Origin of the sequence: Sulfurovum sp., assembly GCF_015493435.1 — a bacterium.
Taxonomy (GTDB): Bacteria; Campylobacterota; Campylobacteria; order Campylobacterales; family Sulfurovaceae; genus Sulfurovum.
This window is the reverse complement of sequence record NZ_WGDD01000031.1, coordinates 1-40,430: the sequence shown is the minus strand read 5'-3', so window position 1 is coordinate 40,430 and position 40,430 is coordinate 1. Positions and strand designations below refer to the sequence as shown.

Annotated in this window: 38 protein-coding genes and 1 pseudogene; 29 read left to right on the top strand and 10 right to left on the bottom strand. The window is 42.8% G+C overall.

Annotated elements, in window-relative coordinates:
* The 4 genes from F8L24_RS06030 to F8L24_RS06015 all read left to right on the top strand — a co-directional run.
* A partial coding sequence (locus F8L24_RS06030; protein ID WP_294953153.1) for a nitronate monooxygenase occupies positions 1 to 1,085 on the top strand: 1,085 nt, incomplete at its 5' end.
* A 1-nt stretch (position 1,086) separates the two neighbouring features.
* Positions 1,087 to 2,322, top strand: coding sequence for an N-acetylmuramoyl-L-alanine amidase (locus F8L24_RS06025; protein ID WP_294953151.1), 1,236 nt, complete (start codon positions 1,087 to 1,089; stop codon positions 2,320 to 2,322).
* Between the two features lie 12 nt (positions 2,323 to 2,334).
* Positions 2,335 to 3,108, top strand: a complete 774-nt coding sequence (locus F8L24_RS06020) for an N-acetylmuramoyl-L-alanine amidase (protein ID WP_294953148.1) — start codon at positions 2,335 to 2,337, stop codon at positions 3,106 to 3,108.
* 69 nt (positions 3,109 to 3,177) lie between these two features.
* Entirely contained in the window at positions 3,178 to 3,690 is a 513-nt protein-coding gene (locus tag F8L24_RS06015) for a YtfJ family protein (RefSeq protein WP_294953145.1), read from the top strand.
* A gap of 2 nt (positions 3,691 to 3,692) precedes the next feature.
* On the opposite strand, the gene F8L24_RS06010 is transcribed toward F8L24_RS06015, so the two are convergent.
* The 3 genes and pseudogenes from F8L24_RS06010 to rpoD all read right to left on the bottom strand — a co-directional run.
* Positions 3,693 to 4,877: an MFS transporter gene (locus F8L24_RS06010; RefSeq protein WP_294953142.1), complete on the bottom strand. Its 1,185-nt coding sequence runs from the start codon at positions 4,875 to 4,877 to the stop codon at positions 3,693 to 3,695.
* Positions 4,878 to 4,885: 8 nt separating this feature from the next.
* A complete protein-coding gene (locus F8L24_RS06005; protein ID WP_294953139.1) occupies positions 4,886 to 5,635 on the bottom strand; it encodes a molybdopterin-binding protein in 750 nt (249 codons plus the stop codon).
* Positions 5,636 to 5,757: 122 nt separating this feature from the next.
* Positions 5,758 to 7,602: pseudogene (gene rpoD / locus F8L24_RS06000) on the bottom strand (RNA polymerase sigma factor RpoD); the annotation flags it as partial.
* 141 nt (positions 7,603 to 7,743) lie between these two features.
* Between rpoD and F8L24_RS05995 the strand changes: the two are divergent.
* Genes F8L24_RS05995 through mnmC form a run of 7 tightly spaced genes read left to right on the top strand, consistent with a single transcriptional unit; the run spans position 7,744 to position 14,111 of the window.
* The gene (locus F8L24_RS05995) at positions 7,744 to 8,253 is read left to right on the top strand and encodes a 3-isopropylmalate dehydratase small subunit (protein WP_294953156.1); all 510 of its coding nucleotides are present in this window, start codon (positions 7,744 to 7,746) and stop codon (positions 8,251 to 8,253) included.
* The gene (gene leuB / locus F8L24_RS05990; RefSeq protein WP_294953136.1) at positions 8,253 to 9,320 is read left to right on the top strand and encodes a 3-isopropylmalate dehydrogenase; all 1,068 of its coding nucleotides are present in this window, start codon (positions 8,253 to 8,255) and stop codon (positions 9,318 to 9,320) included. The genes F8L24_RS05995 and leuB overlap by 1 nt, the downstream gene beginning before the upstream one ends.
* Positions 9,321 to 9,332: 12 nt before the next feature.
* Entirely contained in the window at positions 9,333 to 10,169 is an 837-nt protein-coding gene (gene purU / locus F8L24_RS05985) for a formyltetrahydrofolate deformylase (protein ID WP_294953133.1), read from the top strand.
* Between the two features lie 3 nt (positions 10,170 to 10,172).
* On the top strand, positions 10,173 to 10,667 hold the full coding sequence (locus F8L24_RS05980) for a tRNA (cytidine(34)-2'-O)-methyltransferase (protein WP_294953130.1): 495 nt from the start codon (positions 10,173 to 10,175) through the stop codon (positions 10,665 to 10,667).
* Positions 10,667 to 10,846 (top strand): hypothetical protein, encoded by a 180-nt coding sequence (locus F8L24_RS05975; RefSeq protein ID WP_294953127.1) that lies wholly within the window; start codon positions 10,667 to 10,669, stop codon positions 10,844 to 10,846. Before F8L24_RS05980 ends, F8L24_RS05975 begins: the two co-directional genes overlap by 1 nt.
* Positions 10,847 to 10,905: 59 nt before the next feature.
* Positions 10,906 to 12,954: a glycine--tRNA ligase subunit beta gene (glyS, locus tag F8L24_RS05970; protein WP_294953125.1), complete on the top strand. Its 2,049-nt coding sequence runs from the start codon at positions 10,906 to 10,908 to the stop codon at positions 12,952 to 12,954.
* A gap of 35 nt (positions 12,955 to 12,989) precedes the next feature.
* A complete protein-coding gene (gene mnmC, locus F8L24_RS05965; RefSeq protein ID WP_294953122.1) occupies positions 12,990 to 14,111 on the top strand; it encodes an FAD-dependent 5-carboxymethylaminomethyl-2-thiouridine(34) oxidoreductase MnmC in 1,122 nt (373 codons plus the stop codon).
* Positions 14,112 to 14,129: 18 nt separating this feature from the next.
* Here mnmC and F8L24_RS05960 read toward each other — a convergent pair whose 3' ends face one another.
* A complete protein-coding gene (locus tag F8L24_RS05960; RefSeq protein WP_294953119.1) occupies positions 14,130 to 14,885 on the bottom strand; it encodes an arginyltransferase in 756 nt (251 codons plus the stop codon).
* 70 nt (positions 14,886 to 14,955) lie between these two features.
* Here F8L24_RS05960 and F8L24_RS05955 point away from each other — a divergent pair, with 70 nt between their 5' ends.
* The 8 genes from F8L24_RS05955 to F8L24_RS05920 all read left to right on the top strand — a co-directional run bounded on the left by F8L24_RS05955 (position 14,956) and on the right by F8L24_RS05920 (position 27,605).
* Positions 14,956 to 15,654 (top strand): methyltransferase, encoded by a 699-nt coding sequence (locus tag F8L24_RS05955; protein WP_294953116.1) that lies wholly within the window; start codon positions 14,956 to 14,958, stop codon positions 15,652 to 15,654.
* Positions 15,655 to 15,732: 78 nt separating this feature from the next.
* A complete protein-coding gene (locus F8L24_RS05950) occupies positions 15,733 to 16,113 on the top strand; it encodes a YkgJ family cysteine cluster protein (protein WP_294953114.1) in 381 nt (126 codons plus the stop codon).
* 14 nt (positions 16,114 to 16,127) lie between these two features.
* Entirely contained in the window at positions 16,128 to 17,357 is a 1,230-nt protein-coding gene (locus F8L24_RS05945) for a hypothetical protein (protein WP_294953111.1), read from the top strand.
* Positions 17,358 to 17,421: 64 nt separating this feature from the next.
* Positions 17,422 to 18,216, top strand: a complete 795-nt coding sequence (gene trpC, locus F8L24_RS05940; protein ID WP_294953109.1) for an indole-3-glycerol phosphate synthase TrpC — start codon at positions 17,422 to 17,424, stop codon at positions 18,214 to 18,216.
* A gap of 201 nt (positions 18,217 to 18,417) precedes the next feature.
* Positions 18,418 to 20,268: a 7TM diverse intracellular signaling domain-containing protein gene (locus tag F8L24_RS05935; RefSeq protein ID WP_294953106.1), complete on the top strand. Its 1,851-nt coding sequence runs from the start codon at positions 18,418 to 18,420 to the stop codon at positions 20,266 to 20,268.
* On the top strand, positions 20,265 to 20,945 hold the full coding sequence (locus F8L24_RS05930; RefSeq protein WP_294953103.1) for a response regulator: 681 nt from the start codon (positions 20,265 to 20,267) through the stop codon (positions 20,943 to 20,945). The genes F8L24_RS05935 and F8L24_RS05930 overlap by 4 nt, the downstream gene beginning before the upstream one ends.
* Positions 20,946 to 21,021: 76 nt before the next feature.
* The gene (locus tag F8L24_RS05925) at positions 21,022 to 24,291 is read left to right on the top strand and encodes a pentapeptide repeat-containing protein (protein ID WP_294953100.1); all 3,270 of its coding nucleotides are present in this window, start codon (positions 21,022 to 21,024) and stop codon (positions 24,289 to 24,291) included.
* 14 nt (positions 24,292 to 24,305) lie between these two features.
* Positions 24,306 to 27,605 carry a hypothetical protein gene (locus tag F8L24_RS05920; RefSeq protein ID WP_294953097.1) on the top strand — a complete coding sequence of 1,100 codons (3,300 nt, stop codon included), beginning with the start codon at positions 24,306 to 24,308 and terminating at the stop codon, positions 27,603 to 27,605.
* An 87-nt stretch (positions 27,606 to 27,692) separates the two neighbouring features.
* Here F8L24_RS05920 and F8L24_RS05915 read toward each other — a convergent pair whose 3' ends face one another.
* The gene (locus tag F8L24_RS05915) at positions 27,693 to 28,136 is read right to left on the bottom strand and encodes a GatB/YqeY domain-containing protein (protein ID WP_294953094.1); all 444 of its coding nucleotides are present in this window, start codon (positions 28,134 to 28,136) and stop codon (positions 27,693 to 27,695) included.
* A gap of 47 nt (positions 28,137 to 28,183) precedes the next feature.
* On the opposite strand from F8L24_RS05915, the gene F8L24_RS05910 reads away from it, so the two are divergent.
* Together F8L24_RS05910 and F8L24_RS05905 are read left to right on the top strand one after the other, a co-directional pair.
* Positions 28,184 to 28,459 (top strand): phosphomannomutase, encoded by a 276-nt coding sequence (locus F8L24_RS05910; protein ID WP_294953091.1) that lies wholly within the window; start codon positions 28,184 to 28,186, stop codon positions 28,457 to 28,459.
* A gap of 2 nt (positions 28,460 to 28,461) precedes the next feature.
* The gene (locus F8L24_RS05905; protein WP_294953088.1) at positions 28,462 to 29,268 is read left to right on the top strand and encodes a hypothetical protein; all 807 of its coding nucleotides are present in this window, start codon (positions 28,462 to 28,464) and stop codon (positions 29,266 to 29,268) included.
* 42 nt (positions 29,269 to 29,310) lie between these two features.
* Here the strand turns inward: F8L24_RS05905 and msrB are convergent, their stop codons facing one another.
* Positions 29,311 to 29,706 (bottom strand): peptide-methionine (R)-S-oxide reductase MsrB, encoded by a 396-nt coding sequence (gene msrB, locus F8L24_RS05900; protein ID WP_294953085.1) that lies wholly within the window; start codon positions 29,704 to 29,706, stop codon positions 29,311 to 29,313.
* 96 nt (positions 29,707 to 29,802) lie between these two features.
* On the opposite strand from msrB, the gene F8L24_RS05895 reads away from it, so the two are divergent.
* Together F8L24_RS05895 and F8L24_RS05890 are read left to right on the top strand one after the other, a co-directional pair.
* Positions 29,803 to 30,444: a tetratricopeptide repeat protein gene (locus F8L24_RS05895; protein WP_294953082.1), complete on the top strand. Its 642-nt coding sequence runs from the start codon at positions 29,803 to 29,805 to the stop codon at positions 30,442 to 30,444.
* Positions 30,441 to 30,668: a hypothetical protein gene (locus tag F8L24_RS05890; protein WP_294953079.1), complete on the top strand. Its 228-nt coding sequence runs from the start codon at positions 30,441 to 30,443 to the stop codon at positions 30,666 to 30,668. Before F8L24_RS05895 ends, F8L24_RS05890 begins: the two co-directional genes overlap by 4 nt.
* 33 nt (positions 30,669 to 30,701) lie before the next feature.
* Here F8L24_RS05890 and pdxA read toward each other — a convergent pair whose 3' ends face one another.
* On the bottom strand, positions 30,702 to 31,625 hold the full coding sequence (pdxA, locus tag F8L24_RS05885) for a 4-hydroxythreonine-4-phosphate dehydrogenase (RefSeq protein ID WP_294953076.1): 924 nt from the start codon (positions 31,623 to 31,625) through the stop codon (positions 30,702 to 30,704).
* A 93-nt stretch (positions 31,626 to 31,718) separates the two neighbouring features.
* On the bottom strand, positions 31,719 to 32,501 hold the full coding sequence (locus tag F8L24_RS05880; protein WP_294953073.1) for a pyridoxine 5'-phosphate synthase: 783 nt from the start codon (positions 32,499 to 32,501) through the stop codon (positions 31,719 to 31,721).
* Positions 32,502 to 32,615: 114 nt separating this feature from the next.
* Here F8L24_RS05880 and F8L24_RS05875 point away from each other — a divergent pair, with 114 nt between their 5' ends.
* Positions 32,616 to 32,954 carry a thioredoxin family protein gene (locus tag F8L24_RS05875; protein ID WP_294953070.1) on the top strand — a complete coding sequence of 113 codons (339 nt, stop codon included), beginning with the start codon at positions 32,616 to 32,618 and terminating at the stop codon, positions 32,952 to 32,954.
* A 54-nt stretch (positions 32,955 to 33,008) separates the two neighbouring features.
* On the top strand, positions 33,009 to 34,367 hold the full coding sequence (locus F8L24_RS05870) for an argininosuccinate synthase (RefSeq protein ID WP_294953067.1): 1,359 nt from the start codon (positions 33,009 to 33,011) through the stop codon (positions 34,365 to 34,367).
* A gap of 1 nt (position 34,368) precedes the next feature.
* Here the strand turns inward: F8L24_RS05870 and F8L24_RS05865 are convergent, their stop codons facing one another.
* Entirely contained in the window at positions 34,369 to 34,887 is a 519-nt protein-coding gene (locus tag F8L24_RS05865) for a hypothetical protein (RefSeq protein WP_294953064.1), read from the bottom strand.
* Positions 34,888 to 36,849 (bottom strand): M3 family metallopeptidase, encoded by a 1,962-nt coding sequence (locus F8L24_RS05860; RefSeq protein ID WP_294953061.1) that lies wholly within the window; start codon positions 36,847 to 36,849, stop codon positions 34,888 to 34,890. It lies immediately after the preceding gene.
* Positions 36,850 to 36,962: 113 nt separating this feature from the next.
* Here F8L24_RS05860 and rplI point away from each other — a divergent pair, with 113 nt between their 5' ends.
* The 4 genes from rplI to era are packed head-to-tail and all read left to right on the top strand — an operon-like array spanning position 36,963 to position 40,242.
* Entirely contained in the window at positions 36,963 to 37,406 is a 444-nt protein-coding gene (gene rplI / locus F8L24_RS05855; protein ID WP_294953057.1) for a 50S ribosomal protein L9, read from the top strand.
* A 2-nt stretch (positions 37,407 to 37,408) separates the two neighbouring features.
* The gene (hslV, locus tag F8L24_RS05850) at positions 37,409 to 37,939 is read left to right on the top strand and encodes an ATP-dependent protease subunit HslV (protein ID WP_294953054.1); all 531 of its coding nucleotides are present in this window, start codon (positions 37,409 to 37,411) and stop codon (positions 37,937 to 37,939) included.
* Positions 37,940 to 37,990: 51 nt separating this feature from the next.
* On the top strand, positions 37,991 to 39,319 hold the full coding sequence (gene hslU, locus F8L24_RS05845) for an HslU--HslV peptidase ATPase subunit (RefSeq protein WP_294953051.1): 1,329 nt from the start codon (positions 37,991 to 37,993) through the stop codon (positions 39,317 to 39,319).
* A 20-nt stretch (positions 39,320 to 39,339) separates the two neighbouring features.
* Complete coding sequence (era, locus tag F8L24_RS05840; protein ID WP_294953049.1) at positions 39,340 to 40,242, top strand: GTPase Era; 903 nt, start codon at positions 39,340 to 39,342, stop codon at positions 40,240 to 40,242.
* Positions 40,243 to 40,430: the final 188 nt, after the last annotated feature.

Below are 40,430 nucleotides of genomic sequence, written 5' to 3'. Positions count from 1 at the left end.
GGAAGTATGTGATAGAAAAACCTATTATCCAGGGTGGTATGGGTGTAGGTATATCCTGGGACCAGCTGGCAGGAACTGTTTCGAAAGAAGGCGGGCTGGGTGTTGTTTCCGCTGTGGGCACGGGTGTATACAAGAATAGGAAATACCTTCACAACAATGAAATGGTAGGCAAGGAACACCGGCCGCTCGAGGCGATCAATTTTTATTCGTATTCTGCTCTGCAGCATATTTTTGACAATGCAAGGGAAATCTGCGGAAACAAACCTCTTGCAGCCAACATTCTGTATGCACAGAGTGAATACAACCGTGTCGTTGAAGATGCCTGTAAAGCAGGTGCGGATATTATTATTACCGGTGCAGGCCTGCCTCTGACCATGCCAGAAGCAGCCAAAAACTATCCTGATGTCGCACTTGTACCCATCGTGTCCACCGCCAAAGCACTCAGGATCCTTTGTAAAAGATGGAAAAAAACGCATAACAGACTGCCTGATGCGGTCGTTGTGGAAGGACCGCTGAGCGGCGGACACCAGGGGTTTAAATATGAGGAGTGTTTCCTCCCTGAAAATCAGCTTGAACTGATCCTTCCTCCTGTGGTGGAAGAGGCAAAAGAATGGGGTAATATTCCGGTGATCGCTGCCGGGGGTATTTGGGACCATGATGATATTGTGAAAATGATGGAACTGGGTGCCAGCGGCGTGCAGCTTGGAACACGTTTTATCGGAACAGTGGAGTGTGATGCCAGTGATGTGATGAAAAAGATCATCATCGGTGCGAAAGAAGAAGATATCAAACTTTTCAAGTCACCGGTAGGATATCCTGCACGGGGTGTCAAAACAGAACTGCATCGGCGCATAGAAGAGGGAACCGCTCCGAAGGTTGCCTGTATATCCAACTGTGTTGCACCCTGTGAGCGGGGTAAAGAGGCAAAAGTGGTTGGTTACTGCATTGCTGACAGACTGACCGATGCCTATGACGGTATTGCCGAGACAGGGCTCTTTTTTACCGGTTCAAACGGCTACAGACTGAATGAAATCATCACGGTCAAAGAACTGATAGACAAACTGATGAACGGTGAAGACAAATAGCGTGAAGCATCTGCGATTTATTTTTGCTGTTCTTCTCTTCCCCGTTCTGCTCTTTTCGTCGGCAGCACTGCTTCAGGAAGCTACACTGCAAAAAGGCGAACTGCATCTCATTTTCAATCAAGCCTATAACAAAAGCAATATCAGGCATTTTGTACTTAAAAAGCCCTATAGAGAAGTATTCGATCTCAGAAAGGTACGTCTGTCGGGTAAAAAAGTCGGCCATTCTCTTTCGTCAAAACATTGCCGGTCTATTCGGATTTCACAATATAAGAAAAGTACGGTACGTATTGTAATTGAAACAGGGAAACACTATATCTGTACTCCCTATCAGCCTCTTTTTTCTTTTAGCAGTTACAATATCCCCTTGCCCAAGTTCAGGGTGTCAGGCAAATCTAAACACCAAAACCAGAATAATATCAAAAAGAAAATAGCACAGTACATCAAAGATACATCGAGCAAAGTCACATCGATCTACAGACATCCGCCGGAATCTTTCTCCAGAAAACCTGTCAGAAAAGTTTCCAACAGGGTGCATCACAAAGAACTTATTGTGATAGATGCGGGGCATGGAGGACATGATACCGGTGCCATTGCCGGAGGAAAGCGGGAAAAAGATCTGGTACTTCAAATTGCAAAAAGAGTGGAAAGACAGCTGAAAAAAAAGGGCTATCGTGTCTATATGACCCGGCATACCGACCGTTTTCTGAAACTTCCCCAGCGTACGAAGATCGCAGACAGAAAGGGTGCAAAAGTGTTTGTATCCATTCATGCCAATTCCGTTCCGAAGAAAAAAAGAAACAAAGTACAGGGGGTTGAAACATTCTTCTTGCAGACAACAAGAGATGCCAAATCCCAAAGAATTGCCGCACGTGAAAACAAAGCGGTACTCAAGGGTGCAGGAAACAGGCTGAGTAAAAAAGTCATTGTAGATTCAGTACTTAACGGCCCAAAAATAGTACAATCCAACAAGCTGGCCATTGATGTGCAAAGACGGATTATTACCAACTTGCGTATGCATTACAGCGGGGTAAGAGACGGCGGAGTCCGGTATGCCCCTTTTTGGGTACTTGTAGGAGCAAGCAGACCTTCCATACTGGTAGAAGTAGGCTATATTTCCCATCCGAGGGAACGTAAGAGGCTGTTCAGTCCCAAATACCAGGAACTCATAGCCAAGGGGATTGCCGAGGGAATCAATAATTATCTGAACAACCGAAGAAAAGAGATAGATTTTGACTAAAGGAGAGAAATAATGCGATATATCAAATATGTGTTGATAGGATTTGGAGTCCTGTTTCTGATCACGGGCTGCGGCGGTCCAAGCCGTTCCGATGCACTCATTGTCATAGATGCGGGACACGGAGGTCATGACTGTGGTGCGTTGTGCGGAGGCAAACAGGAAAAAGACCTTGTGCTCCAAATTACAAAAAAACTGAAGAAAGCATTTAAAAGCAAAGGCTACAAGGTGTATCTTACCAGGGGCAAGGACAAGTTCCTCAAGCTGGGAGAACGAACACGTATTGCCGACAAGATGGATGCCAAAGTGTTTATTTCCATTCATGCCAATGCCATCGCAGACAAAGGACGTTTTGAAGCAGTTCAGGGTGTTGAGACTTATTTTCTGCAAAAAACACGGGATGCACGATCGCAGCGTGTAGCTACCCGGGAAAATGCTGCTGTACTGCAGGGCGCGGATGCCTTGAGCAAGGATGTGATTATTGATTCTGTACTGAACGGACCAAAGATCGTAGAGTCGAACAAACTGGCTATCGATGTACAGAACGGCATTATGAAGGAAGTACACAAGAAATACCGGGATGCAAGAAACGGCGGAGTGAAACCTGCACCGTTCTATGTTCTTGTCGGGGCAAGCAGGCCTTCGATTCTTGTTGAAGTGGGTTATATCACCAATACCAAAGAAAGAGAAAGACTTTTCTCTTCAGACTATCAGACACGTATTGCCAAGGGTATTGTTGAAGGGGTCAGCAGATACCTTGATAACAGGAAGAGAGATTTGGGGGTTTAACCGGGTTCATAAATTATTCATCTAATGATGGTATCATTTTGAAAGAATAAAGGTAAAAAGGAAAGTCGCATGAAGAAAATTCTATTGGGAATATTGCTGGTTTTTGGAAGTGCATCGGCTATAGAAGTCGGAAAGGTACCGCCAAATGTTGTTTTAAGCGGGAAGGACGGAGGCAGGGTTGACGGAACAGCATGGAATTCATCGATGCTTAAAGGCAAAGTACATATCATGTTCTATGTCGATCCGGATGAGCGAAAACTGAATGAGCCACTGACAGAAGCGCTGAAAAAACGGCACTTTGACAGAAAAAAATACGGATCGGTTGCCGTCATAAATCTGGCTGCCAGCTGGCTCCCCAATGCCGTTCTGGAAGCCAAACTCAAAGCCAAACAGAAAGAGTTCCCCGATACGATCTATGTTAAAGACAAGGAGAAGATCGTGCTGAAAAAATGGAATCTTGCTGATGACAATTCAGATATCCTTCTTTTTGACAAAAACGGGAAACTGATCTACCAGAAGTACGGTAAACTGTCGAACAGGGAGATCAAGACACTTTTGACACTGATTGACAAACACCTCTGATTTTACAGGTAGTGTTGTTTGAACCAGGTATAATAGAGTGCAACAAGGAGAAAACCGATGCCCAGAGCAGCCGTGATAGCTTCAAGAGATAGTGCCTGTTTTGCGGCGTAGCCAATGAAAAGGGCGGTGAGAACATTGGAAAGCATAAAGAACATATCATTGTATGAAATGACCCTCCCCATATATTTTTTTTCTGTCTCTTCCTGTATCAGCAGATAGGTGTAAGACCAGAGTGTGGTAATGAAAAAGCCCGTAACAAAAAGAGAGACAAGGGCAAGGTAAAAACTGTATTCAAACTGTGACCAGAGGATGATAGCGCTTCCCTGCAGCAGAAAAAACCAGTGCAAATTTTCTTTGTGTATGATCCTGCCTATGAAAAAAGGGCCGATCATCAGTCCGACAGCACGGGTAGCATTCATAATCCCGATCGAAAGAGGTACGGCAATAAGTTCTTTGTAATGGTGGTCGGCGAGCAGTGTAATAAGTGCATCGAAACTGGTCAGCCCAAGTGATGCATGCAGCAAAATGAGATGCAGCAGCTTTTTGTGAGACTTCAAATACGAAAACCCCTCCCTGAACAGCTGCCAGTTTGAAGCGACAAATGTATGTTGCTCAATAGTCAGTTTTAGTCCGAGCAGCAGCAGAACAGCAATGGTGTAGAGAAGCGCATCGAGCATAAAGGCAGTGTCAAAGCCGATCTTGTATGTGACAAAACCGCCTACCGCCATACCGGAGGCATAGGTAAATGACCAGATGATGGAATGGATCTCGTTGGTATTTTTAAGCATTTTGCCTTTGATCAGTTTCGGAAAAAGTGCCATTTCTGCGGAAAAAAGCATAGAAGCCGCTGCAGACCGTATGAAGATCAACAGCATGAGTATCCAGACAAAGGCAAGAGAATTGATAAAGATAAAACCGATGGTGGCACTGATTTCAACAAGAAGCAGCACGAGCATCATTTTCTTAAAGTCTATCCTGTCAATGACAATACCGATGATCGGTGCGAGTATAACTGCGGGAAGCATTGCCATAGCTGCAGTGAGAGCAATGGTCATTTCATCGGCACCGAAAGAGACGATCATGGAAAAGATCGCCACCTGGGAAAACCAGGTTCCAAAGTAGGAAATAAGCTGTATCAGTGACAGCCTTGCCACAACAGGGTGCTTAAGTGTTTCTCTATAGGTCATAGATGCGTTTATATGTCATCGTTAAGACCGTAAGGTATCTGTTTCTTTTCAAGCAGATCGATATACAGTTGAAAGGCTTTCTCTGCTTTGGCTTTATTATGGGAGGCTACTGAAATGGTTACACGCCATCCGTCACTGTAGCATTTTGGCAGAGAAGAGAATTCTACCTCTTTGGGCATCTGTTCCATCACTTCTATCAGTTCGTTTTCTTTGCATAGAGCAGTGAGGGTATAGCGGTAGTAGGTGCGTGGTTCCCGAAGCAGTTTTTTTAAAATTTCTTTTACCATGGGATGACTCATCTCCGGGAAACCGGGCATAAAGAAATAGCGTTCATCCAGTGAAAAAGCCGGCATTTTGTTTACCGGATTGTCAAGAAGCTGGGCTCCTTTCGGAAGTTCTGCCATTTTTATCGGGTAGGGATAAGCCTCTTCTCCCAGTTTTTCTTCAATGATCTTTTTGGCCTGGGCCTGTACATACAATTTCCCGTCTTTAAGTGCAACAGCGGCACACTTTCGTGTATAGTCATCAGGTGTAGAACCTATGCCCCCGAAAGCAAAGAGTACAGGGTTGGGTTGAGAAGCGATAAATTTGATAGTCTGGATGATAAGTGCAGGATCATCTTCTATGATAAAAGAGCCAGTGAGCTTTGCACCTTTTTCTGCCAGAGCTTTGGTAACAAAGTCAAAATGTTTATCCTGACGTCTGCGGTTGAGGATCTCAGTACCGATAATGAGGGTGAAAAAGTTTGGATGTGCCATATTGGATCATTCTCCTGATTTTGGAGGTTGGATATTCTGTATAGAGGTGAGGTATCGCAAGGAATACCACTCCATCTCTCATGTTTTATTGTAGAAGCATACCTTGCAGGTGTCCTTCTGAATTATTCCTCGATATAGTTCTTAAGCTTCCTGCCAACCTTGGGATGTTTTAACTTTTTGATCGCTGAAGATTCTATTTGTCTGACACGTTCACGGGTCACGTTAAGCTCTTTTCCAATCTCTTCGAGGGTTCTGTCACTTTCATCTTCAAGCAAGCCAAAACGCATACGGATGACAGCCTTTTCTCTTTCGTTAAGCTGGTCGAGTACTTCGTCTATCTGGTTGTTGAGGTCGTCTTTGAGTACTACATCTGTCGGGCTGAGTGTGGTTTTGTCTTCGATGAAGTCACCAAACCTTCCGTCGTCCTCGTCACCTACAGGTGTTTCAAGAGAGACCGGCTCTTTGGTGATCTTGATGACATTTTTTACCTTGTCCACGGTCAAACCTACCTCTTTGGCTATGGTTTCAAGATCGGGCTCTTTACCGGTTTCCTGAAGATGTTTTCTGATGATCTTGTTGATACGGTTGATCGTTTCTATCATATGGATCGGTATGCGGATGGTTCGAGCCTGGTCAGCAATGGCACGGCTGATGGCCTGACGGATCCACCAGGTTGCATAGGTAGAAAATTTGTATCCTTTTTCGTATTCGAACTTGTCGACCGCCTTCATCAGACCGATATTCCCCTCCTGGATGAGGTCAAGGAAAGGCAGTCCTCTGTTGGTGTAGCGTTTGGCAATGGAAACCACCAGTCTGAGGTTTGATTTTGCCATACGTGTTTTAGCCACTTCACTTTTGGCTTTTCCCTGACGGATCTGTTCGAGGATCGCCTGGAGTTTTTCCTCGGAGAGGTCAAATCCGCCTTTGCTCGCTTCTCTCGTCTCAAAGAGTTTTTTGATCTCCACATACGTACTTACCATCGTGGTTTCAGGTACGGAATCGATAATGTCATCTTTATCCATATTGATGATATTTTCGAGGATCTTCTGGTGATTGGCCCTGAGCGTATCGTTGAAAAGCGGAAGTTTGTATTCGAGACGTTTGAGCTCTTTTTCAAAACTGTCATCGCTTTTCAGTGCCGTTTCCATTGCTTTAACCAGTTCATTGATCAGTTTTGATGTCGGTCCGAGGTCAAGAAGTGCTGCTTTGAGCTGTTCTTTTTTATAGGCGATCTTGAGTCTTTCATGAACGATCTTCACAGGATCAGTTTCCGTTTTCAGGAAACTGTCAAGGTCTTCTCTTGCTTTCATCCACTCTTTTTTTGCTTTTTCGAGCTTTTTAAAGCTTTCTACAACCTGTTTGACCCTTTTGTCATTTTTAGGTACGCCTTTTTCGCCTTCCGTTTCTTCACCTTCGGCTGTGTCATCGCTTTTATCGTCTTCAAAACTTTTAAAGAGTTCTTTTACACGCCTCTCACGGTTAAGAAGCGGTTCTTTGTAATTAAGAATATACCCTATGAGGTAAGGTACGGAGCAGATAGCGTCAATGATGATATCTTCACCCTCTTCAATACGTTTGGAGAGATCAACTTCCTCTTCTTTGGTCAAAAGAGGAATTTTCCCCATCTCCCGCAGATACATTCTGACAGGCGAATCGGAACGGCTCCATTCAAGAAGTTCCTTTTCTTTATGCAGGTCAAACTCGTCTTCTCCCTCTCCCGCAACACCTCTTTTTCGTGCGTCTTCTCTTCTCTTTCTTTCTTTTTCGATCAGATATCCGGCATACTCCGAAGCGGAAATGATGTCGACTTTATTGTCAGTAGAGAGTTTTTGTATCTTTTTGGCCTGGGCAGCAGTGACCTGTTTGCCGAACTCTTTTGCGATATTTTCAAAGGTAACTACATCACCTTTTTTCTTAGACTTAAATAACGCTTCTATGTTTTTCATGCTGTCTTTTGCTGCCATTCTTGTCCTTGATGTTTGAGGTGAAGTGCCTCAGAATTGTTTAAGGTGGATTATACCGAAATTTTCTTCGTTTTTACTATTAAATTTGTTTAATTTCAGTTTTTTGGCTATAATCGCGAAAATTTTTACGGGTTTATACCCTGAATAAAGGATACAACTTTGCAAGGTAAAGTTTGGAAATTTGGTGATAATGTCGATACGGATCTGATCATCGCAGCAAGATATTTGAATACAAGTGAGCCTTCAGAACTGGCGAAACATGTTATGGAAGATGCCGATCCGGAGTTCGTTGCCAAAATGGACGAAGGTGACATCATTGTGGCGGGTGAGAATTTCGGATGCGGATCAAGCCGTGAACATGCTCCCATTGCACTCAAGGCAGCGGGAATCAATGCAGTGATTGCACCAACATTCGCACGTATTTTTTACCGGAATGCCTTCAATATGGGGCTGCCTATTTTTGAACTGCCGGAAGCAGGAGAAATAGAAGAGGGTGATGTCGTCAGAATCGATATGAATTCGGGTGAAATCATCAATGTCACACAGGCTAAGACGTACAAGTTTACTCCGATCCCTGAATTTATGCAGGAACTTGTCAATACGGGCGGACTAATAGAATTCGCAAAAAAAGAGATAGAAGCAGGAGCAAAATAATGAAAACATATAGAATTGGTGTGATCAAAGGTGACGGAATAGGCCCTGAAATTGTCGATGAAGCAATCAAGGTACTTGATTCTGTTTCTGTTTCCCAGGGGTTCAACCTCAAATATGAAGAGATGTTGCTGGGCGGTGCTGCGATCGATGCGACGGGTGTGCCGCTTCCTGATGAGACCATTCAGGGTGTTAAAAAGTGTGATGCGGTACTCTTTGGTGCCATAGGCGGGCCGAAATGGGACAACCTGGAGCGTCATCTCAGACCTGAGACCGGACTGCTGGGGCTGCGTAAAGAGATGGGAACCTTTGCCAATCTTAGACCGGCAATGGTCTATGACGAACTGGTAAATGCTTCAAGTCTCAAGCCTGCAGTGATCCAGGGTGTGGATATTATGGTGGTACGTGAGCTGACAGGCGGTATCTACTTCGGCCAGCCCAGAGAACTTCATGCAGACAAAGCGTTCAATACAATGATCTATACAAGAGAAGAGGTAAAACGTATCGCGGTCGTGGCATTTGATATCGCTATGAAACGAAACAAACGTATCTGTTCCGTAGACAAAGCGAATGTACTTGAAGTCAGCCAGTTCTGGAGGGAGATCGTTGAAGAAGTTGCGAAAGACTACCCGGAAGTGGAGCTGTCGCATATGTATGTCGACAATGCGGCCATGCAGCTCATTCGTGACCCAAAACAGTTCGATGTGATCTTGACAGGGAACATTTTTGGTGACATTCTTTCCGATGCAGCTTCCATGCTCTCAGGTTCTATTGGTCTTCTTCCGAGTGCGAGTACGGGCAAAGGAGTAGGACTTTTTGAACCGATACACGGTTCGGCACCGGATATCGCAGGGCAGGGTATCGCCAATCCGCTTGCAACGATCTCGAGTGCAAGTATGATGCTGCGCTATGCACTGGGTGAAAGTGAAGCGGCAGACAAGATCGACGAAGCGATCAGGAAAGCACTTGCAGAAGGCTACAGAACCGGTGATATCGGTGATTATGATGCCAAAGAGATCTGCAGCTGTACAGAGATGGGCGATATTATCGCCAATTATGTCTCCAAATAGGTATTGCATAGTATGGAAAAACGCGCAAGGGTTCTGATAGACTGTGAAGATGCCAAAGGTCTGGTCTACCAAATTTCCAAAGTCTTTTATGACAGGGGCCTGAACATTGACAACAACCGGGAATTTGTCGACAAAGAGTACAAACGTTTCTTTATGAGGACGGTGGTTTCGGGGCATTTTGATGTTGAGGAACTTCATGATGAACTGGCATCCGTGGTTCCGGCTGATGCCCGTATCCGTGTCATCGAGCCAAGTGACAAAAAGATCATTCTGCTTGCTACGAAAGAGTCTCATGCGCTTGGAGATATTTTGGTCCGGCATGCGGACGGTGAGCTTGATGCGACCATTGAGTGCGTTATTGCCAACCATAATACGCTCGAAACGCTTGTGAAACGTTTTGATATCCCTTTTTTCTATATTTCTGCGGAAGGACTCAGCAGAGAAGAACATGAGTCAAAGGTGATGGCGTGTATCGACCAGTTCAAGTTTGACTATATGGTGCTTGCCAAATATATGCGGATACTCACGCCTGCATTCGTAGAAGCCTATGAGAAAAAGATAGTCAATATTCACCATTCCTTCCTCCCGGCTTTTATCGGAGCCAATCCTTACAAACAGGCTTATGAGAGAGGGGTAAAGATCATCGGTGCTACAGCGCATTTTGTGACCAACGATCTTGATGAAGGGCCGATCATTGCACAGGATGTCATACCGGTAAACCACCGTTTTGAGTGGAAAGATATGCAAAAAGCCGGACGGGATGTAGAAAAGATCGTTCTCTCCAGGGCATTGGCTCTGGTGCTTCATGACAGAGTCTTTGTCAACGGAAACAAAACGGTTATTTTTTAAAATATGTTCAATATTGTCCTTGTAGAACCGAAAATACCGCAAAACACAGGTACCATTGGACGTTTATGTGTCAATCTGGGCGCAACGCTGCATCTTGTCAAGCCGCTTGGTTTCGATATTGACGATAAAGCAGTCAAACGGGCAGGGCTGGATTATTGGAAACATCTTGATCTTGTTGTCTGGGAAAATTTTGACGATTTTCTGACTGCACACCCGATTGGTATGCATTCCTATATGGCAACCACTAAAACGGACAACCTGTATTTTGATGCGCCGTTTCAAAAAGGGGATTACATTCTCTTTGGTTCAGAAACAAAAGGAATAGATGAAAAAGTACTTTTGGCACATCCGGAGCAATGTATTACCATTCCCATGGGAGGCAAAGGCAGAAGTTTGAACCTCGGCGTAAGTGTAGGCGTGGTTATGTATGATGCACTGCGCAAAAACTATGAAGGTTTTGAAAAAATCACGATTCAAAACAGTTTAAAGGAAGGTTGATGTCTTTTGGAGATTATGTCTATATTGTTGCTGTCATTCTTTTTGCCTACATGACGTTTGTCATTATCAGAAACAATTTCAGGTCCAAATTTGATGCGCAGGAACGACGCAAAGATCTGGCGGACGAATATGAAGAGGATTACATCGTGGACAAACAGCCGGAGTCCAAAGAGGACTAACCCCCTATTTACCAACATTTCGATAGAATAAATGTTATTATTTGTATAGGACTTTCCATATGACACAACCACTACTTATCGAGATCGGCGTAGAAGAACTTCCCGCCATCCCACTGCTCAAGATCGTATCCAACATTGAAAAATCCTGGAAAAAGATCCTTGAAAACTACAAACTCGACAATGACTTTGAATTTATCTATACTCCGAGACGTCTGGTACTCAAGCATGCCGACATGCCTGAAAAACAGGAAGATCAGACCATTGAACTGATGGGACCTCCGGTCGCGGCCGCCATCAAAGACGGTGTTCCGACCAAGGCGGCTGAAGGATTTGCCAGAAAATGCGGTGTGGGTTTTGAAGCACTCGGGCGTGCCGACAACAATGGCAGAGAAGTACTTTACTTCAAAAAAGAGGAGAAAGGTGCCCAGACAGCTGCGTTGCTTCAGGAAATGCTGGAGAAGTGGATCGCATCCATGTCCTTTGGAAAAATGATGCGCTGGGGAAGCAGAAGTGATGAATTCATCCGACCCGTCAGATGGCTTCAGGTACGCATGGGCGAAGATTCCATTCCTGTAGAACTTTTCGGGGTACAGTCCGGTACGAAGACTTATGTACACCGTATGGTCAGTTACGATGCAGTGGAAGTGCCGAGTATAGAGGCTTATGAAACGATATTGGCAGAGGGTGCGGTACTCCTGCATCCCAAAGAGAGAGAAGCGGTCATCCTGACGGAATTCGATGCCCTGGAAGCAGAATACGGCATTCTCATCGAAAGAGACAGGTCTCTGCTTGCCGAGGTCGTTGCCATTACGGAAAATCCCAAAGCACTGGTAGGAAGTTTCGATGAACTTTTTCTTGAGCTGCCGCCTGAAGTGATCATCACTTCCATGAAAGAGCATCAGCGTTATTTCCCGGTATTTGAACACGGGAAGATCACCAACAGATTCGTAGTGGTCAGCAATGCCTATACCGATGACTACTCCAAAGTGATTGCCGGGAATGAGAGGGTACTCAGGCCCCGACTTGCAGACGGACTTTTCTTTTACAAAAATGACCTCAGGAACGGACTCTCTACGGACGGTCTTGAAAAAGTACAGTTCATTGACGGGCTTGGTTCTCTTGCCGACAAGATCAAAAGAGAAAAAAGTATTGCGGTCAGACTGCTTGCGCTCTACATGGATAGACTTGAAGCCCAGACCGGTAAAAGTTCCGCAGAACTTGAAAAACTGATGGACAGAGCTGTTGAGCTGGCCAAAGCGGACCTCATGAGCGAAATGGTTTACGAGTTCACTGAACTTCAGGGACTGATGGGCTATTATTATGCCAAAGCATTGGGTGAAGACCCCCTGGTCTACAATGCGATCAGGGAACAGTACATGCCCGTGGGCGAGGGTGCCGAACTTCCATCGTCACTTTTCGCTTCCATCGTGGCCATGAGCATCAAACTCGATACCCTCTTCGGACTTTTCTCCGTCGGCAAGATTCCGACCGGTTCTAAAGACCCTTTCGCGCTGAGACGTGCGGTGAACGGTATCGTCCGTATTGTGACAGACAATGATATTACGTTCAATATTGATGACAGCATTGAACTGCTCAAATCGGAGTATGAAGTATTCGATACAAATGAACTCAAAGCCTTCATCATTGAGCGTATCAACAAATCACTCGATGCCAATCCGTCAGTCATCGCTGCGGTACTGGCAAGCGGTGAACTCGATATTAACGAGATCGCCAAAAAAGTAGCGGCACTTAACGAGATCGTTTCTGCAGATACCTTCAAAGAACAATTCTCTACCTTCAAACGTGTGGCGAACATTTCCAAAGATGTGGACCTCGATGGTGATCTGAAAATTGATGTGTCACTTTTCAAAGAAGAAGCGGAAGTAGCTCTTTATACAGCCTATGAAAAAGTGATACACCAGAATTTTCCTGATTACAGAACACGTCTTGAAGCACTTTTCGGCTTGAAACGTGAACTTGATACCTATTTTGACGATGTTATGGTCAATACGGAGGACGAGGCACTGAAAACCAACAGACTGCATACGATCGGGTCTATCTATAAAACTTTCAAGAATATCGCGGATATTAAAGAGATCTCTGTTTAGCAAAGTGACAAATTCAATAAAGTGAGTGAGATAATATGTCTCAAGTTTATGACACCATCGTGATCGGAGCGGGTATTGCGGGGTGTTGTGCCGCATTTGTTTTACAGCGAAAAGGACAGAAAGTCCTTTTAGTCGACCGGAGCAGTATGGCGGCCAGCGGGGGTTCCGGTGCGGCGGGTGCGTTTGTTTCTCCCAAGATCGGCAAGGGGTCTCCGCTTCAGAAACTCACCAATGAAGCCTTTCATTTTTCCCAAGCGTTCTACCTTGAGTATTTTCCGGATTACTTTCATCAGACAGGTGTAATACGTATTCCCAAAGATGCGGAGGATGCCGGGAAGTTCTCTCTGTATGAGGCATTTAATGAATCACACTACAGGTGGGTCAGCAAAGAAGCATTGGAAGCACTCGGTATTCACAATGCCCAGGACAGTTTTCTTTTTGAGGAGGCAGGTGTATGCGATGCACCTGAACTCTGCAATGCCATTGTTGCACAGATATCTTTTCAACAGTTCGATGTCAATCAACTCATTTATGAGAATGCTCACTGGACGATCCTCAATGCTCAAGGTGCAACACTCAGTACCAAGAATATAATACTTTCCACCGGTTACCAAAACACACTCTTCGACATGCGCTATATGGGGGTCAGAGGCACCTGGGGAAGCCGCGGTGACTATGAAAGCGAGCTTGACCTGAAAGTCAGTATGCATAAAAGCATTTCTGTTTCCGCCAATGTCAACGGCATCATCAAAATAGGGGCGACGCATGTCAAGGCCAAAGAACCCTGTATCGTTTGTAACGGAAAACCGCTTCAGGTCCTGGAAGAGAAAGCAGCAGAAATGGTCGATACTTCTGACTTCAAGCTCAAAGAAACTTTTTGCGGGATGCGTTCGGGTTCCAAAGACTACTTTCCCCTGGCCGGAAAAGTGATCGATGTACCCTATATGTTCGAGAGCTGTCCGGCAGTACTTCGAGGGGCAAAACCCCCGTTGAAACATGTGAAAAATCTTTATATCTGCAACGGTCTCGGAGGAAGGGGATTTGTCTTCGCCCCACTGATGGCAGAGTGGTTGGCTGAGATGATTGTTGAGGGGAAAGAGATAGACCCGAGGGTGAATCCGGATAGACTCTTTTTAAAGTGGTGCAGAAAACTGTAGGGTGCGTGGTTACGCGCCCTACACTTGGTTCCACGGTTCCCATTCGGGTATTTGCGAGATGTGCGGAAACCCATCCAGTATTTCCTGCGGCTGGAACTTCGGTTTGTAGGCAAAAGCTTTGCAGCCTTCTACCCAGTAACCCAGATAGATCCAGGGAAGTTCCAGTATCTTGGCTAGTTTGATCTGGTAAAGCAGAGAGAAAGTCCCCAGTGAGAGATGCGCATAGTCCGGGTCGTAATAGAAATAGATAGCGCTGATGCCGTCTTCGAGGATATCAATGAGGTCAACACCTACAAGTTTGTCATCGACAATGTAAAGCACTTCCTTGCCAAAATCCTGTGCTCCCTCAACAAAATTTTCATTGTATTCCCTTTGTGAGATATTGCGGTAGCTCCAGCCGTCTTTTTTATGTTTGTAGGCATGGTATTTGTTGTAAAGATCAAGATGGGCAACCGTGAGCGTCGGTTTCTGAACGATAATTTTTGTTTCTTTGTTCTTTTTGATCGTACGCCGCTGTGATTTGCTGTAATGATAGTTAGTGGCATTGATACGGAGACTCTTGCATTCATTGCATCCGTTGCAAACAGGATGAAAATAGTATTTTCCGAAACGTCTCCATCCCCGTTGGATCACAGCGGTGGCAAATTTTTTATTGGCCCGGTCGACATATTTGTAATGCATACGAACCTGATTGCCCGGAATGTAGGCACAGTCATAGTCCAGCATGGAAAAATCTGTCGATGGCGGGTTGAGTAAGTCAAGTTCTTCATTCATAATCGCGATTATACTCAAATTGTTGTAAAATTCATATATTTTCAATGCATATATTTTTTTGGGAGTCTTTGTGTTTCTTTACCAGCCGACATCGGGTTACTGTTACAACAGCGACTCCATTTTTCTCTATGATTTCATTTATTCTTTCACTCCGAAGGGTTCTTTGCTGGATGTCGGCTGTGGAGTGGGGATCATTTCTCTGTTGTTGACCCGTGATTTCAAGATTGAGACGAGCATTATCGACAAACAGGAAAACATGTTGAACTATGCCAGGCACAATTTTGTTCTCAACGGGTTAACCGCAAAAAGCCATTTGGGAGATTTTACCGGGCTGGAAACAGAAGACCGTTTCGACTACATTGTTTCCAATCCGCCTTTTTATGACCCGAGGGTCACACAGAGTGAGAACAGCCACCTCAATATTGCCCGTTATGCGCACCACCTTCCCATTGAAGCTTTTGTCAGACGGGTCAAAACTTTCCTGAAGCCGAAAGGCTGGTTTATTTTCTGTTATGATGCCAAGCAGATCGATCTGCTCTTGCATCATTTGAAAATAAATGCTATAAACCCTGAGAAGATACAGTTCGTACATTCCAAGATGGACAGAGAGTCAAAACTGGTTTTCATCGCGGCCAGGAACAATTCGAAGTCTATGACGCAGATCCTGCCTCCGTTGGTGGTTTTTGATGAGAACAATGACTATACCCCCCAAGCGATGAAGGCATTCGAAAAAGCCGATACACACAGTATCAAAGGAGAATTTGGCTGATGAAAGATCGAAAATGGAAGATTGATAATGTAGGGTGCGTAACCATGCACCAATTAAAGAGTAAACGGAAAAACAAATATGAATGACAAGCTGATGGAAAAAGAAGGATACAACTACAAGTTCGATCCCTCGGCATGTGAAGAATGCGGCGGGCATTGCTGTACGGGAGAGAGCGGTTATATCTGGGCAAAGTATGATGAGATCGTGAATATGGCAGCGTTTGTTAACCTTTCGGTAGCGGAATTCGCTACAATGTATCTGAAAAAAGTGAAACACCGTTATTCGCTGGTCGAAAAGAAACTGGCAGAAGACAATTATGCCTGTATCTTTTTCGATGAAACGAAAGAACGGTGTTCTATCTATCCTGTGCGACCGTTGCAATGTCGCACTTTTCCCTTTTGGGAACAGTTTAAACATGATGAAAAAGAGGTGAAAAAAGAGTGTCCGGGAATCGTATAATACAATCTATTGTTATGGCTGTACTCCTATTGACAGGTACAGGGCAGGCTAAAGAGCTGAATGTTGTCAGCAATGATACACTTATTATCCAGGGACTTTTGTTCGAAGAATATAAAGCATACGACCTCAGTTATGAAGTCTTTAAAACACTCTATACCAGGACAGGTGACAAAGAATACCTGTTTAGAGAAGCTGCCTCTTCACTGATGGGAAATATTTACATCAATGAGACTATCAAACAATTGAAAACATGGGATGAGGCACATCCTGATACACTTGAAGTCAGACGGCTGCTGATCCCTCTGTATCTTACTGCAAAAAGGGTGCAGGATGCCAAAAGTGAAGCCGAAATTCTTCTAAAACGCTCCAGTAAACCGGAAGATATCGATTTGGCTTCCAATCCCTATCTTTACAGCGGAAATTTTAAAAAGGCAGCAATGCTTCTGGAAAAGGTATACAGTAAAACTTCCAATGAACGTGTACTGTTGCGTCTGAGCAGTATTATGGACGAATACACAGGCGAGCGAAAGAAAGCGATACAGATGCTTGAAACACATCGGCGTATGAATGTGCTTACTTCTGATGCAGTGTATTTAAAGCTTTTGGATCTTTATGTCAAAGAGAATGATGTGGACGGTGTTATCAGCACCTATAAAGCACTGTATGAAAAAGACAAAAAGGAAAAATATCTTAAAAAAGCGATCGATGCCTATGCTTTTAAAGGAGATCTTGACGGGGCAATTGCTTATCTTGAAAAAGTGAAAGATGAAAAAGCCGATTATATTCTCTATGAACTCTATAAACGGAAAAAACTTTTCAATAAAGCTTTTTTGCTGACAGACAAGCTTTATGCAGAGCAGAAAGATCCTAGATGGCTTGCCGAAAAAGGTATATTGCTGTTTGAAAAATCAAAAAACAAAAATGACAAAAAAATGATCAAAAATGTACTTTCCTATTTTGAAAAAGCCATACAGATGGGAGAGGATGACAGTATCTACCTGAATTATTACGGATATACCCTCATCGATAAGGAAATTGATGTGAAGAAAGGGATCAAAGTCATTGAAGATGCTCTGGTGCAGCAGCCTGACAATACGTATTATCTTGATTCGCTTGCCTGGGGATATTACAAAGAAAAACGGTGCCGGGAAGCACAGGCTCTTATGAAGAAAGTGGTTGATGAGGAAGGACTGAAAGAACCGGAAATTGCAGAACACTGGAAGAAAATACAGGAATGCAAGTAAAAACGTTCAGCGTTAGCGAGTACGTGTTGGGGTATAATACGGCAAAAATTTTAGTGAGAAAATTATGGCTCAGATTTTAGATGAAATTATCAAAAAGACAAAAGAAGATCTTGCAAAGAGAAAAGTAGACTATCCGGTAGAATGGCTGGGGCGTTCTCTTGCCTTTAATCCTTTTGTACCAAAAGATGTGCAGACAGCACTGCGTTCAACAGAAGAGAATCCCTACCGTATCATTGCTGAAGTAAAAAAAGCAAGCCCGAGCAAGGGGGTTATCCGTGAAGATTTTGACCCGATGGTCATTGCACAGGCATATGAAAAAGGCGGTGCAGATTCTCTTTCCATTTTAACCGAACCGCATTTCTTTCAGGGTGACAAAGAATACCTTGGAATGGTACGCCGCTATGTCAGTATTCCTCTGCTCAGGAAAGATTTCATCGTAGACAAATACCAGATCGTCGAGGCACTGGCTTTCGGTGCGGACTATATATTGCTTATTGCCAAAGCCCTTTCCCGTAAAGAGCTTAAAACACTTTACGAATATGCACTGCACCTTGGACTGGAAGTTCTGGTAGAGATACATGACAAGAGCGATCTTATCAAAGCAATGTTCGCCGGCGCGACCATCATCGGCATCAACCACCGAAATCTTGAAACTTTCGAGATGGATATGCGACTGACTGAAAAACTTATTCCTCTTATTCCGAATAACAAGATCATTGTGGCGGAAAGCGGTATCAATGACCATGAAACAGTTGTAGAAATTTCCAAAATGGGTGCGGATGCTTTTCTTGTAGGAGAGCATTTTATGCGACAGGATGATATTACCGCTGCTATCAGATCTGTAAAATACGGAAAATAAGTTTCGCACAGGGTGTTGTCTCCCGACAGCGCTGTGATGTGTTTGTCCCTCTTCTTTTTTAGCAAATAATCTACTGTTTGTTTCAAATTATTGTTATCTTCCAAGCCCTTAGCTATATTTTTTTGAAAAATCAATGAATTAAAAATTATATTGAGATATTTTATTTAAATATATTATAATAAAATATAATTAAGGGGCAGTATGAAATATGCATTGCTATTTTTTATGTTTACATTTTATCTGTTCGGGCAAAATACAAAATTAGTGGCACGCTACTATGTTGATAAATCACATCACTGGTCTGTTGAAGAGGCTTACCACAATAGAAACAGGTTTAGTGTATTGACACAAAAAAATGCAACTTTGGGATTTACCGAAGGCAATGTATGGATTTATGTCAATGTACAGAATTTGGCGAACAAAAATATATCTGAAATGTTGGAGTTCCCCTATCCTCTACATGACTATATTACTGTGTATGTACATAAAAACGGTCATTTTGAAAAAGAGTACATGACAGGAGATCTCACTCCTTTTGATACAAGGAAGATAAAAACAAATGATTTTGTCATACCTTATACGTTAAAGGCTTTTGAAAAAAAAGAAATACTGTTTAAATTCAGTTCCAACTCATCCCTGAATATTGGTATACGGCATTTTTCCCTGAAAGAGTACTACAGCAATGTATCTCAGAACGGGCTTTTTTTGGGACTTTATTATGGGGCTGTATTGATTATGCTTATGTATAATTTTATTTTGTTTTTAATGATTAAAGAATGGGTTTATCTGTATTATGTTGTTTTCCATATGTTCCATCTGGCACTTCAGTTGGGTCTGAACGGTCTGGCATTTGAATATTTTTATCCGCACTATCCTGCGATAAATCACTATTTTATTCCTATTGTATTTAGTTTAACGAATTATTATTCCATTCAATTTACGGTATTGTTCCTCGAACTGGAACGGTATAATGCTGTATTGGCGTTAATGTTGAATCGATTCAAATACCTTTTCCTCTTTACGATGATATCCATATTCTTTCTTTCCTATAATGTAAGTATTATCCTTATTACCATTCTTTCCATGCTCAATATTGTGCTTTTGTTTTTGATCAGTATCTATATTTTATACAGATACAGAACGATGGCATCGAAATTTTTTGTCTCGGCATGGAGTTTTCTGCTCATAGGGGGACTCTCGGGGGAAATGCAGAATATGGGATTGATTCATATGAATCGGTTTTCTCTTTATGCACCGCAGATAGGTGCTTTCTTTGAGTTGGCACTTTTGTCTTTTGCCCTGGCATATCGTTATAATGAAGTATTTTCAAAATTAACCTGTACAGAAGGCGAGCTAAGAGAACTCAATGTACATCTGGAAGACAAAGTGAGGGAACGTACCTTCGACCTGGATGAAAAAAATAAAGAACTTTTTATTGAAATCAATAATAAAAATATACTTTTTCGTGAATTGTATCACCGGGTAAAGAATAATCTGCAAATTATTTCGGGCTTGTTGTCACTGCAGATCAGACGTGTCATCCAAAAAGAATCAAAAGATATTTTAGCCGATACCAACCAGCGTATTAAATCTATGGCCATGATCCATGAAAAACTCTACCAGTCAGATGATCTGACTGCCGTAAATATGCAGGAATATACACATGATCTGGTAGAAGAATTACAGCATAGTCTGGAATATAATGATATTCTTTTTATGATTCAGTGTGAAAAGATCCGACTGACGCTTGAAACAGCTGTTCCCATGGGGCTTATTATCAATGAACTGGTCACCAATGCTGTAAAATATGCTTTTCCTGCGCACCAAAGCAGTAAAAATATTGCTATTAAGATGTATACTGTAAAGCATGATGCAGTCATACTTGAAGTGTATGATAATGGTAAAGGAGTAAAATTGGAGAAGGCAAAAGAAGGATTTGGTTTCAAGCTGGTTCAATCACTGGCAGGATATCAGCTCAAGGGAGATATAGAGACATACAACAGCCAGGGCCTGCACCATAAAATCACATTTCCCGGAAGTATATTGTTATGAAAATCGTTATTGTGGAAGATGAAGGTATTACGGCACTTTTTTTACAGGAAACCATTAGTGATTTCGGACATACCGTTGTAGGGATTTTTGACAATGCCGAAGATACATTGGAATGTGTTCAACACCAGTCAGTAGACCTTGTTTTCATGGATATTCAGATCAACGGTTCAATTGACGGTTTGCAGTTGGCAGAAAGAATACATGCCAAATATGCACATGTCGGTTTTATTTTTTTAACCTCTTTTAAAGACAGTCACACCATACGGCAGGCACTGTTTGTCAAACCTTTGGGATACATTATAAAACCTGTTGTAGAGAGTGATATAGAAGCGATTTTGATGGTAAGCGAAAGTCAAATGTCTCCTGAACGAACGATAGCACCTGACACGATATACTGCAACGGATATACCTATAACATTGAAACAAAAGATCTGTACTACAAGGACAACTATATTGTTTTGAGTCAGAAAGAGCAGTTATGCTTTGATGCTTTGATACGGTATAAAAATGCGCATATCAGCGTGGAACAGCTGATTGAAATGATTTGGGGGGATGGGCATGAACACATATCTTCGCTTCGCGAACTGACCTATCGGTTAAGAAAAAAAGTTCCTCATATTCATATTAACAATATCCCCAACGTCGGATATATCCTTTTATGCGAGTCATCAGTCTAAGAGAATATCCAGTATTCTAATTTCAATCTAATTCTTATAGGTTATACTTTTTTATTAAGATAAAAAAGGATTATTTATGAATAAATATAAAATAATTATTATGTTGTACAGTACTTTTATACTGCTGGCCTGTAACAGCAATACAAATGCTCCTGAAAAAGTGGTTCCAGCTGAAAAAGAAATCGCTCCAGCGGGTATCATTACGGAAAGCAGCGGAGATTTAGCCAGGTATACCGTAACTTCATCAAATAAAATTGTGTTAAACCTCGAGTCACAGAAGAGTCATAAAAATGACATTCCTCCGATAGGTGCAGATGCTTTTGATGTGTATATTGACAGAGAGTCTTTACATACCTACTGTTTTGAAAATGATTTGGGTGCTGGATATGATTTGATCATTGCAGACAAAAATGAAACACGCTATTTGGATATGACACAAGGCTGTCATACTGTGAATCTGAAACAGGGTATTTACAGATATACGCTCCGTAACGGCAGCGGTAAATCTCATACAGTATTTTTCTATCCTAAAGAAGAAACTTCATCATTGGCAACACCAGTAACACCCCAAAATACTTCTGGCGGGTTGCAGAATAGAATATTAGCAAAAAAAACAGTGATATCTTTCGATATCTGCAAAGGGTGCAATTTATTCGGTCTGAACTTGTCTCATCTTGCTTTTTCAAATACGTTTGTAGACAGTGAGATTTCGTTGCGCCTGGAAGAATCGTATTTGAAAAAACTTGATATAACACAAAGCGATTTCTTTAAAATACAAAACCAGGATCGTGATGAATTCGGAAATGAAAATAAACCACCGTTGAATATGGAATTGGCAAATCTTGATGCGTCTGACCTGAGTTATTCTGTCTTTGAAAATACCAATTTCGACGGGGTCAGTTTTATAGATGCAAATCTTTCCCATACCGTTTTTTGGAAATGTACCTTTAAAGGGGCTAATTTTAACTATGCAGATATGACACGTACGGTATTCTATACGGGAGAATTCGGCAGCGCACTGACATTCAGTCCCGTGATTGTCTCCCAACCTTCCATTACCAATCTGTTCGGTGAAAAAAGCAATTATGATTATGATTTAACTGCTGCGGTCGATAATAATAACAGATTGGTACTGTTTAACAGTCATAAAGACCCTTATGCCTATGGCGTGCAGCCATTTCTTCCAAACGGTCTGAAGATTGTTTCCCCTCCGAGTGTTGTACCCAATAATTTTGTCGCCGGGTTTTCAGTGTTTGTCAAAGCAAGTGATGGATATGTTTATGAATACTTGAAGCATGGTGCTGACATTAAAGGACCTGCAAAAGTCAAAGAAACATGGTATAGAATCGAAGGCACTCAGGTATGTGAAAGCAATCCGGATGCCACTTACAAAAATCATGGAGGATCCTCTTCGAGCAATGAACTATATGTAACGGTAGCCTGTCAGGATATGAAAGGGACACTGCATACCTGGACACGTTATTTTTACAATAAATATAACAAAGCACGTGATTCGCGTTATGGGAATGCTCCAAACTATATCCATGACTGGGGACATGCAAGCTATCCCATACAAAAAACAGATTCGGAAATATCTATTAACAGGGATGACCTGCTTGTATTTGTCAAAGACAACAAACTAGCCTATATCAATTATAGGAACAATGATTTACGGTCAACCGATATTATGGTGGGATCACGTGTGGATCTGAATGCGGTCTTCACCGATTTTTCTTTTGTGTATCATGAGGATGTGTATGCCGGAAGTCTTACCAATGCTTCTGAAAATGCTTTAACCAATCTGGGGCATCCCCAAAATGGTGTCATATCATCTCCTTCTATCGGCGGTGGTACATCAGTCAGTGGAAGTCATCCTTTCCGTGTGGTCGTTCTGTCGGGTGATGGCAAACTGTATAGTAAAAATGCAGACGGTTCCGGGAATTGGGAGGCATTGATCTTAGGCCCTCATGACAGTCCCACCTATCCTTTTTATTTTAACAACAATACATTAAAAGAGAGCTATCTTAAAAATGTAAATTTAAGTCCTACCGGTCAAAATAATATTGTGATAAACAGCAATATTCAGCATGGAACATTTTATACGGAAGTAAATTTAAGCAACAGTAAATTTAATAAAATCACGCTTGACAACGTAACGTTCGATCACGCAGCAGGATTTGATAATGTTGCGTTTAAAAACGCTACGTTGGTCAATCTTACTTTGAGCCAGAATACAAATCCTGTTATACTCTTCCATACCGACTTTAGCGGCAGTTACATTAACGGATTGACCTGGACCAACAATACTTCGTACTGTGTCAGGTTTGATGATGTTACCTTTGGAGAGAAGCCGATCGTTTCTCATTCCAATCAGTTTTTTTCTCAGGATGGCTGTGCTCCTGCAAGTTTCAGAGAAGCTGTCAATGTGCCTGTCGAGCTGATAGCATCAAGCAACAGTGTCGAAAATATGAGCAGCGAATTTTTAGTCCCTTATGATTTTAGCTCTGCCAGTTTTTCAGACAGTTTTTACAGCCTTGATTTTAGAGATGCCAATATGTCTGGCTCGAAATTTGGTGGTGTCAGCCAAAAAAGAGGGGCAGATCTCTCAGGTATTGATGCCAGCGGGTCAGTCTGGGAAGATGCCAACCTGTCATATGTTACGTGTACTCATGGCAACTTTAATCATACAGTGTTTAGAAATAGTACCCTTTATCAGGCACATTTTGATAGTAACAGCAGTTTCATAGAAAGCCAATGGATCGATACGGATGCTTCTTATGCACAGTTTCAAAACAGTAGCCTTTCTCTCTTGAGTGTCAAGGGAGAACAAAGCCGGGTAGACCATACTGCATTCAACAATTCAATATTGCGGGGTGCAGATTTTTCCGGTATTGATTTAACAGGCAGTACGTTTAACAATGTCGATATGTATCCGTATTATGAAACAGATATTGTTGACACAAACCTTTCTGATACTACTTTGACACAGTCGATATTTACAGGAGCTCTGCTTGGCTGCAGCAATATGAGTGGCGTGGATTTTACCGGGGCTGTTTTTACCGATGCCGATTTGCGGGGTGCAGATTTTTCATCCCCTGTTGTGAAGATACAGGCTGATTTTCATCAGGCAAGTATGGATGGTATTAATTTTAGCCATGTGACTTTTGACAGCAGTGACTTAAGCGGTGCTACATTCAACTTTACTTTCTTTGCACCCAACCCTACAAAAGTTTCTCTATCCCCATATAGCGATGCAACCTGTCCAGGATACAACACCCCTCCAAAAACAGGCAGTGACACGACGTGTCCAGACGGTAATAAGCCGAATCAATCATGTGAACTATAAAATAAGGAAACGACATGAAACGACGTCATTTTTTAAAAAACGGTATAGCTTTAAGTTTAGGCGCAACCCTTTCAACACAGCTTACGGGCTGTAATTCTTCGGACAATTTCGAACAGAGCAATGTCGGTGATGGGATATCTGTTAAAACACTGAAAATCGTTTTTGAGTTTAAATTATTGGAAAACCCACAAAGCCATTATGCCGGACTGACTCCTGATCAACAGGCATTTCTGGATAAAAATTTTCCAGATTTTACACCATCATCCATACCGTATAACACAGAGAGCGATACATTTTTTGTTGTGAATCATACCGGGGCTTCCAAGCTTCTCAAAGATAATACTATCTCCCAACAATCTTCTTCGGGTAGCGTTAGCTACAGTTATGAAACCACTACGGCCAAGGACAATTATGCGATGCATATGTTTTATAAGAAAACCAAGTATGAAGCTTTGGATGAAGACGATATCATACCAGGAAGTCCTCCTCAATATTCCTTGGCGGCATTGGCACTGATAGTGCCTGACGGTACAAGCAATGAAGAGACGATTACGTTTTCAGATACTTCCCGTGAAACAGTGAAAGCACTCATTTTCAGTGCACCGACGTTCAAGCATTTTTCCCGTGACGATATGTATTATGCCGTATCAAAATTTGATGATATTTTTACAGGGAGGACCCGCCAGGGAAAAACCATACCTGTTGAAACCAATCTGGAACTGGTGATGAACCATTTGGGAAACAGCAGATGGTACTATTACCAGGTTTACAGAGACCCTGACGGAAACCCTGTGCTTCGAACAACGAAAAGTGTTGACTCAAACGGGAATACCATACACAATATCGGTGATCCTGTCTACACATTTCCCTTACGTCAGAACCTTGGTGTGTATCTTCAGCAAGACATCAATCATGTGATTCAGTATTTTTCAGCAGATAAAAGGCTTTCTTCCAAACTGCTGCCTATCCAGCCGGTTTTAAATACTGCCCAGCAAAGGGCAAAAGTATGGACACAGGCACTGGCCAGCAAATCTGCATCATATGAGGGTATCCAGTACTCCATCGATACATCAAGTTTAAAATCGGAGGGAATGGATATTGTCATTAACAGTGTGGACGGAAATAATTTGCATATCACTGCAAGCAATGCGTTCAACAGGCATGTCGGCCTCTATGCCATCTTTCTGGACAATGAAAACAATGTGATTTATTCCGGTCAGGAGAATGAAATTTTTCCCGATACCAAAGCCTTCAGAAATGTAGGGATCCTTTCTCCCCGGTTTGCCCTGATGGCGATACCCGTATCGGATTATAAAAAGCAATTTACGATAAAACTCACTTCCAAGGTGCATACGGTCCGTTTTGTTTTGGGCGCATTGAGTTTCAACAATGGACATTATGCCAACCTTTACAAGGATTCAACCGGTGCTATTGACGAGGCGCAGAAAAAACGCAATATGCAGAGAATTCTGACGGATGCAGAAGCCTATACGATTTCTTTTGAAATGGCATTGCCCTCATTGCTTATTCTGTGGGGCGCCACTATAAACCGTAATGCATCGTTCGAGAATCTTCTCCTCCTTCTCGGTGCAAAGTTTGCTATCAATACCGCAAAGCCTTTTTTGGGGCATCCGGATTTGAAAGGAGAGGAAGCGCTTGTGAGTGTTTTAAAAGGGATAGCCACGACACTGCTTCTCAGCGGAAGTAAAAAATTGACGACCATACTTCTTGAAGCTATTGATGAGGCCGTACTGGAAGATTCTTTGCCTGTTGTCGGTTCTGTTTTTCGTGCCATGGCTACAGAAGTCGGTATGGCGAATCTGAGTGATGCAATCTCTGCTGCCCGTATCAGCAATGCGGTCAACAGTGTGGATGTCACCCGTACCCATACATTGAAAATACAGCTTAAAAGTGATCCCAAAGACAACGATTTCCCTCTTAATGTAGACAGTATTGTGATTCGTTTGACATTTTCTTCCAATACAAGTGTCAAAGGCAGTCCCTATACTTTGGCATGGGATAAAAATAAAAGTATTTCACATTCTGTAAAGGACAAAGGCACATACAGTACGTATGATATTAGTTTGAAGGATGTACCGGCCGGAGGCTATATTCATATTGCTGTACAGTTAAAGATCGGTGACTGGATTGCGGCGCACCAGGAAAAAGAAATCAACAACTTTGAGGATAGTGTCCAAATTGTCGAAATCATAGAAAATCTGATTCCTATCGGAGGCAACAGTATCTATCAGCATTATGCGCAACTCGAAAAATCAGCAGGAAACTATGTATGGAACGTGAAACAAAAAGATGCGTTACTGCCTTCACCTACTGTCAGTGATACTGATTTAAAAGCAAATGAATTACTGAAAATTTCAGTCAATGATCCGATAGGTGCTATAGGCTACGCCTATAAAGAGTTAAGTACGGGTCAATATCATATTAAAAATATTTCTGCCGTACTTGCAACGGCAGATCAGGGAAAAAAATCGTTTGCAGGTTCAAATATGATGCAGCTTTCCTATGACCTTACAACATCAGATGCACTGGCCGGGCACATGGTATTTGAAGCAAAAGAGGGACTGACCTATGTAAGAAATGTAGATATTGATTCACAGTCCAATGACTTTAATATTGATTTTGCAACCAATATCGGAATATTTATTACAGACACGATCACACAGTTTGCCTATTGCCCCCAGAAAAAAATATTGGCAGGGCTGGATACAAACGCAGGTGTGCTGCATATACTTCGCCATTTGGATGCACCGCGTGATGACAGCGATACGAATCGGTATATCAATGCACACAGTATGCCTAAAACCCATACCGTTACCGGTGCGGGAGCATTAGATCCAAAAACACAATATTTGTATGATCCTCTATTGCTTACGATGTCGCCAGGGGGTGATATTGTAATACTGGAATATACCAGTTCTGGAACTGTAAGGTTGAGGGCATTCAATCAGTTCGGTGCGGTCTATCTGGATTTTCCGGGCTTTAATAACGGTACAGGTGTATTTCATTTAAAAAGTGAAACATTAAGTGTCAGCTATCTCGATATCAATGTAGAATCCAAAGGGTTCATTTATGTGCTGAAACAGTTGGGATCGGATCCGACCAACAGTGAAAACTATTTTCTGGATATTTATGATCCTCATTCTGCTACACCGAATGAACCGCTTGTCACAACCAAAGGTTTCAGTACGGCTAAAATAAAAGTGGACTACTGGAGACGTGTGTATGCGCTAAACTATGAGACTACCGAAGACAATGAACCAACTCTCAGTGTCTGGATACCGCCAGTACCATAAAGAAGAGCGCCCTGGAGTATATAAACGCTATAAGCCGGCTGAAAAATTGCATACCCGGATATAAGCAGGATATATCCGGGTATTTACTTAAGAAAGTATTTTCTTAACGATAACATTGATCCGTCCGCCGTCTGCACGGCTGCCTATTTCAGCTTTTGCAGCACCCATCACCTTCCCCATATCTTTCATGCTCCGGGCACCGGTTTTGGCAATAATCTCTTTCAGGATGGCTTCGAGCTCTTCGTCGTTCATCGGTTCGGGAAGGTAGGTTTTGACAAGGATGATCTCCGCTTCTTCTTTGCTGACAAGATCGTCACGTCCGGCATCTGCAAACTGTGTTTTGGCATCTTCTCGCTGTTTAAGATATTTCATGAGTATCGCTTCGACATCCGCATCGCTCAGTTCTCTTCTCTCATCAACTTCAATTTGCTTGACAGCAGCCTGAATATTTCGCAGCGTATCTCTTTTGGCTGTATCTTTGGCACGCATTGCCTCTTTTATATCATTTTTAATTCTTTCTTTTAAACTCATTCTATTCTCCTGCATTATATTTAATGCAATTATACTATAATCTTTGTATGATAATTACGATACAAGAGAAACAGTTTGACACAAAAAAGATCACACAGCTCTATCCGGCAGGGGTGATCAGGACAGGCTATGAAGATGAAACAACACAGGTGAGTCTTGAATGGCTCGATACAGAGTCGAAAGGGAAAGTGGAGATAGTGGGATTTGGTATCTTTCTCTATCTTGGGGATGAGGAGAAATACAGTTTCATTTTTGATACCAGAGAAGAAATGGATAAAGAGATCGGCAGGGTCGCTGCCCAGTTACAGCAGGGAAAGAGGTAATAATGAAACGTAGACTGAAACTGATCATCCTGATCATCCTGGCAGCAACAGGTATGGTACAGGCTAAAGATGCGAGATATGCTGCATCGGAGTATAAATATATCGGGGTGTTTGATCAGGGAAGATCGGCACAGGTCATAAAAACAACGATGTATCTCAATGTGATGAGAAAGATCATCCGGACAGAGTGGCAAAAAGGATATGATATTGACGAGATCAAATACGGTAACGGCCACTGGATCGCTGTGTTTGACAAAGCATCCCTCCAAAGTCATCAGACGTATGTGGTAGCAGGGCGATGGGAAGCCATTGACAATATTCTCAATGCATATTGGAAAGAGGGGTATTATATAACGAATATAGAACACGGTCTGGCCAAATGGCTGGTGGTTTTCGAAAAGAACACTCCTTTTACCAATCAGGCCTATGAAAGACGAAAAACCCTTGATGCTTTTGTTTCGGCAGTAAATAAACGTTGGAAAATGGGATATGATCTGATAGATATCGAATATGGAGAAGGGCGCTATACGGGTATTTTTGCCAAAGGCGGAAAGTACAAAGGGCAGGCTTTGACCATACGTTCCAGCTGGTATATGATGGCAAAGATGATCAGACAGTACTGGGAAAAAGGATATCGTATCTCCAATATTGAATTTACACTCGGGCGCTGGATGGCAGTTTTTTCAAAATACCGAAATGAGAAAAAGCAGGGATTTGAAACAGCAGAAAATATTGAAAATTTCCAAAAAATATTTGAAAAACGCCGGCAGGCAGGCTATGAACTGACAGATATGGCGGAGGGATGGTAAGCGTATAGAAAAGGACACCTGCATGCCCTGACTCTCTCATATTTACTTTGGTTCGAAATTCAAAGAAGCAGAGTTGATACAGTATCGAAGATGGGTCGGTGCAGGGCCGTCAGGGAAAACATGGCCGAGATGGGAACCGCAGGCTGCACATCGGACTTCAGTACGTACCATTCCCAAAGATGCATCTTCTATCTCCTCGACGGCATCATCACTGACCGGTTTGAAATAGCTTGGCCACCCGGTACCTGAGTCAAATTTGGTTTCAGAGCTGAAAAGCGGTGTATCGCAGCATTTGCAGTGATAAATACCTTCTGTCTTATGATTCCAGAATTCATTTTGAAAAGGAGCTTCGGTACCGTGGTTCAGACAAACGCTGTACTCCAGAGGCGTAAGTGTTTCTTTGAGTGCTTCTCTGTTGAGTTTGATCCTGTATGGCATTGATGATCCTTTGTTGCTTTTGGCAGTATCATAGCAGAATATCTTTGCTTTTAAGTTAGATTATCATATGATTCATTATCTATTGAGGGAGATTTTATGACAACCTTTCAACTCTTTCTTCTTATTGTTGCCGGGGGAGTATTTTACTTCTTTTTCAAACAGCTTTTTTCAGGTTCCTATCCGAAAAGAGGGGTTGATTTTGAAGCCAAACTCCCCAATGAACAGATAGGAGGAGTCAACCGTCCGGACAAAATATTTTCAACACCGGAAAGCCGGCCGACACGTATGGAAGAACTGTTGCATATGGCAGATGATGCTGTGAAGCAAGGTGATATGCTTGAAGCACGCAAAGCGATCCAGTCTGCATTGATCATCGATGCGGACAATATTGAAGCGTTAAGACGGAACGGATATCTTCAGATCGAATTTGAAAACTTCAATGAAGCCAGAGAAAGTTATGAAAAGATTCTTTCACTGGATGCAAATGATGATCTGGCAGAAGATTCACTGGCCAATGTCCTGCATAAACTGGGCGATGATGAAAATGCGGTTATCCATCATCAAAAAGCTATTGCTCTTGACCCGAAGTATGCACCGCATTATTTCAACTATGCCAACACTCTGTATGACATGGGAAAAAAGGAAGAAGCCCTGGAGAATTATACCAAAGCGTATGAACTTGACAGCAGCCTGTCTGAAGCTAAAAAGATGATGAATGAACTGGAGGGAGAAAAATGAGCAGTGCCTGTTTTGTAACTCAGGAAGCAAGCAGAGAAATTTTGCTTCGTGTGACCAATGTCTGCGGCGAGTGCTATGCTGATCTGCATGAGGGAGATACCATTCATTATGATATGCAGAACTACCGTTTTTTATGCCATTGCTGCCAGGAAAAGCTTTGTGCGATGATGAATGAAGCATGCGAGATCGTGTATGATGAGGCTGAGCCGAGTCTTTTCTGTTGATGGGTTCCCGCGTAGGGTGCGTAAACACGCACCCTACGTTTCTACAATATATTGAATCGCATTCAAATAGCTCAGGCTGTTTAATTCCATTCCTTTGTAAGCGATGTTAAATGCTGTTCCGTGATCTACTGAAGTACGCAGGATAGGCAGATTTAAAGAAACATTGATCCCCTCATCAAAATGGAGTGCTTTCAATGGTGCCAGTCCCTGGTCATGATACATGGCAACATAGTGTGTATAATGCTTTCTTGTGTTGGGTGTAAACGCGACATCAGGTACTAAAGGATTCGAGTAGGCCGGGATGTTCCCTCCTTGGCAATGGCTGTTTGCTGTATCAACAGCTTTTTGAATGATCTTCTCTTCATCCCCCAGTACGCCGTCATCACCGGCATGGGGATTCAAGCCCAGAACGGCAACGGTTTTTTCCGGCTTCGCCGTTTGGTAAAAATCAATAAGAAAACGCGTCAATTCTTTTTCTTTGATGCTTGGAGCCACTTCTTTCAGCGGAATATGTTCTGTAAAAAGTGCTACATACATTTGGGGACAGCCCAGCATCATGATCGCTTCGGCATTAAAAAAATCCCGCAGCGCATCCGTATGGCCTTTGTATCGCAGGCCTGCAAGTTCCCAGGCTTTTTTATGAATGGGCAGGGTGCAGACGGCATCAACCTTTTTGATATCCGCCATGATGACTGCTTTGTTGAAAGATTCATAGGCATATCTGCCGCTTTCTGCACTGATCTTTCCCGCTTCGATTTCAAAGGCCGGGGCGACGCTTTTTATGGTTTGGAAATCTTTTGGGACAGGCAGGCCCAGTTTTTCGGATGCCTGCAGGAGCATTTCTCTGTCAATACAGTAGACCGGTTCGACGAGTTCGGAGACGGCGTGGTGGTTCTCCAGAGCAAGTTGAATACCGATGCCGTTGAGGTCACCGATGCTGATGGCAACTTTCTTCATTTTTCTGCCTTGTTATCGGGTGCTGTGTCCCCACAGCACCCATCTTGTTTTTCATATGAAAGGTACCGTCAGGGGACAGTATCCTGCACACTGTTATCTTATCATCAGAGCTTTCATGTCCAGGATGGATTGTTCCAGTCCGACATAGACGGAACGTGCGATGATGCTTTGGCCTATATTCAACTCTTCAATAGTCTCTATCTCGACGATTTCTTTAGCGTTTTGCATATTGAGTCCGTGCCCGGCAGCGACACGAAGGCCCAGTTCTCTGGCATCACAGCTGAGCAGGCGCAGATTTCGCAATTCGTCATCGAGCATTTGTTTGAGTATGTTTCGGGAAAGTTCGAGTTCTGGGATACTGTGGTGGGTTTTGCCTAAATTGCTGTAAAGCATGGCATAAATATTGGCATATTTGCCGGTATGGAACTCGATCCATTCCACCCCAAGATCGACAGAGGCTCTAACCGCATCGAGGGTAGGGTCTATGAAAAGTGAAATTTCTATTTCTGCTTTTTTGAGACGCTTGATAGCTTCTTTCAGTTTGGGTTGTTCTCCTGTGACAGCCAGACCGCCTTCCGTGGTGACTTCTTCACGTTTCTCCGGTACAAGGGTCACACGGTGGGGTCTGAGCTTACAGGCAATATCGATCATGCCCGGATCAATAGCGCATTCCAGGTTTACCGGCAGGGCTGAGAGTGTGATGATGTTTTTGGCATCACTGTCCTGCATATGACGTCTGTCTTCACGCAGATGAATGGTGATCTGATCCGCACCGGCACGTTTGCAAATGCCCAGTGCATCCAGCGGATCGGGATCGGCAATTTTTCTGGCCTCTCTGAGGACAGCGATATGGTCGATGTTGACACCCAATAACATGGCAGTTTCCTTTGTTCGTCATTCTGAGTTTGACTGATGTATGCGTTCGATTATAGCAAAAGTTTTTAAGATAGGATTTGTATAATCGGGAAAATAGTGTTTTTTGGAGTGAAAATGTCAGAAAAAAAACCGCTTCCGGTTAGTCAGTATGCTGATATTAAACACAATATCGGCAACGGAAAACCGACTATCCTGGCCTTTGGAATGAGTCACTGCTACAGTTGCATTGCCATGTCAAAAGTCTTCGCAGAAGTGCTGAAAGAACATGTAAAATACCAGATATATGCGATTGATGGGCAGAAAGAACGCCAGGTCAGCCGGGATATCTACAGGCTGAAAGAAATGCCGACACAGATTTTCTTCGATGCTGCAGGCCATGAAGTATTCCGCCATACAGGAGCCTACAAAAAACCGGTACTCGATATCATTTTGAAAAAATACGGTTTTGTGTAGTATTAACCAATATTACGCTAAAATCGCGATAATTTTATTTTAAAGGCTGATAGCATGGCAAAAAGAAAGATCAACAAAGCAGTACTGGCATATAGCGGTGGACTTGATACAAGCATTATCCTAAAATGGCTGCAGGATGAATATGAGTGTGAAGTAGTGACATTCACTGCTGATCTCGGGCAGGGTGAAGAGGTGGAGCCGGCACGCCAGAAAGCACTTGATATGGGTATTAAACCCGAGAATATCTTTATATTGGATCTCAAAGAAGAGTTTGTGAAAGATTTTGTTTTCCCGATGTTCAGAGCCAATGCCATTTATGAAGGCGAATATCTGCTTGGTACTTCCATCGCCCGTCCGCTTATCTCCAAAAAGCAGATTGAGATTGCACATCAGACCGGTGCTGATGCTGTATCTCACGGAGCGACAGGAAAAGGAAACGACCAGGTACGTTTTGAGCTCGGTTACCTTGCACTCGATCCTGATATCACTGTGATCGCCCCATGGAGAGAATGGGATCTTAATTCGCGTACAAAACTTTTGGCCTATGCGAAAGAACACGGCATAGATATCGACGGAAAAGGACAGGCTAAACCATACTCTATGGATGCCAATCTGCTGCATATCTCCTATGAAGGTGAACATCTTGAAAATCCTTATGCGGAACCCGAGGAGGATATGTGGCTTTGGTCTGTCAGTCCGGAGAAGGCACCGAATGAACCGGAGTATATTACCATTGAGTACAAAAAAGGTGATCCTGTTGCGGTTAACCGTGAAGAGATGAGTCCGGCAGAAATTCTTGAAACGCTTAACACCTACGGTAAAAAACATGGGATCGGACGTATCGATATCGTTGAGAACCGTATGGTGGGAATGAAGGCACGCGGATGTTATGAAACACCGGGTGGTACGATCATGCTTAAGGCACACAGAGCCATCGAATCGATCACACTTGACAGAGAAGAGGCACATATGAAAGATGAATTGATGCCGAAATATGCCAAACTTATCTATAACGGACTGTGGTGGTCGGCAGAACGCAGAATGCTCCAGGCTGCGATCGATGCCACACAGGAAAACGTAGAGGGCACAGTGAAACTGAAACTGTACAAAGGAAATGTGATCGTGGTAGGAAGGAAGTCGGATCTTTCTCTCTATTCTGAAGAGCATTCTACTTTTGAAGCCGATGAGGTATACAACCAGAAAGATGCAGAAGGTTTTATCCGCCTGAATGCACTTAGGTTTATTATTGAAGGTAAAAAGCAGCCAGAGCGCATTAAGTCGCTTATCGGTGGGTACGATGAAGTTGAAGTATGCAGAATAGAAACCGGTTCCATGACGATTTGTGAGCGAATCAAGCGTTTCTTCGGGTTTGGCAATACCAAAACACCTAAAAACGAGTCAAAGGGCAAATAGTTTATCTGTCCAAAACCTCCTTCATATCCTCAAAGGCTTTTGAGGGTATGAACTTCAAAAAATCTTCTCTGTACACAATACTTGGAATGAATTCCAGAAAAAAATATGCAATCCATAACATCGGATAGAAGGCGATGTATTCTTTTTTGAATGCTTTGAAGGTATAGCGTTTTTTGAACCAGTCTGTCGCACTTCTGAGATGGTGGTAGAAAAGCAGCACCTGCATGGCAAAGATGGAACCCCAGGTAACATAGGTCACGCCTGTGACAAGCGTGGCACCTTCTACACCGTACATACCCATGACAGCAGCCAGGAAGATCGCTGCATAAATGGCAAAAGAACCAAAGCCGATCGTCGCGAAAATGACAAGGGCCGAGAAGATAAACAGTAAACTCCCCAACAGAAAGAAAAGTTCCATGAAGCTTTTCTCTTCTTCAAAAGTAGGGCTGAAATAGGCACCGGCAAGCGTGATGGCAAAAATAGCAACAATAATGACGATCAGGTAACTGTACTCTTTCATTTATTTCTCCTGAGAACCGATCTCGTAAAGTCTCAGGAGGCTCTGCACTTCTGCTTTGCGTCCGAGCCATTCCCGGTAAAGTTCACGCATCTCCTTTGAGCCTCCTTTGGCAAGAATATACTCCTTGTAGCCTTTGGCACGTTCTTTGTTGAAGCCTTCTTTTTGGTCAAGACACGCAAAAAAAGCGTCTGCGGAGAGAACTTCTGCCCACTTATAGCTGTAATACCCCGCAGCATATCCTCCGGCAAAAATATGTGCAAAGCCATGCTGGAATTTGTTATAAGCCGGTGTTTTCAGGAGAGAAGTTTTTTCTCTGATGCGGTCAAGCAGTGCCTGTACTTCCTCACCCTGATAGAGCTTTTGATGCAGCTGAAAGTCGAAAAGGGAAAATTCAACCTGTCTGAGTATGCCCAGTGCAGCCTGAAAATTCTTGGTCTCTTTGATCTTTGAGAGAAGCTCTTCGGAAATACTTTCGCCTGTTTCATAATGAAATCCGAAACGTTTGAGTATGGCTGCTTCATACGCAAAGTTTTCCAAAAACTGGGAAGGAAATTCGACTACATCCCAAGCTACTCCATTAATGCCGGAAACAGATCGTTCATGGCATTTTCCGAAAAGATGGTGGATAGCATGTCCCATTTCATGAAAAAGGGTGACAACATCATCATGGCGAAGGAGAGAAGGTGAAGTGTTTGACGGTGGTGCGAAATTACAGACTACGAAAGCAGAAGGAAGATGACTTTTTTTCCTGCTATCGGTAAAATGTGTCTCCCAGTCATTCATCCATGCCCCGCCGCGTTTTTCTTTGCGTGCTTCAAGATCGAAGTAGATACGGCCGGAGAGCATACCGTTCTCGTAAATATCAAAGGGTTTGACACAATGATGCCATGTCGGTACATCAGCAGGTGTGAATGTAACAGAAAAGAGCTCAGAAACAATATCAAGCATACCACGCAGTACTTTTTCCTGTTCAAAATAGGGTTTTGTCATGGTATCGTCAAAATCAAATTTTTCTTTTTTGAGCTTTTCGCTGTAGTAAGCCATGTCATACGTACTGAAATCATCGATATCATCGGTTTCTTTGGCATAGGATTTTAATGCTGAAATCTCTTCTTTTGCCTGAGAAAGTGCCGCATCTGCCAGATCGTTGAGAAAAGAGAGTACTTCTTCCTGGGAGTCGGCATCACGTGTCTCAAGTGCATACTGGGCATAATTGTCAAAACCGAGCATTTTGGCTTTTTCCTGTTTGAGAACAAGGATATGGTCTATGACGTCTGCATTTTGGGGTGCACGGGTACTGTATGCCTTGGAGAGTTCCTCTCTGTATGTTCTGTTCGGGCCATAAGTCATATAGGCAAGATAACTGGGGAGCTGAAGTGTAAATCTGTAGACGGTTTTTCCCTCTTTCTCTTCTCTGGCTGCATCTATATCACTCTGCGGCATGCCTTCTACATCTTTGTCATCTTCAATAATAAGCTCATAGGCATTGGTGGCATCAAGCAGATTCTGTGAAAAGCTGTTGGAAAGTTCTGAGAGTTGAAGACTTATTTCTTCCATCCGTTTTTTTTGGTCGTGCGGAAGTTTGACGCCGGAGAGTACAAAATCTCTTACTTCGTTCCGGACAACAGTTTGAGCCTCTTCTTCTGTGGCAATGATCTTTTCCATTTTGTGAAAAAGGGCTTCATTCTGTGCGATCTCAGAAGAGAATTTTGAGAGCAGGGGGATGGAAGCTTCATAGGCTTTCTGTGTAGCATCAGAATTCATAACCGCATTGAGATGGGAGAGCGGGGTAAAAAAAAGTGCCAGTTCTTCGTCCATGTCCTGCAGGGGTTTAAGTATCTCTGCATAGTCTGTTTTTCTGCTTTTTGTGATCGTTTCTATGGTGCTTCTTTGTCTGTCAAGAAGTGTTTCGAGTTCTTTTGGAAAAGTATCCAGACTCTCTATATGAAAGGTTTGAAACATTGTTTAAGTATCCGTTTGTTAATAAATTTGTGTGATTGTATCACATCACGTGTTAATAGTATTAACAAACTTTAGATAAAATATATCATTATTATCACAAAGGATATGACAGAATGAAAGTTTTATTGATAAAAGAGGTAAAATCACTTGGAAAAGCCGGTGAGATCAAAGAGGTGAAGGACGGTTACGGACAGAATTTTCTTATCAACAAAGGGCTGGCAAAACTGGCAACTGCCGAAGTAATAGAGAATTGGAAAGCGGAGCAGGCAAGAATGGAAAAAGAGCTCAAAGAAGAGGTTGCACGTCTTGAGTCAGAAAAAAAAGTGCTTGAGACGGCGACCATTCGCATTGAAAAACAGTCTGCACCGGTAGGGATCAAGGGGTCAGTCGGCAATGCCGATATCTCTGCGGCGATCAAGGAGCAACTGGGTATCGACTTGGATAAAAAACACATCAATCTGAAAAAAGCACTGAAATCTACAGGTATCCATGAAGTAGATGCCAAACTCGGCCATGCGATCCATGCGAAACTGAAAGTGGAAGTAGTAGGTGTCTAAGTATGTTTGACGCGACAACGATACTGGGGTACAAAGCGGATGGCAAAGCAGTGATCGGGGGAGATGGACAGGTAACTTTCGGGAATACGGTACTTAAAAGCAATGCTACCAAGATACGTACCCTTTATGAAGGAAAGATCCTGGCAGGATTTGCCGGCAGTACAGCGGATGCTTTTAATTTGTTCGATATGTTCGAGGGGATCCTTGCGGAAAAACGCGGAGATCTTTTCAAATCGGTCATCGGGTTTTCAAAAATGTGGCGGAAAGACAAACATTTGCGACAGCTTGAAGCAATGATGATTGTACTGAATACAGAACATATTTTTATTCTTTCGGGTACAGGAGATGTGGTGGAGCCGCAGGACGGAAAGATCGCAGCGATAGGTTCCGGAGGGAATTATGCTATTTCAGCAGCAAGAGCTTTGGAAAAGCATACCGATCTTGAACCCAGGGTCCTGGTACAGGAATCACTTGAGGTAGCCGGTGATCTCTGTATCTACACAAACAAAAATATAAAAATATTAGAGTTATAGGGCAGGGCAGATGACTGTCCGCTTTGCGAAGAAGAAAAAAGGAATTTTGAATTGGATAACTTGACACCAAAAGAGATCGTTTTACATCTTGACAATTACGTTATTGGACAGGATGATGCGAAAAAGACCATAGCAGTTGCACTGAGAAACCGCTACAGACGTATGCAGCTGGATGAAGAGATGCAGCAGGATGTCACACCGAAGAATATTTTGATGATAGGAAGTACCGGTGTGGGAAAAACGGAGATCGCCCGACGATTGGCTAAAATGATGCATTTACCCTTCATCAAAGTTGAAGCAAGCAAATACACCGAAGTCGGATTTGTCGGACGTGATGTGGAATCGATGATACGGGACCTTGCTGCGACAGCCATGGGGATCGTACGTGAAGATGAGAATGAGAAGAATAAAGAAAAGATAGAAAATTATATAGAGAACAAGATCATTGAAAAACTGCTTCCTCCTCTTCCTGCCGGTGCGAGCGAACAGAAACAGGCAGAGTATGATGCTTCATTTGTCAGAATGCAGGAAAAATTTTCCAGAGGCGAACTGGACCATCTCAAAATTAAAGTGATCATGCCGAATAATCCGCAGCTTCCCGAAGAGGGCCTGCCTCCCCAGATGATACAGGTACAGGAATCGATCGTCAAAGTACTTGGCGGTATGGGGAAGAAGGGACCCGAAAAAGAAGTTACGGTCAAAGAGGCTAAAAAGATCCTCTCACAGGAAGCGAGTGATACCCTGCTGGATGAAGAACAGTTGAAGGAAATGGCACTGGAAAAAGTAGAGAAAGGCGGCATTGTCTTTCTTGATGAAGTAGATAAGATCGCAGTACCTTCCAATTCCCAGGGCAGACAGGATCCAAGTAAAGAAGGGGTACAGAGGGACTTGCTTCCTATTGTAGAAGGTTCTACCGTGCCTACCAAACTCGGGCCGGTCAAGACAGATCATATTCTTTTTATTGCAGCAGGTGCCTTCCACTTGAGCAAACCGAGTGATCTCATTCCCGAACTGCAGGGGCGTTTCCCTCTGAGGGTCGAGCTCGATTCTTTGAATGAAGAAACGCTTTATCGAATTTTGACCGAGCCGAAAAATTCACTTATTAAACAGTATCAGGCGCTGATGAAAGTAGAAAAGGTAGATCTTGAGTTTGAAGATGCGGCACTGCATGCCATAGCACACTTTTCACTCATGGCAAATGAAAAAACGGAAGATATCGGTGCCAGGCGTTTGCATACGGTCATGGAAAAAATACTCGAAGCGATCAGCTTTTCAGCGGATGAACATGCCGGAGAGACTGTTGTTATCGATGAAGCACTGGTCAAAGAAAAGATCGGCAAGGTAGTTGAAGATGAAGATACAACCAGATATATTCTGTAAAATCAGGAATGGGAAAAACAATGTTTAACAACGGACAGGAAAATACAAAAGCGGGATTTGTCGCAGTAGTCGGAAGACCCAATGCAGGGAAGAGTACACTGCTTAACTATGTGGTAGGGGAAAAACTGGCAATGGTCTCCAAAAAAGCACAGGCAACCCGAAAGCGGATGAATATTATTGTGATGCATGAGAATGCCCAGATCATTTTTGTAGATACACCCGGTATTCATGAAAAAGAAAGACTGTTGAACAGGTTCATGCTCGATGAAGCGCTCAGAGCGATGGGAGATGCCGATCTTATTGTTTTTTTGGCACCGGTGACAGACAAACTGACTGAATATGAAAAATTCCTGGCACTGAATGAAAGCAAACACACCAAACATATCGTTGTGCTTACCAAAATGGACCATGTCAAGCAGGGGGATATTCTTAAAAAGCTTGGAGAGTACCAGAAATATCAGGACAGATTTGAAGCTATTATTCCTTTTTCCGTCAACCGGAAAGTAGGCAAAAAACAGCTACTGGATGAAATTGTCAAACATTTATCCTATTCACCGTATCTCTATGACACGGAGATATTGACGACTGACAATATCCGGGATATCTATAAAGAGCTGATTCGTGAATCTATTTTTGAAAATCTCAGCGATGAAATCCCCTACGAAAGTGATGTGACCATAGAAAAGATAGAAGAAAGTGATACCCTGGACAGAGTATACGCAACGATCGTGGTAGAAAAAGAGACACAAAAGGGTATGATCGTTGGACAAAAAGGTGTAGGTATCAAACGCGTAGGCAAGATGGCCCGTGAGCAAATGGAATTTTTTTCAGGGAAAAAAATATTTTTGGACCTCCATGTCTCTGTAAAAAAAGGATGGAGCAAAAACAGGGAAAGCCTGGAAGAATTTGGCTATATTGTTTAACATTTTTGTGCAGTGGCGGCCAATTGCCTGGACAAAAGACAAAATATCTGTTTAAAATACTTCCCACATGTCTATTTATATGATAAATAATTAAAAAAAGTTATATTTTTTTGAATAAACATAACTTTGTAAGATAATTTTAATATTATAACATATATAATTGGTCAATAAACAAGGAAGTTTAATAT

Excerpts from the sequence above, each read along its gene's own strand:
- F8L24_RS05980 (WP_294953130.1), top strand. The coding sequence starts at position 10,173 with ATGTTCAATATTGTCCTTGTAGAACCGAAAATACCGCAAAACACAGGT.
- F8L24_RS05945 (WP_294953111.1), top strand. The coding sequence starts at position 16,128 with ATGGCTGTACTCCTATTGACAGGTACAGGGCAGGCTAAAGAGCTGAAT.
- F8L24_RS06020 (WP_294953148.1), top strand. The coding sequence starts at position 2,335 with ATGCGATATATCAAATATGTGTTGATAGGATTTGGAGTCCTGTTTCTG.
- rplI (WP_294953057.1), top strand. The coding sequence starts at position 36,963 with ATGAAAGTTTTATTGATAAAAGAGGTAAAATCACTTGGAAAAGCCGGT.
- F8L24_RS05960 (WP_294953119.1), bottom strand. The coding sequence starts at position 14,885 with ATGAATGAAGAACTTGACTTACTCAACCCGCCATCGACAGATTTTTCC.
- F8L24_RS06015 (WP_294953145.1), top strand. The coding sequence starts at position 3,178 with ATGAAGAAAATTCTATTGGGAATATTGCTGGTTTTTGGAAGTGCATCG.
- F8L24_RS06010 (WP_294953142.1), bottom strand. The coding sequence starts at position 4,877 with ATGACCTATAGAGAAACACTTAAGCACCCTGTTGTGGCAAGGCTGTCA.
- F8L24_RS05895 (WP_294953082.1), top strand. The coding sequence starts at position 29,803 with ATGACAACCTTTCAACTCTTTCTTCTTATTGTTGCCGGGGGAGTATTT.
- pdxA (WP_294953076.1), bottom strand. The coding sequence starts at position 31,625 with ATGAAGAAAGTTGCCATCAGCATCGGTGACCTCAACGGCATCGGTATT.
- F8L24_RS05890 (WP_294953079.1), top strand. The coding sequence starts at position 30,441 with ATGAGCAGTGCCTGTTTTGTAACTCAGGAAGCAAGCAGAGAAATTTTG.
- F8L24_RS05950 (WP_294953114.1), top strand. The coding sequence starts at position 15,733 with ATGAATGACAAGCTGATGGAAAAAGAAGGATACAACTACAAGTTCGAT.
- F8L24_RS06005 (WP_294953139.1), bottom strand. The coding sequence starts at position 5,635 with ATGGCACATCCAAACTTTTTCACCCTCATTATCGGTACTGAGATCCTC.
- F8L24_RS05880 (WP_294953073.1), bottom strand. The coding sequence starts at position 32,501 with ATGTTATTGGGTGTCAACATCGACCATATCGCTGTCCTCAGAGAGGCC.
- F8L24_RS05915 (WP_294953094.1), bottom strand. The coding sequence starts at position 28,136 with ATGAGTTTAAAAGAAAGAATTAAAAATGATATAAAAGAGGCAATGCGT.
- F8L24_RS05920 (WP_294953097.1), top strand. The coding sequence starts at position 24,306 with ATGAAACGACGTCATTTTTTAAAAAACGGTATAGCTTTAAGTTTAGGC.
- F8L24_RS05975 (WP_294953127.1), top strand. The coding sequence starts at position 10,667 with ATGTCTTTTGGAGATTATGTCTATATTGTTGCTGTCATTCTTTTTGCC.
- F8L24_RS05865 (WP_294953064.1), bottom strand. The coding sequence starts at position 34,887 with ATGAAAGAGTACAGTTACCTGATCGTCATTATTGTTGCTATTTTTGCC.
- msrB (WP_294953085.1), bottom strand. The coding sequence starts at position 29,706 with ATGCCATACAGGATCAAACTCAACAGAGAAGCACTCAAAGAAACACTT.
- F8L24_RS05930 (WP_294953103.1), top strand. The coding sequence starts at position 20,265 with ATGAAAATCGTTATTGTGGAAGATGAAGGTATTACGGCACTTTTTTTA.
- purU (WP_294953133.1), top strand. The coding sequence starts at position 9,333 with ATGGAAAAACGCGCAAGGGTTCTGATAGACTGTGAAGATGCCAAAGGT.
- hslV (WP_294953054.1), top strand. The coding sequence starts at position 37,409 with ATGTTTGACGCGACAACGATACTGGGGTACAAAGCGGATGGCAAAGCA.
- trpC (WP_294953109.1), top strand. The coding sequence starts at position 17,422 with ATGGCTCAGATTTTAGATGAAATTATCAAAAAGACAAAAGAAGATCTT.
- F8L24_RS05905 (WP_294953088.1), top strand. The coding sequence starts at position 28,462 with ATGAAACGTAGACTGAAACTGATCATCCTGATCATCCTGGCAGCAACA.
- era (WP_294953049.1), top strand. The coding sequence starts at position 39,340 with ATGTTTAACAACGGACAGGAAAATACAAAAGCGGGATTTGTCGCAGTA.
- glyS (WP_294953125.1), top strand. The coding sequence starts at position 10,906 with ATGACACAACCACTACTTATCGAGATCGGCGTAGAAGAACTTCCCGCC.
- F8L24_RS05870 (WP_294953067.1), top strand. The coding sequence starts at position 33,009 with ATGGCAAAAAGAAAGATCAACAAAGCAGTACTGGCATATAGCGGTGGA.
- mnmC (WP_294953122.1), top strand. The coding sequence starts at position 12,990 with ATGTCTCAAGTTTATGACACCATCGTGATCGGAGCGGGTATTGCGGGG.
- F8L24_RS05910 (WP_294953091.1), top strand. The coding sequence starts at position 28,184 with ATGATAATTACGATACAAGAGAAACAGTTTGACACAAAAAAGATCACA.
- F8L24_RS05860 (WP_294953061.1), bottom strand. The coding sequence starts at position 36,849 with ATGTTTCAAACCTTTCATATAGAGAGTCTGGATACTTTTCCAAAAGAA.
- F8L24_RS05875 (WP_294953070.1), top strand. The coding sequence starts at position 32,616 with ATGTCAGAAAAAAAACCGCTTCCGGTTAGTCAGTATGCTGATATTAAA.
- F8L24_RS05925 (WP_294953100.1), top strand. The coding sequence starts at position 21,022 with ATGAATAAATATAAAATAATTATTATGTTGTACAGTACTTTTATACTG.
- F8L24_RS05935 (WP_294953106.1), top strand. The coding sequence starts at position 18,418 with ATGAAATATGCATTGCTATTTTTTATGTTTACATTTTATCTGTTCGGG.
- leuB (WP_294953136.1), top strand. The coding sequence starts at position 8,253 with ATGAAAACATATAGAATTGGTGTGATCAAAGGTGACGGAATAGGCCCT.